General features: G+C 51.3%; 49 protein-coding genes and 2 tRNA genes. 22 read left to right on the forward strand and 29 right to left on the reverse strand.

Translation table 11 applies throughout. From position 1 onward, the window contains the following. Nucleotides 1-90: 90 nt before the first annotated feature. The 5 genes from ACJY2G_RS19395 to ACJY2G_RS19415 form a co-directional block, all read right to left on the reverse strand. On the reverse strand, nucleotides 91-327 hold the full coding sequence (locus ACJY2G_RS19395) for a major outer membrane lipoprotein (protein ID WP_056773575.1): 237 nt from the start codon (nucleotides 325-327) through the stop codon (nucleotides 91-93). Nucleotides 328-620: 293 nt separating this feature from the next. Then, entirely contained in the window at nucleotides 621-2033 is a 1413-nt protein-coding gene (pykF, locus tag ACJY2G_RS19400) for a pyruvate kinase PykF (protein WP_112287943.1), read from the reverse strand. Nucleotides 2034-2587: 554 nt separating this feature from the next. Further along, a tRNA-Val gene (locus tag ACJY2G_RS19405) sits at nucleotides 2588-2664 on the reverse strand. Between the two features lie 28 nt (nucleotides 2665-2692). Next, a tRNA-Val gene (locus ACJY2G_RS19410) sits at nucleotides 2693-2769 on the reverse strand. A 220-nt stretch (nucleotides 2770-2989) separates the two neighbouring features. Continuing rightward, nucleotides 2990-4363, reverse strand: coding sequence for an MATE family efflux transporter (locus ACJY2G_RS19415; protein WP_120161793.1), 1374 nt, complete (start codon nucleotides 4361-4363; stop codon nucleotides 2990-2992). 255 nt (nucleotides 4364-4618) lie between these two features. On the opposite strand from ACJY2G_RS19415, the gene ACJY2G_RS19420 reads away from it, so the two are divergent. Continuing rightward, the gene (locus tag ACJY2G_RS19420) at nucleotides 4619-5272 is read left to right on the forward strand and encodes a riboflavin synthase subunit alpha (protein ID WP_430319811.1); all 654 of its coding nucleotides are present in this window, start codon (nucleotides 4619-4621) and stop codon (nucleotides 5270-5272) included. A gap of 98 nt (nucleotides 5273-5370) precedes the next feature. Here the strand turns inward: ACJY2G_RS19420 and cfa are convergent, their stop codons facing one another. After that, nucleotides 5371-6522: a cyclopropane fatty acyl phospholipid synthase gene (gene cfa / locus ACJY2G_RS19425; RefSeq protein ID WP_120161795.1), complete on the reverse strand. Its 1152-nt coding sequence runs from the start codon at nucleotides 6520-6522 to the stop codon at nucleotides 5371-5373. A gap of 380 nt (nucleotides 6523-6902) precedes the next feature. Next, nucleotides 6903-8096: a purine nucleoside transporter PunC gene (gene punC / locus ACJY2G_RS19430; RefSeq protein WP_430319810.1), complete on the reverse strand. Its 1194-nt coding sequence runs from the start codon at nucleotides 8094-8096 to the stop codon at nucleotides 6903-6905. A gap of 136 nt (nucleotides 8097-8232) precedes the next feature. Here punC and punR point away from each other — a divergent pair, with 136 nt between their 5' ends. After that, nucleotides 8233-9138 (forward strand): DNA-binding transcriptional activator PunR, encoded by a 906-nt coding sequence (gene punR, locus ACJY2G_RS19435; RefSeq protein ID WP_430319809.1) that lies wholly within the window; start codon nucleotides 8233-8235, stop codon nucleotides 9136-9138. A 50-nt stretch (nucleotides 9139-9188) separates the two neighbouring features. Here the strand turns inward: punR and purR are convergent, their stop codons facing one another. Continuing rightward, entirely contained in the window at nucleotides 9189-10214 is a 1026-nt protein-coding gene (purR, locus tag ACJY2G_RS19440) for an HTH-type transcriptional repressor PurR (RefSeq protein ID WP_112287937.1), read from the reverse strand. 334 nt (nucleotides 10215-10548) lie between these two features. On the opposite strand from purR, the gene cydH reads away from it, so the two are divergent. After that, nucleotides 10549-10638 carry a cytochrome bd-I oxidase subunit CydH gene (gene cydH, locus ACJY2G_RS19445; protein WP_122095584.1) on the forward strand — a complete coding sequence of 30 codons (90 nt, stop codon included), beginning with the start codon at nucleotides 10549-10551 and terminating at the stop codon, nucleotides 10636-10638. A 175-nt stretch (nucleotides 10639-10813) separates the two neighbouring features. Here the strand turns inward: cydH and ACJY2G_RS19450 are convergent, their stop codons facing one another. Then, nucleotides 10814-11719, reverse strand: a complete 906-nt coding sequence (locus ACJY2G_RS19450) for a C40 family peptidase (RefSeq protein ID WP_430319834.1) — start codon at nucleotides 11717-11719, stop codon at nucleotides 10814-10816. Between the two features lie 354 nt (nucleotides 11720-12073). On the opposite strand from ACJY2G_RS19450, the gene ACJY2G_RS19455 reads away from it, so the two are divergent. Together ACJY2G_RS19455 and ACJY2G_RS19460 are read left to right on the forward strand one after the other, a co-directional pair. Beyond that, complete coding sequence (locus ACJY2G_RS19455) at nucleotides 12074-12202, forward strand: hypothetical protein (protein ID WP_279630510.1); 129 nt, start codon at nucleotides 12074-12076, stop codon at nucleotides 12200-12202. Beyond that, the gene (locus ACJY2G_RS19460; RefSeq protein ID WP_015697793.1) at nucleotides 12183-12524 is read left to right on the forward strand and encodes a Grx4 family monothiol glutaredoxin; all 342 of its coding nucleotides are present in this window, start codon (nucleotides 12183-12185) and stop codon (nucleotides 12522-12524) included. Before ACJY2G_RS19455 ends, ACJY2G_RS19460 begins: the two co-directional genes overlap by 20 nt. 95 nt (nucleotides 12525-12619) lie before the next feature. Here the strand turns inward: ACJY2G_RS19460 and rnt are convergent, their stop codons facing one another. The 3 genes from rnt to ACJY2G_RS19475 form a co-directional block, all read right to left on the reverse strand. Further along, nucleotides 12620-13336 (reverse strand): ribonuclease T, encoded by a 717-nt coding sequence (rnt, locus tag ACJY2G_RS19465; protein WP_430319808.1) that lies wholly within the window; start codon nucleotides 13334-13336, stop codon nucleotides 12620-12622. 91 nt (nucleotides 13337-13427) lie between these two features. Further along, the gene (gene gloA, locus ACJY2G_RS19470) at nucleotides 13428-13835 is read right to left on the reverse strand and encodes a lactoylglutathione lyase (protein WP_112287933.1); all 408 of its coding nucleotides are present in this window, start codon (nucleotides 13833-13835) and stop codon (nucleotides 13428-13430) included. 162 nt (nucleotides 13836-13997) lie between these two features. After that, entirely contained in the window at nucleotides 13998-15095 is a 1098-nt protein-coding gene (locus tag ACJY2G_RS19475) for an alkene reductase (protein ID WP_112288006.1), read from the reverse strand. 193 nt (nucleotides 15096-15288) lie between these two features. On the opposite strand from ACJY2G_RS19475, the gene ACJY2G_RS19480 reads away from it, so the two are divergent. Continuing rightward, the gene (locus ACJY2G_RS19480) at nucleotides 15289-15528 is read left to right on the forward strand and encodes a DUF1289 domain-containing protein (protein WP_112287932.1); all 240 of its coding nucleotides are present in this window, start codon (nucleotides 15289-15291) and stop codon (nucleotides 15526-15528) included. A gap of 129 nt (nucleotides 15529-15657) precedes the next feature. Next, nucleotides 15658-16554 carry an aldo/keto reductase gene (locus ACJY2G_RS19485; RefSeq protein ID WP_430319807.1) on the forward strand — a complete coding sequence of 299 codons (897 nt, stop codon included), beginning with the start codon at nucleotides 15658-15660 and terminating at the stop codon, nucleotides 16552-16554. A 54-nt stretch (nucleotides 16555-16608) separates the two neighbouring features. Here ACJY2G_RS19485 and ACJY2G_RS19490 read toward each other — a convergent pair whose 3' ends face one another. From ACJY2G_RS19490 to ACJY2G_RS19500, 3 genes are read right to left on the reverse strand one after another with little or no spacing between them, the layout of a single operon-like run. Further along, complete coding sequence (locus ACJY2G_RS19490; protein ID WP_279919147.1) at nucleotides 16609-18660, reverse strand: FUSC family protein; 2052 nt, start codon at nucleotides 18658-18660, stop codon at nucleotides 16609-16611. A gap of 9 nt (nucleotides 18661-18669) precedes the next feature. Beyond that, nucleotides 18670-19527, reverse strand: coding sequence for an efflux RND transporter periplasmic adaptor subunit (locus ACJY2G_RS19495; RefSeq protein ID WP_120161802.1), 858 nt, complete (start codon nucleotides 19525-19527; stop codon nucleotides 18670-18672). A gap of 1 nt (nucleotide 19528) precedes the next feature. Continuing rightward, nucleotides 19529-19753, reverse strand: coding sequence for a DUF1656 domain-containing protein (locus tag ACJY2G_RS19500; protein WP_112288005.1), 225 nt, complete (start codon nucleotides 19751-19753; stop codon nucleotides 19529-19531). 194 nt (nucleotides 19754-19947) lie between these two features. Here ACJY2G_RS19500 and slyA point away from each other — a divergent pair, with 194 nt between their 5' ends. Further along, nucleotides 19948-20382 carry a transcriptional regulator SlyA gene (slyA, locus tag ACJY2G_RS19505; RefSeq protein ID WP_112287928.1) on the forward strand — a complete coding sequence of 145 codons (435 nt, stop codon included), beginning with the start codon at nucleotides 19948-19950 and terminating at the stop codon, nucleotides 20380-20382. A 116-nt stretch (nucleotides 20383-20498) separates the two neighbouring features. Here slyA and ACJY2G_RS19510 read toward each other — a convergent pair whose 3' ends face one another. Next, the gene (locus ACJY2G_RS19510) at nucleotides 20499-20969 is read right to left on the reverse strand and encodes a glycine zipper 2TM domain-containing protein (protein ID WP_112287927.1); all 471 of its coding nucleotides are present in this window, start codon (nucleotides 20967-20969) and stop codon (nucleotides 20499-20501) included. Between the two features lie 396 nt (nucleotides 20970-21365). Here ACJY2G_RS19510 and anmK point away from each other — a divergent pair, with 396 nt between their 5' ends. The 5 genes from anmK (at nucleotide 21366) to pdxY (ending at nucleotide 26178) form a co-directional block, all read left to right on the forward strand. Then, nucleotides 21366-22484, forward strand: a complete 1119-nt coding sequence (gene anmK / locus ACJY2G_RS19515; protein ID WP_439292007.1) for an anhydro-N-acetylmuramic acid kinase — start codon at nucleotides 21366-21368, stop codon at nucleotides 22482-22484. A gap of 83 nt (nucleotides 22485-22567) precedes the next feature. After that, the gene (locus ACJY2G_RS19520) at nucleotides 22568-22879 is read left to right on the forward strand and encodes an MliC family protein (RefSeq protein ID WP_112287925.1); all 312 of its coding nucleotides are present in this window, start codon (nucleotides 22568-22570) and stop codon (nucleotides 22877-22879) included. Between the two features lie 234 nt (nucleotides 22880-23113). Beyond that, nucleotides 23114-23779, forward strand: coding sequence for a pyridoxamine 5'-phosphate oxidase (pdxH, locus tag ACJY2G_RS19525; protein WP_112288004.1), 666 nt, complete (start codon nucleotides 23114-23116; stop codon nucleotides 23777-23779). 161 nt (nucleotides 23780-23940) lie between these two features. Further along, a complete protein-coding gene (gene tyrS / locus ACJY2G_RS19530) occupies nucleotides 23941-25215 on the forward strand; it encodes a tyrosine--tRNA ligase (protein WP_120161804.1) in 1275 nt (424 codons plus the stop codon). 102 nt (nucleotides 25216-25317) lie between these two features. Next, entirely contained in the window at nucleotides 25318-26178 is an 861-nt protein-coding gene (gene pdxY, locus ACJY2G_RS19535) for a pyridoxal kinase PdxY (protein ID WP_120161805.1), read from the forward strand. A 90-nt stretch (nucleotides 26179-26268) separates the two neighbouring features. Here pdxY and gstA read toward each other — a convergent pair whose 3' ends face one another. The 5 genes from gstA to ACJY2G_RS19560 form a co-directional block, all read right to left on the reverse strand. Next, nucleotides 26269-26874: a glutathione transferase GstA gene (gene gstA / locus ACJY2G_RS19540; RefSeq protein ID WP_430319805.1), complete on the reverse strand. Its 606-nt coding sequence runs from the start codon at nucleotides 26872-26874 to the stop codon at nucleotides 26269-26271. Between the two features lie 173 nt (nucleotides 26875-27047). Continuing rightward, entirely contained in the window at nucleotides 27048-27914 is an 867-nt protein-coding gene (dapA, locus tag ACJY2G_RS19545) for a 4-hydroxy-tetrahydrodipicolinate synthase (RefSeq protein ID WP_430319804.1), read from the reverse strand. Between the two features lie 124 nt (nucleotides 27915-28038). Then, complete coding sequence (locus tag ACJY2G_RS19550) at nucleotides 28039-29712, reverse strand: putative bifunctional diguanylate cyclase/phosphodiesterase (protein WP_120161807.1); 1674 nt, start codon at nucleotides 29710-29712, stop codon at nucleotides 28039-28041. A 189-nt stretch (nucleotides 29713-29901) separates the two neighbouring features. Beyond that, nucleotides 29902-30912, reverse strand: coding sequence for a diguanylate cyclase (locus tag ACJY2G_RS19555; protein ID WP_430319803.1), 1011 nt, complete (start codon nucleotides 30910-30912; stop codon nucleotides 29902-29904). Nucleotides 30913-31176: 264 nt separating this feature from the next. After that, entirely contained in the window at nucleotides 31177-31446 is a 270-nt protein-coding gene (locus ACJY2G_RS19560) for a hypothetical protein (protein WP_112287915.1), read from the reverse strand. Nucleotides 31447-31749: 303 nt separating this feature from the next. Here ACJY2G_RS19560 and ACJY2G_RS19565 point away from each other — a divergent pair, with 303 nt between their 5' ends. Together ACJY2G_RS19565 and ACJY2G_RS19570 are read left to right on the forward strand one after the other, a co-directional pair. Beyond that, nucleotides 31750-32781, forward strand: a complete 1032-nt coding sequence (locus tag ACJY2G_RS19565) for a helix-turn-helix domain-containing protein (RefSeq protein WP_120161809.1) — start codon at nucleotides 31750-31752, stop codon at nucleotides 32779-32781. Between the two features lie 164 nt (nucleotides 32782-32945). After that, the gene (locus tag ACJY2G_RS19570) at nucleotides 32946-34841 is read left to right on the forward strand and encodes a diguanylate cyclase domain-containing protein (RefSeq protein ID WP_430319802.1); all 1896 of its coding nucleotides are present in this window, start codon (nucleotides 32946-32948) and stop codon (nucleotides 34839-34841) included. A gap of 117 nt (nucleotides 34842-34958) precedes the next feature. Here the strand turns inward: ACJY2G_RS19570 and dtpA are convergent, their stop codons facing one another. The 7 genes from dtpA to sapA form a co-directional block, all read right to left on the reverse strand. Further along, nucleotides 34959-36473, reverse strand: a complete 1515-nt coding sequence (gene dtpA / locus ACJY2G_RS19575; RefSeq protein ID WP_112287910.1) for a dipeptide/tripeptide permease DtpA — start codon at nucleotides 36471-36473, stop codon at nucleotides 34959-34961. 584 nt (nucleotides 36474-37057) lie between these two features. Continuing rightward, nucleotides 37058-38260: a CMD domain-containing protein gene (locus ACJY2G_RS19580; protein ID WP_430319800.1), complete on the reverse strand. Its 1203-nt coding sequence runs from the start codon at nucleotides 38258-38260 to the stop codon at nucleotides 37058-37060. Between the two features lie 253 nt (nucleotides 38261-38513). Beyond that, nucleotides 38514-39323: a putrescine export ABC transporter ATP-binding protein SapF gene (gene sapF / locus ACJY2G_RS19585; protein WP_430319799.1), complete on the reverse strand. Its 810-nt coding sequence runs from the start codon at nucleotides 39321-39323 to the stop codon at nucleotides 38514-38516. Further along, a complete protein-coding gene (gene sapD / locus ACJY2G_RS19590; RefSeq protein ID WP_112287905.1) occupies nucleotides 39323-40315 on the reverse strand; it encodes a putrescine export ABC transporter ATP-binding protein SapD in 993 nt (330 codons plus the stop codon). Before sapD ends, sapF begins: the two co-directional genes overlap by 1 nt. Beyond that, complete coding sequence (sapC, locus tag ACJY2G_RS19595) at nucleotides 40315-41205, reverse strand: putrescine export ABC transporter permease SapC (protein WP_112287903.1); 891 nt, start codon at nucleotides 41203-41205, stop codon at nucleotides 40315-40317. The genes sapD and sapC overlap by 1 nt, the downstream gene beginning before the upstream one ends. Then, nucleotides 41192-42157, reverse strand: a complete 966-nt coding sequence (sapB, locus tag ACJY2G_RS19600) for a putrescine export ABC transporter permease SapB (RefSeq protein ID WP_129638577.1) — start codon at nucleotides 42155-42157, stop codon at nucleotides 41192-41194. The genes sapC and sapB overlap by 14 nt, the downstream gene beginning before the upstream one ends. Beyond that, complete coding sequence (gene sapA / locus ACJY2G_RS19605) at nucleotides 42154-43851, reverse strand: ABC transporter substrate-binding protein SapA (protein WP_430319798.1); 1698 nt, start codon at nucleotides 43849-43851, stop codon at nucleotides 42154-42156. Before sapA ends, sapB begins: the two co-directional genes overlap by 4 nt. A 237-nt stretch (nucleotides 43852-44088) precedes the next feature. Here sapA and zigA point away from each other — a divergent pair, with 237 nt between their 5' ends. Beyond that, nucleotides 44089-45276 carry a zinc metallochaperone GTPase ZigA gene (zigA, locus tag ACJY2G_RS19610; protein WP_430319797.1) on the forward strand — a complete coding sequence of 396 codons (1188 nt, stop codon included), beginning with the start codon at nucleotides 44089-44091 and terminating at the stop codon, nucleotides 45274-45276. A 220-nt stretch (nucleotides 45277-45496) separates the two neighbouring features. Here the strand turns inward: zigA and pspF are convergent, their stop codons facing one another. Continuing rightward, on the reverse strand, nucleotides 45497-46504 hold the full coding sequence (gene pspF, locus ACJY2G_RS19615) for a phage shock protein operon transcriptional activator (protein WP_120161816.1): 1008 nt from the start codon (nucleotides 46502-46504) through the stop codon (nucleotides 45497-45499). A 233-nt stretch (nucleotides 46505-46737) separates the two neighbouring features. Between pspF and pspA the strand changes: the two genes are divergently transcribed. The 6 genes from pspA to ACJY2G_RS19645 all read left to right on the forward strand — a co-directional run bounded on the left by pspA (nucleotide 46738) and on the right by ACJY2G_RS19645 (nucleotide 50870). Then, a complete protein-coding gene (pspA, locus tag ACJY2G_RS19620) occupies nucleotides 46738-47409 on the forward strand; it encodes a phage shock protein PspA (protein ID WP_112287897.1) in 672 nt (223 codons plus the stop codon). A gap of 89 nt (nucleotides 47410-47498) precedes the next feature. Then, nucleotides 47499-47726: an envelope stress response membrane protein PspB gene (pspB, locus tag ACJY2G_RS19625; RefSeq protein ID WP_013576050.1), complete on the forward strand. Its 228-nt coding sequence runs from the start codon at nucleotides 47499-47501 to the stop codon at nucleotides 47724-47726. Beyond that, entirely contained in the window at nucleotides 47726-48085 is a 360-nt protein-coding gene (gene pspC / locus ACJY2G_RS19630) for an envelope stress response membrane protein PspC (protein WP_120161817.1), read from the forward strand. Before pspB ends, pspC begins: the two co-directional genes overlap by 1 nt. 97 nt (nucleotides 48086-48182) lie before the next feature. Continuing rightward, entirely contained in the window at nucleotides 48183-48428 is a 246-nt protein-coding gene (locus ACJY2G_RS19635; protein ID WP_120161818.1) for a phage shock protein PspD, read from the forward strand. Continuing rightward, nucleotides 48409-49806: a YcjX family protein gene (locus ACJY2G_RS19640; protein WP_430319796.1), complete on the forward strand. Its 1398-nt coding sequence runs from the start codon at nucleotides 48409-48411 to the stop codon at nucleotides 49804-49806. Before ACJY2G_RS19635 ends, ACJY2G_RS19640 begins: the two co-directional genes overlap by 20 nt. Next, the gene (locus ACJY2G_RS19645; RefSeq protein WP_430319795.1) at nucleotides 49803-50870 is read left to right on the forward strand and encodes a TIGR01620 family protein; all 1068 of its coding nucleotides are present in this window, start codon (nucleotides 49803-49805) and stop codon (nucleotides 50868-50870) included. Before ACJY2G_RS19640 ends, ACJY2G_RS19645 begins: the two co-directional genes overlap by 4 nt. The last annotated feature ends 43 nt before the right edge of the window (nucleotides 50871-50913 follow it).

Genomic DNA, 50913 nt, shown 5'->3' on the forward strand with positions numbered 1-50913 from the left:
GTTAGGTGCGTTGAAAGAAGGTAGGGGAGGACAAATCGCAGGCAAAAAAAATGGCGCACTGAGTGCGCCATTGAACTAGAGAAGTAAATATTACTTCTTGTAAGCGTGAGCTTGGTTGTCAAGACGTTGGTTAGCGCGAGCTGCATCGTCTTTAGCTGCTTGAACGTCAGAACGCATTGCGTTCACGTCGTTGCTCAGTTGGTCAACTTTAGAGTTCAGAGTAGAAACGTCTGAAGACAGTTGGTCGATTTTAGCATTGCTTGAACAACCAGCCAGCATAGTTGAAGCCAGGATTACAGCGCCCAGTACCAGTTTAGTGCGATTCATTATAAAACCCTCTAGATTAAGTTAATCTCCATGTAGCGTTACAAGTATTACACAAACTATTTTCTAATGAGAATAATTTTTTGTCGGTAAACGCTATATTTTGATCGTTCGCTCAAAGAAGCATCTTTTTTTTCGAAAAAGTTAAAAATTGCAGCGAAAACAGCTGTATTCCATGGGACTTATCCCAATTTTGCTACGACCGCTTTTCGCACTTTTTATGAAACAAGATACTTTTTGAATAAATAAACGCCACTTTTCGCGGCGTTCATTAATGCTCCTGGTCACGTTTTTAATTAAACAACATGCACCGATGAAGTATTTGTTGTGCCGCTCTGAACCAGTGCGCCAGAAACCATCACTACGATGTCGCCTTTCTGAGCCAGACCACTTTCGATAGCGGCTTCTTTACCGATACGGTAGAAATCATCAGTAGAGGCAATTTCTTTCACCAACTGAGTCACAACACCTTTGGTCAGGATTAACTGACGTGCTGTGATTTCATTGGTGGTCAGAGCCAGGATAGTGGCATGCGGGAAGTATTTACGCACAGCTTTAGCAGATTTACCACCGCTGGTTGCAACAACGATAAGTGGCGCATCCAGTTTCTCAGCAGTTTCTACCGCACCGCGGCAAACGGCTTCAGTAATACGCAGTTTGCGGTTGTCGTTCTGACCATCAATGCGGCTTTGCATTACGCGGTCAGTACGGTCACAAATGGTGGCCATGATAGTCACAGCTTCCAGCGGGTATTTACCTTTCGCACTTTCACCAGACAGCATGACAGCATCGGTGCCGTCGATGATGGCGTTAGCCACGTCGCCTGCTTCAGCGCGGGTAGGGCGTGGGTTTTTGATCATGGAATCGAGCATTTGCGTAGCGGTGATAACCACTTTGCGGGCGCGGTTACATTTCTCAATCATCATCTTCTGCGCAAAGATAACTTCTTCAACCGGGATCTCAACGCCCAGGTCGCCACGGGCAACCATGATGCCATCAGAAGCTTCGAGGATTTCGTCGAAGTTGTTCAGGCCTTCCTGGTTTTCAATTTTGGAGATGATCTGGATGTGCTCGCCACCGTGTGCTTTCAGGTGTTCGCGGATTTCCAGAACGTCAGAACGTTTACGGATGAAGGAAGCCGCGACGAAGTCAACGCCTTGCTCACAACCGAAGATCAGATCACGTTTGTCTTTTTCTGCCAGCGCTGGCAGGGCGATAGAAACGCCTGGCAGGTTAACGCCTTTGTTCTCGCCCAGGTCGCCGTTGTTCAGCACTTTACAGGTCACTTCGGTTTCAGTGACGTTAGTCACTTCCATACCGATCAGGCCGTCATCGACCAGAATGGTATTGCCGATTTTCAGGTCAGCTGCGAAGCCCTGATAGGTCACAGCCACGCGCTGGGTGTTACCGATAACGCTTTGATCAGTGGTGAAGGTATAAGTCTGACCCGCAACCAGAGAAGCGTCTTTGCCGCCTTCCAGTTTCATGGTGCGGATTTCAGGACCTTTGGTGTCCAGCAGAATTGCCGCTTTGTGACCGGTCTTCGCCATCACGTTGCGGATATTTTGGATGCGCTGACCGTGCTCTTCATAATCACCGTGGGAGAAGTTCAGACGCATAACGTTCATGCCTGCATCAAGCAGTTTGGTCAGCATTTCTTCGGATTCGGTTTTCGGGCCGATGGTACAAACAATTTTGGTCTTTTTCATGACGATTTTATCTACAAGTTGTGATGGAATGGAAAAGTGTTTGCCTGACAGCAGAGCTGCCCGCGCGGAATTGAGATGGTGCCTGGTTGAATCAAATCATTACTAAGCGTAGAAGACTGTGAAAGGAATGGTGTAGTAAGTTCAGCCAAAGCATAGCGATTTGTGCGATTTATCATCGCTACTGGAGTAGTCACGCTTTTATTAGGGCGATATCGACAGATCAAGGGGCTGAAACCATTCAATCGAAGAGACGATGCGTATTATAGAGGGGAACGGGGTGGGAAACCAAATAAAAAACGTGATGTTGCGCAAGCTTAGGAGAGATATCGGAACGTTGTTTTGAATTCAACCAATGCGGGCAGCGTATCAGTCAGCAGGTCACAACATTTTTTTCACCGCGCGATCGCAAATGACACAAGTAACAAATAATCGTAAAAAAATACAAACAGATGTCGTTGAAGAGCACTGAAGAACATCAGGCAGAACGGTTCTGGGATTTTAGTATTGGGAAGCGAATCAGGTTTACATCAGAGAGGCAAGAGAGAACGTTGCTTTGGTGCGTCCGAGTGGACTCGAACCACCGACCCCCACCATGTCAAGGTGGTGCTCTAACCAACTGAGCTACGGACGCACATCATGCAACGGTACTGCGAGAAAATTGGTGCGTCCGAGTGGACTCGAACCACCGACCCCCACCATGTCAAGGTGGTGCTCTAACCAACTGAGCTACGGACGCATCGTTTTTCTGTCTGTCAGCCAGTGTTGGCGACGGGGACGAATATTAACGACCTCTCTGAACACTGGCAAGGGAAAAAAGACATTTTCCTGTCATATTGTGCGTGACTGTCGAGCTAATGCGCATTGCGTTGTTTTTTTAGGCATAACGGCCACTATGCAGACCCTAAACACCACGCGCTTCCAGGTGAAAATTTCAGCGCGTGGGTGAGAGCAGAGGATCAGCGACCGGCTTTTTGCAAAATAGTGTAGGACGGTTGCTTCTGCAACCAGCGCATGCGCAGGGTCATCATTAGCGCCGCAAAGGTCAGTCCCAGAATAAATCCGCACCAGAAACCACTTGGTCCCATTCTCGGCACCAGCAAATCGGTAAGGCCCAGCATGTATCCGACCGGCAGTCCCAGCACCCAGTAGGCGATGAACGTGATATAGAAGATAGAGCGTGTATCTTTATAGCCACGCAAAATACCGCTGCCAATCACCTGGATGGCGTCTGAAATCTGGAACAACGCCGCAAAAATCAACAGGTGCGAGGCCAGCATCACCACTTCGGGACTGTCGTTATACAGCGCGGCAATGTGTTCACGGAACAAAATTGCCGTCGTCGCGGTACAACAGGCCATGAGAATACCGGTGACGATACTGGTATAAGCGGCGACTTTCGCACCTTCAACGGAAGATTCCCCAAGCTTTGAACCCACCCGAATCGTCGCTGCCACACCGAGTGAAAGCGGTACGACAAACATTAGTGAGCCGACGTTAAGGGCTATCTGATGGCTGGCCACGGCCACGATACCCAGCGGAGAAACCAGCAGGGCCACGATAGCAAACAGCGTGACTTCGAAGAATAATGCCAGTGCAATCGGCAGGCCGAGTTGTGACAGACGACGTAGTGTCGCCCAGTCGGGTTTGGCAAAACGCGAAACAGGCTGAGTGTCACGCAGGGCACGGTTATGACGGACATAAAATCGCATCATAAAGAACATTACCCAGTAGACGGTTCCCGTGGCGACGCCGCAGCCGACACCGCCAAGGGCAGGCGCGCCGAATTTACCGTAGATGAAAATATAGTTAACGGGAATATTCACCAGTAAACCGATAAAGCCAAATACCATCCCCGGCTTGGTTTTGGACAAGCCTTCGCACTGGTCGCGCAGCACCTGGAAGAACAAGTAACCAGGTGCGCCCCACATGATGGCATGCAAATAACCGACAGCCTTTTCTTTCAGCTCCGGGTCAATATTGTGCATCAGGCCGAGGATATGGTCGCAGTGATAGAGTACGGCGATGACCAGCACGGACACGCCGGAGGCCAGCCAGAATCCCTGCTGAACCTGATGACCAATTTTGTCACGACGACCGGCACCGTTTAAATGCGCGATGGTTGGCGTCAGGGACAGTAACAAACCATGTCCGAATAAGATCGCGGGCAACCAGATGGAGGTCCCGACGGCGACGGCGGCCATGTCCGTGGCACTGACCGAACCGGCCATTATGGTGTCGACAACGCCCATGGAAGTCTGAGCGATTTGCGCAAGGATGACCGGAATGGCAAGCGCTAATAAAATCCGCGCCTCTGCAAGGTACTTCTGCACAGATACACCTTTTTTTGTTGATTATATTGAATAAAAAACGCCACGAAGGGTGGCCATAAAGAGTGGGAAATAGTCCGAAGATTGTACATTGTCGGTATTTTTAAGCAAACAAAGCTGTTAACGAGCGGTTAAATAATGAAATGAAAGCAGACCGTGCTATTTCTGCCCGTGAGGATTTGGCTTTCCATTAAATCTGCGGCAAACTGACAACAGTGTCGTTTTTAATACAACAGACTTATGAATTGAGGAAAGGCTATGTTTACCGGAATTATTCAAGGAACCGGAACCGTCGTATCGATCGACGAAAAACCTAATTTCAGAACCCACGTTGTTCGCATGCCGGAAGATATGCTCGACAATCTGCAACTGGGTGCTTCTGTTTCTCATAATGGCTGCTGCCTGACGGTGACAGAGGTCAATGGTGACCTGGTCAGCTTCGACCTGATCAAAGAAACGCTTCGTCTGACCAATTTGGATGATCTCAACGTCGGCGACTCTGTGAATCTGGAACGTGCTGCGCGTTTCAATGATGAAATCGGCGGCCATCTGATGTCGGGACATATTATTTGTACCGCGGAAGTGGCGAAGATTTTGACATCTGAAAATAACCGGCAGATCTGGTTCCGTATGCCACATGAAGATCTGATGAAGTATGTATTACATAAAGGTTATATCGGCATTGATGGTATTAGTCTGACCGTCGGCGAAGTTACCCGTACTCGTTTCTGCGTACATTTAATTCCGGAAACGTTGCAACGTACCACGCTGGGGACTAAACGTCTGGGAGATAAAATCAATATCGAAATCGACCCGCAGACTCAGGCCATTGTCGATACGGTCGAACGCGTTCTGGCCAGCCGTGAAGCTGCAATTGCTACCGCGCAAGCCATGATCGAGAAGTCTGAATAACATCATTTTCAGCCAAATATTTTCCAGAGACTGCAAATAAGAAAAACCGGACTTTCAGGTCCGGTTTTTTTATGTCGTTTAGTTGCTGTTAATGAGGGTTAACGTGGAACGCGCATTCCGCCGTCAACGCCTTCAGGACTGAATACCACTTGCCAGAGCTGAATATCACGAGCCCTGAATGCCCCTGCACAGGCATTGAGATAATACGTGAACATGCGGTGGAAACGATCGCCATATTTTTCTGCCAGTTCAGGCCAGTGTTTCTGGAAACGTTCATGCCACGCCATCAGGGTACGGTCATAATCCGCGCCAATATTGTGCCAGTCTTCCATTACAAACAAAGATTCGCTGGTTTGCGCAATTTGCTGAACTGAAGGCAGGCAGCCGTTAGGGAAGATATATTTATCAATCCACGGGTCGACGTTAAGATCTGTTTTGTTAGAACCAATAGTGTGCAGCAGGAAAATGCCGTCAGGTTTGATATTACGTTTGGCGACATTAAAGTAAGTCTGATAATTCTTCGGACCGACATGTTCGAACATCCCGACCGACACAATCCGGTCAAACTGATCGTTGAGGTCACGGTAATCCTGTAAAAGGATCGTGACATCCAGTCCTTCACATCTTTTTTGCGCGAGTTTTTGTTGTTCTGCGGAAATAGTGACACCTACAACGCTGACACCATAATTACGCGCTGCAAACTCTGACAATCCACCCCAGCCGCAACCAATATCGAGCAAACGCTGCCCCGGTTTTAATTGCAGTTTATCGCAGATCATTTTGAGTTTGGCTTCCTGCGCTTCTTCCAGCGTTGTTGCTTCTTTCCAGTAGCCACAGGAATATTGCATATACGGGTCGAGCATCAGCGTGAATAAATCGTTGCCCAAATCATAATGCTCTTTGCCGACAATCCATGCACGTTTACGCGATTGCAAATTGGTAAGGCGTGCCGCGGCTACCCGCAGAGTGTCTTTAAAATGGTGGGGGAGTTTATTTTCCAAACCTGCACGGAGAACACGCTGGAAAAAAATATCAAGGCGGTCGCATTCCCACCAACCATCCATATAGCTTTCACCCAGACCCAGAGAACCTTCCTGTAAAACACGCTTAAAAAAGTCAGTGTTTTTTACTTTAAGGTCGAAAGGGCGATTACCATTTACCTGGATGTCTGCCATCGCCAGCATTTCACTGGCTATCCGATACCACTGATTATCCTGAATGCTTAGGTCTTCTATACACGATGAACTCATAGCTTCTCCATCACTTTCTCTTCTGACTTATTAACCTGCCGGGAAAAGCAAAGGCTATTTTTTGCAGGTCTTTATGAGAACAGACGACTAGCGCCTCGTCCGATATCCGACACCAACAGAGGAAATTTAGAAGAACGCCTGCGGGCACAAGTCACGCAGGAAAATCATCCTTGAAAAACGTACCAGAAAAAATAGTGTGACGCATTCCGCGCGTCCGGTTTAAGTATGTAATAAAAGTTTTGTAAAAATGCTATTTTATTGGGTTTTGTTGAGTATAGGCTCGCCGGCAGGCATTCTCAATAGTTAATCGTCACGAATGAAAATGACCAGTAAGTGATTGTAACTTATGGTCATTATAACGATTAACTTTCAAGGCTTACTCAGGCTTCCTGCTCCGACTTTTGCTCTGTATATTGCGGATTTTTGTGCCGCACAGACATCCACCGGCCCAAAACTACCAACAATAGTGTAGACAGCATGGTGGTGACTGTCGCTATTAATGGTTGCGCAATAAATGCGGAAACCAGCAAACTGGCGAGGAAACACAATCCCAATTGCAGGGTATTTTGCAACGCAGCCGCTTTCCCTGTATTAGCAGGAAATGGCATTAATGCATTTGCCACAACAATTGGATAGATTGCGCCATTCACCAAAGCCATGAAACAGAACGGGATCAACAAGCTCACCAACCCGGCATCAGTGAACATGGCAACACAGAACAGACCCGCAACACTCAGACCATATCCTGTCAGCAGCCAGGGTAAAATTTTATTCCCATCTACCTTACTGATAAGCAACCGGCAGCCGAAACCACCGAGCAGGAAAGCGATGGTCTGCGGAACATAGCTCAGGCCAATCACGCCCGGCGAATAACCCATATCACTCAGAATAAACGGCGAACCTGTCAGCCAGGCAAAGAAACCGGCGGAACAGGCAGCGTAAATCATGACATTACCGCTGTAAACGCGCGACTTCAGCAACGTGCCAAAGCCCGCTTTTTCGTCAGATTTGTGTTCTGCCGGCTTATTTTCCCGCAGCGTGAAGGTGGCGATAAGCAACAGGGCGGCGACCGCAGTCAGCAGGGCAAATATCGCTTCCCAGTCAAAATGATTGAGCACCCAGGCGCCAAGCAAAGGAGCCAGCGCCGGCGAAAGTGCCACTAAAGGCATAATGCTGGCGAAGGTTTTTTTAGCGACATCCGCTGAAAAACGGTCCACCACGATTGCCTGCCAGGTCACTGCGGCGGCACAGACGCCCATGGCCTGTAAGAAACGCAGCGCCAGAAGGGCGCGCACGTTCTCGACCCAAATCACGCCCAGGCAGCCGACGGCAAACAGTGTCAGGCCCAGCAGTAAAACCGGTTTGCGGCCAATGCGGTCTGACAGCGGTCCCCACAGCAATTGTCCGATGGCGAATCCGCCGAGAAAAATACTCAGGCTGGCGCTGATCATTCCCGGACTGGTCATCAGGCTAATTTGCATTGCGCTGAACGCAGGAAGGTACATATCTGTGGCTAAAAAGCCGAGCATGCTCAGGCCAGCCAGATAGAGCATAAATCCAAAGGAGGGTTTCATTATTATCTCGTTAATTTATTTATTGCAGATGATTTGATGCAGGGATCTGTTCGGAGGCAGATTTTAACGCTTTGATAACAGCGTTGTGAAACGTTAATATTTGCACTCTGCTATCAAAAATATTGAAGGCTAAAATATGTGGTCAGAATACGCTCTGGAAGTCGTTGATGCGGTGGCAAGAACCGGAAGCTTCAGTGCGGCGGCACAGGAACTACATCGGGTCCCTTCTGCCATCAGCTACACCGTTCGTCAGCTCGAACAATGGCTGGCGGTGCCCTTGTTTGAACGTCGACACCGCGACGTCGTTTTAACGCCAGCGGGCAAAGTTTTCGTGGATGAAGCGCGGGTTCTGATAAAAAAAATGATAGCTACAAGACGCCAATGTCAGCAGGTTGCCAACGGCTGGCGGGGCGAGTTACGTATTGCTGTCGACAGAATTGTTAAACCGGCAAGAACCCGGCGACTGGTGCTGGATTTCTATCGTCATTTTCCTGATACGGAGCTGATTATTCATTCCGAAGTGTTTAATGGTGTGTGGGACGCACTGGTTGACGGACGTGCTGATGTGGCAATCGGTGCGACGCGGGCGATACCGGTTGGTGGTCGTTTCAGTTTTCGCGACATGGGGTTTATGGACTGGCACTGCGTGGTCAGCCCGCAGCATCCGCTGGCGCAGTTACCGGGTGCGCTCAGTGATGACCAGCTCAGGCCTTATCCCGCATTGTGTCTTGAAGATACCTCGCGGACGTTGCCTAAGCGTGATACCTGGACACTCGATAACCAGCGGCGTCTGGTTGTGCCGGACTGGACCTGCGCGCTTGAATGTCTGAGTGAAGGTTTATGTGTGGGAATGATGCCGGTACATCGCGTGAGCCATCGCATTGAGCAGCAGACATTGCAGGTTCTGGCGCTGGAGAATACCTTCCCTGACAGCCCGTGTTGCCTCACGTGGGACCAGAGTAATCCGTCACCTTCACTGGCGTGGTTGCTGGAATATATGGGTGATACAGAAACGATGAACCGTGAATGGTTGCGGGACTGAGAAATAAAACGCCTGCAAAAGCAGGCGTTATAAAAGATTAAAGGCAAACATTAACGGCGATAGTCGCGGTACGGGCCATCGGCCACCGAACGACGCTCAACCAGTTTCGGATGCACCTCGATGGTCTGTGATTCTTCACGTTTGCTGACGATGCGGTCGAGTAACATAGTAAAGGCCATCTCACCCAACCGTTCTTTCGGCTGATGCACGGTCGTCAGTGCCGGAGAGAAGTACCGCGCATTACGCACGTTATCGTAACCAATCACCGAAATATCTTGCGGGACGCGCAATCCGAGTTCATCAGCGGCGCAAATTGCGCCCATCGCCATGACATCACCCCCGCAGAAGACGGCGGTGGGGCGTTGTTTCTGCATCAGAATCTTATGCATCGCCTGATAACCTGACTCCGGCTCGAAATCGCCCTGAACCACCCATTCTTCGCGAAGCGGGATATTGGCTTCCGTCAGCGCTTTGACAAAACCCTGGAAACGACCGCCGCCGGTGTTACGCGCGAGTTGTCCCGGGATTACGCCAATATCACGATGCCCGCGTTCGATCAGATAGCGTCCGGCCATATATCCGCCTTCGAAAGCATTGTCGATAATGCTGTCGGTGAAGTTTTTACGCGCTTCGCCCCAGTCCATCACCACCATAGGAATCGAACGATACTCTTCAAGCATATTGAGTAATTCATCAGGGTATTCCGCGCACATGACCAGCAGACCATCGACGCGTTTTTGCGCCAGCATTTGCAGATAGGCCTGTTGTTTTTCCAGATTGTTGTGCGAGTTACACAAGATCAGCGTATAGCCTTTGGAGAAGCAGCTGTTCTCTACGGCTTCAATCACCTCGGCGAAATAGGGCGCTTCACTGGAGGTTGCCAGCAGACCAATTGTCTTGGTGTTATTCACTTTAAGACTACGGGCTACGGCGCTCGGCGAATAATGTAGCTCTTTAATGGCAAGCAGCACTGCTTCCCTGGTTTCTTCGGCGACGAAACGTGTTTTATTGATGACGTGCGACACGGTTGTAGTGGAAACGCCAGCGCGCTTTGCGACATCTTTAATCGTTGCCATGTAAAGAATGACTCCTGAACTTCCGTGCTTCAGCACGTTAGCATTATGTTAATCGTTTGCTTGCGCTGATTACACTGCGGACATCTAAAAGGGCAGTGTAATCATTGGGTGGATTCTTCAGAATGAGGCGTGAAATGCTCTCGGGTGAAATCGACCGGCACACAGGCGTGTTAACCGACAATTTTCTCTTATAATGCATGAAAGTGGAAGTAAAATTGTCATGTTCACATTTTCATTCAGCAGAAGATTTTAAAAGTGAATTATGCGAAAATGCGTTGGCACACATTTAGTGTGGCTAAAAGAAACGCCACAACTTGATCCGAAAGGGGGTTTGATGGACAGCAACCTGAAATTATCGTTGATCACCACGGTATGCGCTTTGCTCATGATTATCGCTTTCAGCTTCACGGCAGTGATGAACTAATCTGGCACTAAGACAGTAGTGAGACGCAACAAAAAAGGGCGATACCTTTCACAGGAATCGCCCTTTTCAATTTTACGCAGTGACCGTTACCGCCGATACTCTTCCCTGCAGAAACTCTTCGTTAAGTGCTATTCAATGGCTGATTAGCGAAACTTCAGACTTAACGAATTGTTTATTATCGGATTGTTTGTGGGGTCATCACCCGACGTGCGCCAACATAGTGGTCTTGCCAGTAATCATCGCCCAGTGAGGTGATTTTGATGTCTTCACCGGTTCTTGGCGACTGAATGAATTTGCCGTTGCCAACATAAACACCCACATGATCCGCTGCGCCGCGGTTGTTGATTCTGAAGAACACCAGATCACCGCTTTCAAGTTCGCCACGTTTCACCGGCGCTGCATCGCGCAGGTGGTACATCTCGTTTGCCGTGCGCGGCATTTTAATGCGGATCAAATCTTTATAAGCGTAATAGACCAGACCGCTGCAATCAAAACCGGTATTCGGAGAAGTTCCTCCCCAGCGATAAGGTTTGCCGACCTGGTGCATCAGCTTAGTCATCGCCGTTTGTTGTGCGTGCTGATAGCGTTTTTTATGTGTCGCACTCAGCGTAATAGGTTTGGTGTCTTCTTCGCGTAATTTTTTACCTTTACGGTGTCGGCCATACGCTTCTTTCTTGCTGATTTTTTCACTGCTTTTTTTGGCAAGCGCTCGTGATTTAGTGGCTTTATCTGTCTTTTTCTCGGCCCGCGTTGTCCTGAGTGTTTTTTCTTTTTTGCTTTCGGCCCGGGTCGTTTTTACGCTTTTCTCAGAAGTTGTCTTGCGTTTGACCAGTTCGGTGCTGCTGACCTTCTTCGATTTTGATGCTTTTTCCTGAGTCTTTTTCTCTGTCACCGGTGCGACTTTTGTTTTTTTACTGGTTTTCGCCGCCACTGTCTTTCGCTTTCGCCGTTCTTCCGGCGTCAGGGAATTAACATGACTCTTTCGCTGATCGGCAGAGACGCGGGTCTGTGGCGACGCATGAGCCATATTAAGAAACAGCTGGGTAAAGAGCAGCACAAAAAGCGTGAACAGTAAGCGCATAGCTTCGTTACCATGAGTGGTTGGGTTAAACATCAGGGATGTCAGAGTATTGCCTAAAAGAACCCGACAAAAAAGCACGAATTGACTCGATTCTAGATCATATTGTGAGAAAAAGTTAATAGCTTTTTTTATGTCGAAATATCCGCCATTTTTAGTCAAAAAAATAACCATTTTTCATCAGGTTAATATTTGAGATAAAGAATGCGATTTGGCAAATCTGACATTATCGTCGAACGGCAAAAATGTTATTCTCGATGAATCTTTAAATATGTGATGTTCAGCGCAGCCGCCAAAAATTGTTTAATAAAATGCCAGTATTGAGAAAGACCCCACAAAAAATGGCGTTTTTATCTGATGGCTGGCGTCGTTACAATAGAAAGTATTGTGTTTGCGCACCGTTTTTGGGTGCCGCGCGTGATGAGTAATGACCGTGACAGCCTGTACCGGCTTGAGGAAGCAAGAAATGACTACTCCAACTATTGAAAAAATTCAGAAGCAAGTATCTGAAAACCCGATCCTGCTTTACATGAAAGGTTCTCCAAAGCTGCCAAGCTGCGGTTTTTCCGCTCAGGCTGTTCAGGCGCTTTCAGCCTGTGGCGAACGTTTTGCTTATGTTGATATTTTGCAGAACCCGGATATCCGCGCAGAAATGCCAAAGTTTGCTAACTGGCCAACTTTCCCGCAGTTGTGGGTTGATGGCGAACTGGTCGGCGGTTGTGACATCGTGGTTGAGATGTTCCAGCGCGGCGAACTGCAGCAGCTGATTAAAGAAACTGCTGAAAAATACAAATCTTCTGAAGAGTAATTCTAAGAAGGCCGCCGTCCTTTGAGGAGGGTGAAAACAAAAAGAGCGACATTGCGTCGCTCTTTTTTATGTCTGGATCCAGCCAGCCGTGCGGATTACTGCTGATTTTCCTGCTGCACGGTTTCGTCTTCCGCTTCTTCTGCGGTCAGGGGCAACGGCCAGCCGCCAAGACGCTTCCAGCGGTTCACCAGCTCACAGAACAGCTCAGCAGTGCGTTCTGTGTCATACAGTGCAGAGTGAGCCTGACTGCTGTCAAACACCATTCCCGCGCTGATACAGGCTTTTGCCAGCACCGTTTGCCCGAGCACCAGTCCGCTTAACGCCGCAGTATCAAATGTGGCGAAAGGGTGGAACGGGTTACGTTTCAGCCCGGCGCGCTCGGCTGCCGCCATCAGAAAACTGTGATCGAAGTTGGCGTTATGCGCCACGATGATTGCGCGGTTACAGTTTTGCTCTTTCATCCCTTTGCGGATGACTTTAAAAATCTCGTGCAGGGCTTCATATTCACTGACTGCGCCGCGCAACGGGTTGGTCGGATCGATACCGTTAAACGCCAGCGCTTCCGGCACCAGTACCGAACCTTCAAAAGGTTCTACGTGGAAATGCACGGTCTCATCGCTTTGCAGCCAGCCGTCCTCATCCATCTTCAATGTGATTGCTGCAATTTCCAGCAGCGCATCGGTTTGGGCATTAAATCCGGCAGTTTCAACATCAATGACTACCGGATAAAAACCACGAAAACGGCCTCTCAGGGCGTTAATGTCACTATTCTCGGCCATTAGTTTCTTATCTTCATCGAATTCAGCGCGCATTATGACAAATTTTGCCGTCCGTTGCAGGGCTGCGGCAAAAATTGGGCAATAAAAAAGGGCGCATTTGCGCCCCTTTCAACATTCAAGGGGATCAGTTGCCCAGACCCTGGCCCGCATGTTTGGATTCGATAAGCTCGATTTTGTAACCGTCCGGATCTTCAACGAAGGCGATAATGGTGGAGCCGCCTTTAACCGGACCGGCTTCACGGGTCACTTTGCCACCCGCATTGCGGATGTCATCACAGGTTTGTGCCACGTTATCGACACCCAGAGCGATGTGCCCGTAAGCGGTGCCGATGTCGTAGCTGTCAACGCCCCAGTTGTAGGTCAGTTCAATGACTGCGCCTTCGCTTTCATCGGTGTAACCGACGAATGCCAGGGAGTATTTGTATTCGGTGTTTTCGCTGGTGCGCAGCAGGCGCATGCCTAACACATCGGTATAGAAGCTGATTGCGCGTTGCAGATCGCCAACACGAAGCATGGTATGGAGTAAACGCATAGGTTCCTCTTTATTTGCAGGATGAGAATTATCGGTTCAAGCCTAACTGATAGAGACCATTTTGTCTGTAAAACGACGCTCAGTTGCTGAAGGCCTGACCAAAAAAAGCAGCAGAAGGAGGGCCTCTTCTGCTGCAAGGATGGTGTTACTCTTTTTTAATCATTACAACGTCGGGTAGTCGGTATAACCCTGAGCACCGCCGCCGTAGAAGGTTTCTGGTTGTGGATCGTTAAGCGGAGCGTGGGATCTCAGGCGTTCAACCAGATCCGGGTTAGCGATATAGCTGCGACCGAAAGCCACGGCGTCGATGTAACCTTTTTCGATAAGTTCTTCGCCTTTCTCAGCGGTATAAGCGCCGGCCCCGACAATCACGCCCTGATAATGAGCGCGGATCACCGCACGGAATTCAGCCGAGTAAGGTTTACCGCCTGCCCAGTCAGGTTCAGAAATATGCAGATAAGCGAGTTTACGTTTGTTCAGCTCATCCAGCAGATAGATAGCTGCCTGCTCCTGATCTTCACCGTTATCCAGCCCGTTAAACGGACCCATTGGTGAAATACGGATACCCACACGGTCTGCGCCGATAGCGCCGATAGCGGCATCGACCACTTCCAGCGTCAGGCGGGTACGGTTTTCAATGCTGCCGCCGTATTCGTCTTCACGCAGGTTAGATGCCGGAGACATGAACTGGTGCAACAGGTAACCGTGCGCCGCATGCAGCTCAATGTAATCAAAACCAGCCTCTGCAGAACATTCTGCCGCGTGGCGGAAATCGTTGATGATCCCCGGGATTTCGCTCAGTTCAAGCGCGCGCGGTGTCGGGCAATCGACACGAATGGCGTGGCCTTGCTCATCGCGCAGGCTGGTGCGGGTTTCAGGATTCACAGCAGAAGGCGCAACCGGCGTCTGGTTATCCGGCTGAACGCTGTTATGAGAAATTCGGCCCGTGTGCCAAAGCTGAACCGCAATGTGGCCATTTTTCTGATGCACACCTGCGACGATTTTTTTCCACGCAGCCACTTGTTCTGGCGTGTGCAGACCCGGCGCACCGGCATAGCCTTTCGCCTGGAAGGAAACCTGAGTAGCTTCGGTAATGATCAGGCCGGAACTGTGGCGCTGCGCGTAATATTCGCCCATCAGCGGGGTAGGGATGTCACCCGGTTCGATGCTGCGCAGGCGGGTAAGGGGCGCCATAAAAACACGGTTAGGCAATGTATTTTTGCCGACAACAATGGGGGTGAAAAGCTTGGTCATTTCAATAACTCCGGATTTAATGGACTGATCGTTATGGCATTAAGGAACATAATTCCCGCTACACGATCGTTTCGCAATGCCTCTTTCTATCGTATCTGGCCTCTGCCTGACTACGCGCCCTGTGCCTTTTTGCAGATCCTCTTGCAGGATGAACAGAAAACGTCTTGAATAAAAGTTCACCGTTATTTACGGAGGACGCGTGGCCCAGCAACTTGAGTTTTTCGAAATCCCCAGTCCGTGCCGTGGCATATGTCAGGCCGATGAACGCGGTTATTGTCGCGGTTGCCTGCGCAGCCGTGAGGAACGTTTCGGCTGGATGAAAATGACGGATACGGAAAAGCGCCATGTTCTGCGGTTATGCCAGCAGCGTCTTTTACGTCAGCAGCGGGCCGGAAAGCAACCCGACGAACCTTTGCCGGAACAACCGGAATTGTTCTGATTTTTCATCCCGGCCGCCAGCGTCGTGACGGCTGTCTGCTTCTTTGTAATTCTTACGCCCCGCATCAATACAGCGCCGCAGGCGTTGTGTATTCTGTCGGTCGAAAATCAAAAACTTAAGGGATTCAAAATGGAAGCGCGTACCCTGATTTCTCCTCAAGGCCCAGTATTCTCAAAATTGATTTGCGGTTACTGGCGTCTGATGGAATGGAACATGACGCCGCAACAGATTCTGGCCTTCATGGAACAGCATATTGAGCTGGGCATCACCACGGCCGATCATGCGGATATTTACGGAGATTATCAGTGCGAAGCCGCGTTCGGCGAGGCTCTGCGACTCAAGCCTTCCCTTCGCGAAAAAATGCAACTGGTCAGTAAATGTGGCATAGCAACACGGGCCAATCCTGATAACAAAATCGGTCACTACATTACAGATACAAAGTACATCGTGGAACGTGCCGAGAAATCGCTAAGTAATCTGCATACCGATTATCTGGATTTGCTGCTGATCCATCGCCCGGATCCGCTGATGGATGCCGATGAAGTGGCTGAGGCATTCACGCAACTGCATAAAAGCGGCAAAGTAAAACATTTCGGCGTTTCTAACTTTACTCCGGCTCAGTTCAGCCTGTTGCAGTCACGCCTGCCGTTCCAGCTGGCGACGAATCAGGTGGAAATTTCCCCGATCCATCAGCCGGCGATCCTCGATGGCACCTTAGATCTCTGCCAGCAATTGCGTATTAAGCCGATGGCGTGGTCCTGCCTGGGTGGCGGTCGTTTGTTCAGCGACGCAGAGTTCCAGCCGCTGCGCGACGAACTTCAGGCGGTGGCAAACGAAATCGGTGCCGATACGATCGAACAGGTGGTTTACGCCTGGGTGATGCGTCTGCCATCTCAGCCTCTGCCGATTATCGGTTCGGGTAAAATTGAACGTGTGAAATCAGCCTGTAAATCATTGTCACTGGACATGACCCGTCAGCAATGGTTCCGCATTCGTAAAGCTGCTCTGGGCTACGACGTTCCTTAATCGCTTCTGCTTCAGGCTGCATATCCGCAGCCTGAAGCATTAAGCACAGAAAGGTCAGGCAGGTTTGGTGGCAGTGACCACCGGCGCTGCAGGACCCTCATCCGAAGAAATGGCTTGCTGCAATTGAGAAAGCGAGCAATAGAGACGCCAGATTACCCCTGCAAGTTCCCGCGCCGCCGGTTCAGGGTGATGCGCCAGTGAATTGCTCATCCGCAGTAGCTCCGTCAGCGTAGCATCCAGATTTTCGTGGCTGACCCCGCGTTCTGTCATGACGCCTTTCAGGCAATGAATACACACGTCACGCACCGCGGAAAGTGGATCCGAACGGGTTTCCCATTCACGTAACTGCCAGACAATGTGGCTGCAATTGAGCAGCACTACGCCCCAGCGCAGCAGCCAGGTGCGGGAGAGCTGATCTTTACTTTGACTGAGCTGATTCATCCGGTGGTAAATCAGCGATTCAAACTGGAAATGGCTTAGCGAAGGTTTGCGGCTGAGCTGATCCATAAAATCACGGCGCAGGGCGCGGATGATGCGGCGACTTTTACGTTTATCCGAACTTGGCCTCAGGACCTGAAACGCGATACCCGCCAGCATCACACCGGCAATCTTGGCCACGCCGTCGTTCATAAATGACTGATAGTCGAAATCCGGCGGGTTAGTGACCGCTAAAAACGATCCCATGAAGACAATCATTTGTCCCCACAAACCGGCGTAACGTTTGTACTGCAATTTCATCATCTGCATCGTGACCAGCATCGGCAGGAAGAAAGCGCAGAATACCCAAAAGTTGTCGATCTGAACCATCAGCCCGAACTTGAGCAGAAAACAGCCGACAAACAGTAAGCCCAGCGATTTAATTAACAGAGTGACGCTGCTGATAGGGGAGGCCGTCGAAGAATAAAGCACGCAACTGACAGCGGTCAGCGCCACCGCACCCGCGCCTGAATCCCACTGTGTGCTCATCCAGAAAGCGCAGCCAATCACAATACACAAAAAGGTGCGCAGTCCGTTATACGCGGCTTCCAGCGTGTCGGTGTGTTGCGCCAGATGGCTGATTTTGGGCGGCTGGAGTGTTTCAGCTTCCGCCACATTGGCGTTTTCCACACGGCGCAGCCAGCGTTCACTGCGCAGATACAGCCAGCAAAAGTCACGTAACCGCTGCCAGAATGCCTGATGACGAAAATCCGAGGTGTCATGAGGTTTAATATGCTGGAGAATTTTCGACAGTTTGTATTTATCAGTATCGGGCTTGCGCAATTCATCAAGCAAAACGCTCAGCACTTCAGTCAGGTTTTCCGGCGGAGTCGGCCAGTTAAGCAACATGCGGCGCAAGCTGGAAATATAACTGGTCATGCGCAACTGCTGATGAAGCAGATAATTGAGCACATTATTCTGACGACGCAGGCGGTAATGGCTCCAGACGGCCTGAATGCGTAACAGATTCATGGTCAGAATCTGCCCGATCAATCCTTCGTGCGAGGTGCGGATCTGGTCGGAGATTTCTGTGCGCCATAACAGCTGCGCATGTTCCAGTAACTGGGTATGCATTTTACGCAATGAGGTGAGCAGTGCGTCGCCGTCCGAGGTGCTGGGCAGCACCATCATCATAAAACCACCGCACAAAATACCGGTGACGACTTCTCCCACACGAGCCTGAGCGATATCAAAAATCTGCGTCGGATCTGTGACGTCTACCGTTGAGAACGCAATGATGGCTGCTGTATATCCCGCCAGAGCAAACGCGTAAGAAACGTTGTTCTGATAATGATTGGAGACATAAGTACAAATCCCCAGCCAGGCCGCGATGGCGAAAGTGAACAGCCACGGCTCGTTCAGACAATGTCCGGCAATAAATACCGCGCCCATGGCACCCAGCAAGCTGCCAATAATCCTGCCGATACTTTTACTGATGACGCCGCCCACGGTCGGGAAACTGACCACGGCGGCGGACGTCAGCGCCCAGTAAGGTTCGTCCATCTGGAATTCAAACGCGATATACAGCGCGAGTATCATCGCAATGGAGTTGCGCAAGGCATACCGCCATTGGCCGCCGGTGGCTTTTCCCCACGGGGTGTTTTTCCATTCGAGCCAGGAAAGATTCACGACGAAACCTTAATTACGCACGGAAATCGTACAGGTCGTTCCGGCCACCAGAACAACATGCTCTGGTACATTTTCAAGCTTAATTCTCACCGGTATTCTCTGCGCAAGACGAACCCAGGGTACATTCGGTTTTACGTTCATCAGTAAATCTTCCTGGGTATCCAGGCTCTGGTCATAAATCGCACGGCCAATACTTTCGACGCGACCCTGCAACGGAATATTGCCGTTAAAGAGGGTAATATCCGCCATATTTCCTTCGCGAATATTTTTGAGTTTGGTTTCTTCGAAATATCCGAGAACATAAAACGAATGGATATCCACCAGCCCGACCAGCGGCGTACCGGTGGTAGCATAGTTGCCTCTGCGGGTTTGCAGATTGGTGATATAACCGTCAGTCGGCGCGACAATAGTGGTTTTGCTCAGATTCCACTTCGCCTGTTCTAATGACGCCTGCGCAGCCTGATATTGTGCCTGCATCGCTTTGGCGCTGATATTTGATTCATCTAAGGATTCAGCGGAAATAACGTTGGTGCCGAGGCCGCGACGTCGTTGGGCTTCATGATTGGCTTTGGCTAAATCAGCTGCCGCTTTCGCCACTTCAGCTTCGGCATTAGCGACGGCGATTTTAAACGGCACAGGATCGAGACTGAACAGGGGATCGCCACTTTTAACAAACTGATTGTCGTGGATATTTATTGCTGTGATCCGCCCGGAGACTTCCGGTGTGATATCCACAATTTCGGCGCGTACTTTGCCATCCCGCGTCCACGGCGACTGCATATAATAATTCCACATCCACCAACCGGCGCAAATTGCGACGGCGAAAACCAGCACTGTCGAGAAATATTTGAGGGTCTTGAATTTCATTTCAGAGGTTCACCATAAGTATCAGTGCGGCACAAATAGAGATAACGAAAAGAGATAAATCCATCAGGGTGGGATGCCAGACTTCACCAGAATAAATCCAGTCGCGCAGCAGTCGGTGTATCAGAAGCCAGAATACCAGCCCCAGTAAAAGCGCTTTGAACATCGGGGGGAAATAAAGTGAGGCACCCAGGACCAGATCCGGTAGCGGGAAGCCTGAGTGAAACATTTGCGCATTCACAATATTAATCTCTGCCGGTGATTGTGTTATAAACAAGATTAAATCTGAAAGCGGAGATTCCGCTCCCGGATGCAATAGTACCTACCATTATATATAGAATTGTAATTTCTCGATTAAAGTTCCTAAAACTAAGCTAAACTCTGGGGAGTTATCTTAGCATGCTAATTATAAGGAGGGGATAATTGGAATCGAATCTGGGGTCAGATCTAGCACGATTAGTTCGTGCCTGGCGTGCGTTGATTGACGATCGGTTAAAGCCGTTGGAACTCACGCAAACACACTGGGTAACACTGCACAATATCAACATGTTGCCTCCGGAGCAGTCTCAAATTCAGCTGGCAAAAGCCATCGGAATTGAGCAGCCGTCTCTGGTGCGTACACTGGATCAACTGGAAGAAAAGAAACTGATTACCCGTCAGACTTGTGCGAGCGATCGCCGTGCTAAGCGCATCAAGCTGACTGAAGAAGCCGCGCCAATCATTAATGAAATGGAGTCGGTTATCGATTCCACGCGCAAAGAAATTTTGTCTGGCATGTCTTCTTCAGAAATCGAACAACTGGGCGGGATGTTATCCCGGCTGGAAAAAAATATTGCTGCATTGCAAAGCAAATCATAAGAACAGGTTTTTATCTATTTTTGTCACACAGCGTCATATTTGCTCTACACAAAAAAAACCGAAGCCAGTGGCTTCGGTTTTTTGTTTGCGCTTCAGTTATTTGCCAGCAGTATGCATCAGGCGCTTGGGGAAACGGTAATGGTGCTGCCGCTGCTCGCCATGCTGACACGCTGACCTACGCTGAATTTGGTCGCGCCAGCTTTCTGGACAACCTGAATAGTTGTGCCGTCATCACGACGAATTTGCAGTTCTACACCGTTAGAACGGTTAAGAGAACTCTGCACGCCCTGACCTGCGACGCCACCGGCAACTGCGCCTGCAGCCGTTGCCAGACTACGACCCGTACCGCCGCCAACCGTGTTACCCAGGAAACCACCCAGAACTGCACCACCGAGTGCGCCGACGATGTTTGAATCATCGCCGCCCTGGATTTGTACCGCACGTGTAGAAACGATAGTCCCGTAGGTCACTTGTTGAATTTGTTTCGCCTGAGACGAGGAGTAAACGTCGCCAGACAGTGAGTTATCGCTGACGCAGCCAGTAAGAGAAATGCCAGCAAGTGCGACGACGAGTAAACGCTTAATCATAAATAGCTCCTTTTTTATGCTGCTGTACGGCTTTCAGACTAGCCACAACAACAGAGAAAAAACAGTACACAGTTCAACATCAGTGTCGAGGGTGGTCGTATACCATAGTTACTTCACTTTCTCCAAGTATACAGGAGGCGTGTTCAACTAATAATAAACGCAGGTTTAAGTTTTAGACAGCAGTGAGTGCGATCAAATATCTTCACCCTGAATGTTGTTATTGGCCGATTTATCGCCAGTCTGTTTTTAAAAAATAAAATTCTTAACAAGAAAAACACGAAGCCATCACAGGGTGTAATAAAAACTGAGTAACTCATGGCGCAATGCTTCCTATACCGATTACTCTGTCACTATTACTTTTTGTCGGATGTTTTCCGGGAGTTGAGGATGTTATCTATGAAGTCAGGTCGTTATATCGGCGTGATGTCCGGCACCAGTCTTGATGGCGTGGATGTTGTGCTGGCTGCCATCGACGAGCGTCTGGTCGCGCAACAGGCCAGCTACTCGCATCCCATTCCCATTGCATTGAAAAACGCTATTCTTGGCATGTGCCAGGGACAGCAGGTGACGCTGGAAGAGGTAGGCAAGCTCGATACTCAGCTGGGGATATTATTTGGTGAGGCCATTTTAGGGCTGCTGAAAAGTGCCGATATTTCACCGGAAGAAGTCACCGCGATTGGCTGCCACGGGCAAACGGTCTGGCATCAGCCTAAAGGTGATACCACGTTTTCTATGCAACTGGGCGATAACAACCGCATTGCTGCCATGACCGGCATTACTACTGTCGGAGATTTCCGCCGTCGCGATATGGCGTGGGGCGGGCAGGGTGCGCCGCTGGTTCCGGCCTTCCATCAGGCCCTGCTGTCTGATCCGGCTGAGCGCAGAATGATCCTTAATATCGGCGGCATTGCGAATCTTTCAATGCTACTGCCGGGACAGCCGGTGCGCGGCTACGACACCGGGCCGGGCAATATGCTGATGGATGCGTGGATCTGGCGTCATAAAGCGCAGCCTTATGATAAAGGCGCGGAGTGGGCGAATGAGGGACGGGTGAATTTACGTCTGTTGCAGCAAATGTTGTCCGCCCCGTACTTTGCTGAACCGGCACCAAAAAGCACCGGTCGTGAATACTTCAATATGGCGTGGCTGGAAAAGCAGCTGGCGCGTGCAGTCGAAACTTCTCCGGCCGATGTGCAGGCCACGCTGGCTGAGCTCACGGCAGTCAGTATCGCCGAGCAGGTTCAATTAGCTGGCGGATGCGACCGTCTGATGGTCTGTGGCGGTGGTGCGCGTAATCCTCTGCTAATGACGCGCATGTCAGCCATGCTGCCGGGCACGGAAGTGTGTACCACGGATTCCTGCGGGATCAGCGGTGATGATATGGAAGCACTGGCGTTTGCCTGGCTGGCGTTCAGAACCTTATCGGGTCAGTCGGGTAATCTGCCTTCCGTCACAGGTGCCAGCCGCGAAACTTTGCTCGGGGCGATTTATCCGGTGGTTTCAACCCGTGCCTGACGCGTTCTCGGTTTTATCTCAATGTGTTGTGCAACCTGTCATGGTACATAACAGATAAACCGAGAACACTCAGGGAGTTCAGAATGAAAAAGGCGATCATCGCTTCTCTTGCAGGATTAACGCTGGCCGGATGTAGCCAGTTCAGTCACCAGACCGAAAGCCCGACGCAGGAACTGCACTATCAGTGCGGGACATTGCCGCTGACCGTCACGCTGGATAAACCGGCACAGCAGGTCAATATGGTGATGGACGGCGAGCAGTTGAAACTGAAACAAGTTGAGGCAGCTTCCGGCACGAAATACAGCGATGGCCGTTACACGTTCTGGTCGAAAGGTAATCAGGCTTTCGTCCAGCGTGGTGAAAACGTCATCATCGACGATTGCATTCAAAAATAAACCTACCTGTCATACTTTGAACTGCAAATGCGTTGGCTGCGTTTGCTCACCCCGGTCACAGAGTTATCTATGCTCCGGGGATCCCCTCACTTGCCGCCTTTTTGCATCTCGAATTACTTTGGGTAGCTTCTTTTTTCATAATTTCTCTTTTCAAACCCCGCGTCAGGAACGTTGAGATCCTGACGCGGCGGGTGCACAATGCGTCTACCTTCCTTTGATACGCAATTGATCCATATGGCTGATAATAAAGAATTTGATATTGCGGACTCGCGCCGTGAATACACCCGGGGCGGATTACGTCGCGCTGATTTAACGCCGGAACCGCTGCCGCTGTTTGAGCGCTGGCTGAAACAGGCGTGTGATGCCCGTCTGGCCGATCCGACGGCGATGGTTGTCGCGACGGTGGATGAAAACGGACAGCCTTTCCAGCGCATTGTGCTGCTCAAACATTATGATGAAAAAGGGCTGGTGTTTTACACCAACCTCGGCAGCCGTAAGGCGCAGCAGCTGGCGGGCAATTCCCGTATCAGCCTGTTATTCCCCTGGCATATGCTCGACAGACAAGTCAACGTTCTCGGTCAGGCAGAGCGTTTATCCACGCTGGAAGTCATGAAATACTTCACCAGTCGTCCGAAAGACAGCCAGATTGGCGCATGGGTTTCTCAGCAATCCACCCGCATTTCGGCGCGTGGCGTGCTGGAAAGTAAATTCCTCGAACTGAAACAGAAATTCAGTAATGGTGAAGTGCCGTTGCCAAGTTTCTGGGGTGGTTTTCGCGTCAAAGTGGATTCAATGGAATTCTGGCAGGGCGGTGAACATCGTCTGCACGACCGGTTCATTTATCAGCGTGATGAAGCTGAGACAGAAACTGGCTGGAAAATAGACCGCCTCGCACCTTAACCACGAAAAAACACGCGATTCCCTAGCGCTCGGGCGACGAGCGCTTTATTCTATGTCGTTCCCCGAAAGGTGAGAGAAAGGGCACATGCGCGGCATGATGTCAGACATGAATCTGCACACATTCAGTACATATTTCTAAGTACAAACAAACGGAGTCTTTGATGGCGAGCAGCAACCTGATTAAACAACTGCAAGAGCGGGGCCTCATTGCCCAGGTAACGGATGAAGAAGCGTTAGCAGAGCGACTGGCGCAAGGGCCAATTGCACTCTATTGCGGTTTCGATCCTACCGCAGACAGCTTGCATTTGGGACATCTGGTGCCTTTGCTTTGCCTGAAACGCTTCCAGCTGAACGGCCACAAGCCAGTGGCGCTGGTCGGTGGCGCAACCGGCCTTATCGGTGACCCAAGCTTTAAAGCGACCGAGCGTAAGCTGAACACCAATGAAACCGTGAATGAGTGGGTGGAAAAAATCCGTCAGCAGGTTTCTCCGTTCCTGGATTTCAGCTGTGGCGATAACAGCGCAATCACCGCCAACAACTACGACTGGTTCGGCGGCATGAACGTGCTGACCTTCCTGCGTGATATCGGTAAACACTTCTCTGTTAACCAGATGATCAACAAAGAAGCGGTGAAACAGCGTCTGAACCGCGATGACAGCGGCATCTCCTTTACCGAATTCTCTTACAACCTGCTGCAAGGTTATGATTTTGCGTCCCTTTACGATTTGCACAAAGTTGAGCTGCAAATCGGTGGTTCCGACCAGTGGGGGAACATCACCTCAGGTATCGACCTGACCCGTCGTCTGCACCAGAAACAAGTGTTCGGCCTGACCGTTCCGCTGATCACCAAATCTGATGGTACCAAATTCGGTAAGACCGAAGGCGGCGCAGTCTGGCTGGATCCTAAGAAAACCAGCCCGTACAAATTCTACCAGTTCTGGATCAACACAGCGGATGCCGACGTTTACCGCTTCCTGAAGTTCTTCACCTTCATGAGCATTGAAGACATCAATGCGCTGGAAGAAGAAGACAAAACCAGCGGCAAAGCGCCTCGCGCGCAGTACGTTCTGGCGGAAGAAGTAACCGGTATGGTTCACGGCGCAGAAGGTCTGGCGGCAGCGAAACGTATCACGCAGAGCCTGTTCTCCGGTTCCCTGAGTGAAATGACAGAAGTCGATTTCGGTCAGCTGGCGCAGGACGGCCTGGAACTGTTTGAAGTACCACGCGACACAGACCTGCAACAGGCTCTGGTGATTGCAGGTATGGCGCCGTCGAAAGGTCAGGCGCGTACCATGATTTCTTCCAACGCGGTTTCCGTAAACGGCGAAAAACAGACTGACACTGAATACAACTTCACTGACAGCGATCGTCTGTTTGGTCGTTATACCTTGCTGCGTCGCGGTAAAAAGAACTACACCCTGTTGCTCTGGGCATAAGTTTTAGGCAAGCATAACGGGGGGCCGAATGGCCTCCCGTTTTTGTTCACTGATATCAGTTATTCCGCCATCTCCCGATGACGTTGCAATCGGAAATTCCTCATGAAAAGCATTCTTTCTATCCAGTCACACACGGTTTTTGGTCACGCGGGTAACAGCGCGGCGGAATTCCCTATGCGTCGTATGGGCGCAAACGTTTGGCCGCTGAATACCGTTCAGTTCTCCAATCATACTCAGTATGGTCACTGGACTGGCTGTGTAATGCCCGCCACACATCTGACGGAAATCGCGCAGGGGATTGCGGAGATTGACCGTCTGAAGGATTGTGATGCGGTGCTGAGTGGCTATATAGGCTCGCCGGAGCAGGGACAGAGCATTCTGGAGATTGTCCGCCTGGTGAAAGCGGCGAATCCGGATGCCTGGTATTTTTGCGACCCGGTCATGGGGCATCCTGAAAAGGGCTGTATCGTGGCACCGGGCGTTGCCGAGTTCCATTGCAATCAGGCGCTGGTTAACTGCGACATTATTGCCCCGAACCTGCTGGAGCTGGAATTACTCAGCGGCCATGCGGTGGCAAGTGTTGAAGAAGCGGTGGCGACGGCGCGTGAACTTATCAGCAAAGGCCCGAAAATTGTGCTGGTGAAACATTTAAGCCGTGCCGGTTATCACAGCGATCGCTTTGAAATGCTGCTGGTAACCGCGGATGAAGCCTGGCATATCGACCGCCCGCTGGTTGATTTTGGCGTGCGTCAGCCGGTCGGTGTCGGTGACCTGACCAGCGGTTTGCTGCTGGTCAATCTGCTCAAAGGCGAAGCGCTGGATAAAGCGCTGGAACACGTCACTGCGGCGGTTTACGAAGTGATGCTGACCACTCACGCGATGGGTGAGTATGAGCTGCAAATCGTGGCGGCGCAGGACAAAATGGTCAAACCAGAGCACCATTTCCCGGCGGTCAAACTCTAGATTTTACCGCCATAAAAAACGCCCCGTGCTTTAAGAACCGGGGCGTTTTTTATTTATGCCTGTCTGTACAGACCTGTCAGGCGCAGGAAATTACTTCAGGCCTTCCGCCGTCAGCGCAGCATCAACGGCAGGGCGCGCAGCCACACGATCCAGATACGCATTGAGTTCGGTCAGTGCGCTCAGGTCAAACTTCAGTGCTTTTGCCCAACCCATCACGGTGAACAGATACGCATCCGCCACGCTGAAACGGGCACCCAGCAGGAACTGATTGTCTTTCAGTGATTCATTCACGTAAGCAAATTTTTTGCTCAGTGCTTCGCGGGTCACGGCTTTAAAATCATCCGGCGTTTTTGGATTGAACAGCGGAGAGAAGCCTTTATGCAGCTCAGTCGCAATATAGTTCAGCCATTCCAGCGCATGATAGCGAGCCAGCGTACCTTGTTCCGGCATCAGCTGACGATCAGGCTTTTGATCGGCCAGATACTGCACGATAGCTACGCCTTCGGTGAGAATGCTGCCATCATTGAGCAACAGTGTCGGGACCTGCCCTTTCGGGTTCACTGCGAGGAAGTCATCACCGGTTTCGGTTTTCTTGGTCGCCAGATCAACTTTTTCAATGCTGAAGTCCAGACCTGCTTCACGAAGGACGATGTGCGGGGAGAGGGAACAGGCACCGGATTTATAATACAGTTTCATAAACACTCCATTGGATGAGCAACCCGCCTGATCCCATAAAACACAAGGGTTTCACGGGACAGCGATTCGGCTATATAAAAACTGCTTCTATCCTAGAACCGGCGGGAGCAAATGTCAGTGTTTTAATTGTGACAGTGAGCCTGACTGCTCATATTCTGCTGAACCTTGGGCTCTTAACGTGAATGCTGATTCAGGAAATCACGGACGGCCACTTCAACATTTTCCGGCGCAGGGAGCATCGGTGAACGCAGCTCATTTTTCATCAGGCCGTCGAGTGATAAGGCGTATTTGATCGCCGCCGGATTCGGCGCAGAGAACATCAGCCGGATCATTGGCAGCAGGCCGAAAAATGTTTTACGCGCCGCTGCAATATCCTGCTGTTTGAACTGACGGATAAGCTGAACAAACTCTTCCGGAAAAATATGCGAAGAAGCGGCAATGGCACCGGCGCCGCCCAGACTCAGCGTCGAGAAAATCTGCACGTCTTCACCGCACAGCACATCCAGTTCCCCGTCAGCGAGCAGTGAAAGCGTCAGATCAATGCTGCCGCCGCAATCTTTGACTGCACTGATTTGCGGATGTTTAGCCAGCTGGCGGAATGTTTCCAGCTCCATCTGCACGCCGGTACGGTAAGGAATATTGTAAAGCACCACCGGCACGGTGGAATGGTCGGCAATCTCAGTAAACCAGGCCACCAGTGCGGCCTGAGAAGGGCGGATATAATAAGGTGTGGGGATCAGAAGGCCTGCGACAGGGCGCTGAAGGATCGCATCCTGCATTTCGCGGATAACCGGCATGTGGGTGCCGGAAAGCCCCATAATGATCTGATGGCCGGGTACCACTTCCAGCGCGGCATCCAGAACCTGAAGCTGTTCTTCTTTGGTGAGCATCGGCGCTTCGCCGGTGGTTCCGCAGACGACAACGCCATCAACGCCCCGTTTGAGCAGCCGGGTGCACAGAGATTTCAGTGCAGTAAAGTCGATCTCACCCTCATGGAAAGGTGTGACCAGCGGGACCCAGATACCTGAAAACGATGACATGATGTATTTCCTTAAACGGCGTGATTTATCAGCCTCGGATCATGTCAGTAAAACAGGGACGAGCGCCAATTGAATGAATTAATAAGGTGTTTTGAGTTATCTATGAAGCTTATGTATCAGCGTTTCAGATACTGGCTGACATATTCATTTCAGTCGTCAGCAACGTTGATAATACCTCAACCGGTACCGGCCTTGAGAAAAGATATCCCTGCAGATGCGAGCAACCCGCTGATACTAAAAAGGATTTTTGAAGCTGGTTTTCCACACCTTCGGCGATCACATTGAGATGCATTTTATTGCCGAGCTGGGAGACGGCAGAAACGATGGCGGCGGTATCGTTCACTTCTGTGACGTACTGCACAAACGAACGGTCGATTTTTACGCTGTCCACCGAGATATCTTTCAGCAAACTGAGACTGGAATAACCCGTACCGAAATCATCGAGCGAAATTTTCACACCGGCTTTGCGCAGTTTCGCCAGATGACTGAGACTGGTGGCATTGGCGTTCATCACTGATGTTTCTGTCAGCTCGAGTTCCAGACGTGAAGGCGGGAAGTTTTCTTCTGCAAGAACGGCCAGAATTCGCGGCCCGAAATCGGGTTCTCCCAGTTGTACTGCGGAGACGTTAATCGCCAGATTCAACTGGCCGAAGTTCTTAATATCGCGGCAGGCCTGGCGCAGCACGATTTCTCCGAGCTGTATCACCAGTCCGGTTTCTTCTGCCAGAGCAATAAACTGCACCGGCGAGACCTGCCCGAGCACCCCGTGATTCCAGCGGGCGAGCGCTTCCACGCAAACGACCTTTTCATCACGACTGCGCAAAATCGGCTGATATACGCAGGAAAGATCGCCTTCTTTGGCCAGCGATTCTGCCAGCGCTTTCACCATAATGCGTTTACTGACGCTGCTGGCATCCAGCAATTCAGAATAAAATGAGAACATATTCTTGCCGCGTTGCTTGGCTTCCAGCAGCGCGGTATTCCCGCGGCGCATAATTTCACCGGCAGTAATATTTTCAGCGCCAAACATCACGATACCGAAAGAAATCGTCATCATCGGGTTAGCGCGCGTCAGCGTGAAAGGCTGGCGCATCATCACCAGAATTTCCAGCGCCAGATTGTTGGCTATTTCGCTGGTCGGATTATTACGCAAAATAATAGAGAACTCATCGCCGCCGATGCGTGAAACCGTTCCGCTGCTACCGACTTCATTACGCAAACGTTGGCCGAATTCACACAAAATCGCATCACCGGCCTGATAACCATAGGTATCGTTGATGTAATTGAAATCATTAAGATTAAGCAGGATAAGCGCGTAGGGTTCAGGGCGATACATCCGCTGCGCCGCAATCTGGCTGAGTTCTTCACTTAACGCCGTGCGGTTAGGCAGGCCGGTCAGGACATCATGGCGGGCAAGATAACGGATTTGTGCTTCGGAACTGCGCAGCAGGGAGATATCCATAATGGAGGTCAGAATAAAATGCCGTGTCTCAAGCGTGACGCGTGACTTACGTACCAGCACATTGCGCCGCTTTCCTGAAGGATCTACCAGCGTTTCTTCGTTAACTGTTTTTTCTCCGGTTTCCAGCACTTCGATATCACGTTCTCGCTGACGGGCAGCCTGTTCGGGTTCGGTAAAAAAGGAAACATCCTGACCAATCAACTCTTCACGCGGACGCCCATAAAACTCACTGGCTTTCTGATTGAGAAATACCAACTTACGGCTGTCGTCTTTCAGCACCGTTGCCTCGGGAAGCGCATCAAGAACTGCCTGGCATATCGCAATATCAGTAAGCATGAATTAACTACCCCGAGCAGAATATGAGTGTGATGTGGCGCAATGTTTAAGCCGGTAACTCATCAGGTTATTTTTGCAATTATTACTCACAATTGGATGAGAATATTACCGTTGTTTTTAAATTCTAAAATTCAATCGGTTATCATGCCCTAAGTAAGGTATTCGATATTTTGTTCGGGTGAATAACGATCAACTCAGCTCGATGCGGTTTTTACCGGCAGATTTAGCCCGATACAAAGCATGATCTGCCTGGATTAATAAATGCGAGATTGAGTCCTGATCGGGTTCACTAAAAGCCATTCCTACGCTGACCGTCATAGGAATATTATGCTGCGAATTCTGCGCCAGCTGAGAACGAATATTCTCTGCCATGCGTATTGCCTGTTCCCTCGGGCGGGTAGTCAGGCAGGCAAATTCTTCTCCGCCAATACGGGCAAAAATATCTTTTTGCTCCAGGGAAGAATTCACCACATTGCAAAAGAATACCAGGGCCGAATCGCCGCCGGCATGGCCATACTGGTCGTTGATCCGTTTGAAATTATCCAGATCAAATAAAATTAGCTGCACAGGAAAAGTATTGTTCTTACGCTTGCGGATAAGCTCATTACCGCGCTCAAGAAACGCCCTGCGGTTGCCCACGCCTGTCAGCGGATCAGACAACGAGGCCTGTTTATAACCCAGCTGACCGCGCTCATACACCATGGCCAAAATAATGAAAGACAGGCAGATAGCGTACAAAATCGCTTCAAAAATCAGTATAGCGAAGAAACCGCTGCTATGACCGCCCGCCATCTCAGCATACGGCAAGCCGTTATCAAAGAAAGGACGCGCCAGATAGAAACAGGCGTGGAAAAAACTCAGCGGCAGCGCGGGCCAGTAAGTCACATGCAGTTGCCTGCGCGCATGCCAAAGCTCCAGTGTCGTCAGCAGGGTATAAGCCGCCGTTAACAATGAGGTCAGGAAAATCCTCTGCTCCAGACTGTGGTAAAAGGCCGGGTACAGACAGAGCAGGAGCCAGATAAGGGGCCCGGAGAAGACTACCGGCAGTAATACCCTGCGGCCAGTAAACATTCTTAATGCGGCCCACATCATTCCGTAACAGAGCAAAATCATCATGTTACTGAAGACCACGGGAATAATTTCGCTCACCCCTGAACGCATACTGCTGAGCAAAGTGCCTGCGGTAGAAAATGCCAGCATCAGGGCAGTGAGCCCGAGTGTCGGATCTCTGCGACCCCCGATCCATGCGAACAGCATGACGGCAGTGAGCAGGATGAGAATAAAAAGCTCAAATATAAATAACGTGTAAACGTCGAGATGCATAAATTTTATAATTTGTTATTTGCGGGTATGCCTGAGGTTATTTTGACTGATTATCCGCACAGGACAGAAACACTTTTATCAAATTTAGGAATTTCTTTATGGTGGGAATGCTTAAACGAGACAAAGGGGCAGGGAAAACGATCAGGGATGTTTTTTAGTGCCGAATTTTTGATCCCATTCACGACGATAACTGCGGGATTGTTTGCGGCCTTTAAGCCACAGGACAGTACAGACGATGCAAACGCCGGCTGAGAAAACGATATTACGCATGTCCTGATCATAAAAAATAACCAGAACGCAATCGAGGGCGGCCACGATGGCAAACCATTTGTGCATGTGCGATTGCCTGCGGGTTTCCGCATTCATACGCTTGAGCTGACGTCCTTCATCCAGGACCTTTCTTTTTTCCATGGGCATTTCCTGGCGACGGTTGGGTGAAAATGGATCGTGTTTTTTTAAGAATAGCAAATCACGAAAGCGAGGATCTTCAACACGATATTAACCGATCCCAAAATAATTATCGCGGATAACCTGACATATCAATTGGCCGATTAGCGACCTTTACTCCCTGATTTTACAAAACTTTGCGCCAGTTATACCGCCTTCGAAAATATAAGAATCCCGGAAAAAAGTATTGCCAATTGCTGTTACGCATTGATTTATCAGTAGGAGGTAGATTATCGTTTCGGAATTATCTTAATTTTCGGTGAGAAAATGAGCGATTCATCTTCACGAAAGATAGTAGACGGTGCCAATATCTATCAGGATTTCGAGACCCGTTTCTATGAATGGGAAGACGGGATGTCCAGTGCAGGCTTCAAGCTTGAGCTGCCCGATCGTCACAGGGATGAATTTGACTGGGGTGTCACCGGATACAATTTCGGGCGTGTGATCGGCGGCGTTCTGACCGTCAGCGAGCACGACATTAACCGTCAGTATGGCAATCTGTTTTCCATGCCCGATCACATCGTCATTTTCATCATTATCATCGGCGGAATGGAATGCCAGTGTTTTGGTGAGCGTTTCACGCTGACTCAGGGCGATATCCTGATTCAGGATATGTCGCAGCCGATCAAAATTCACGTTTATCCGGGTGATCAGAAACCGCGTCTTGGCTCCTACCAGTACATTATTATGCCCAAACACAGCCTGCATTTTAATGTCGATATCGCGTCCCTGCACGGCAAGCGCATTCCAGCAACGTCGCCGGTCAACATCATTCTGCGCAATCATTTTGCCACGATGGTACAGGTGTTTGATCAGATGACCGATCAGGAGGTTCTGAGCACCGGCGAAGGTGCGGCGTCCGTTTTCCTGCAAACTCTGCATCTGGTTGCGGGTAAGAAAGTTGAGCATCCGTTTGAGCAAAGTGCTCGTCTGGAGCGCATTTGTCTGTACATCGAAAAACACCTCAGTCAGCCGGTGAGTGTCGATGTGCTGTGTAAAAACTTTGCCATCTCGCGTTCGGGTTTATACCGGCTATTTGAGCCACTGGGTGGCATTGCTCAGTTCATCCGCAGCCGCCGTCTGTTACTCGCAAAACGTTTGCTGCGTACATCATCAATGTCTGATCAGAGCCTGGCCGTCATCGCCCGTCAGTGCGGGCTTGAACCGGGTGCGCTCCGCCGTTACTTCCTTGAGTTCTATGGCGCCACGCCGTCAGAAATGCGGCAGAAATACCGTCGTGACGCAGAACAATCTGATCAGGTCGATGCCACGCACGTGAATTGGGTAAGTTCGCTTTAACCGTTGATTTGCTGCTATTTGTGCAAATCCTGTTAATTGAATACGTTTTTTGTGATCTGTCACTATTCTGATTTTTGCCCGGCAAAGGCGGAATGAGAACCGGTTTTCCTTTTAAACGCAGTAGACTTGATGACATATTCACCCGTCATCACTGAGAGTACATTATGTTAGTCCCTCAACAGGCAGTTGATGAACAGGCTCGGCTTGCGATACTGGCTTCTCTGGGCATCTTAGATTCCCCCAGAATTGAGGAGATCGACCGTATCACCCGCATGGCTGCGCGCCAGTTTCAGGCCAAAGCCGTCGTTGTTTCACTGATTGACGCCGACCGGCAGTGGTTTTTGTCCCATACCGGCATTGATATTAATCAGTCCCCGCGCGATACCTCATTCTGCGGTCATACCATTCTTGAATCCGGCCCTCTGGTTGTCAGAGATGCCCGGCTGGATTTGCGGTTTCACGATAATCCCCTGGTTACCGGCGCGCCGCATATCGTGTTTTATGCCGGTTGTGCCCTGCATTCCCAGCAGGGCGTTGCACTGGGCGCGCTGTGCCTGATTGATGACCGGACGAGAGAGTGGAGCGAGGAAGACGGGCAAACGCTGCTGGACATGACCGCGCTGGTGCAAAGCTACATTTTTCATCTGGAAAACCGGCAGTACACGGCGCGCGTAGAGGATAATCTGGCGAAAAGCGAAGCCTTATTTGAGCAGACATTTGCTCATGCCGCCGTCGGTTTTTCTCTGGTCGGGCTTGACTGGCGCTGGCTGCGTATTAATCCTCAGGTATGTAACATGCTGGGCTATGGCGAATACCAGCTCCGCAGTTGCCTGCTTCATGACGTAACCCATCCTGAAGATCTCTATGCAGAAAATATTTTGATCCCACGTTTGCTCTCGGGTGAAATCAACAGTTTTAGCGTAGAGAAACTGCTTCAGCGATCCAATGGCAGCACGCTGTGGGTGACGCTAACCGCTTCTCTGGTGCGTAACGCAACCGGCGAGGCGCACCACTATATTGTGGTGATCAGCGACATCACTGAGCGTAAAAACATAGAACAAACGTTGTATTCGTTGCAGAGCGATCTGGAACGTCGGGTGGCTGCCCGCACCAATGAACTGCAGGTTGCGATGGATCAGTTGCATCAGGAAATTGCACAACGGCTGAACCGCGAGCGGGAACTGACGGAAAGTAAGAACCGGCTGCGGGCGATTACCGACAACATTCCGGCACTGATTTGCCATGTTGATGCGAATGAAGAATACATTTTTGTGAACCACTTTCATGCCAGCTGGTACGGCGTGGCCGAAGATAAAGTGCGTGGGCGGCAGGTGAAGGATTTGGTGGGGCATGAGACTTACCAGCAAATCGAGCCCTATATTCGCCAGGTGTTGCAAGGCGTCGCCGTCAGTTATGACATTGAGTTACCGGGTTATTCCCGTAACGGAAAAGGGGGCGTTTTGCACACCACGCTTATCCCCTGTGATGACAGCGGTCATGGCTACTATGGCCTTTCGACTGACATCAGCGAGATTAAAGAACTGCAGGCACAGCTGGAATTCGAGGCCAATCATGATTCGCTGACCGGACTTCCTAACCGGCGGGCATTCCAGCAATCCCTGATTTATGCGGCCAGACAACAAGAAAAAGCAGACAAAGACATAGCCTTACTTTTTTTAGACATTGATAACTTTAAAGCTTACAACGACACCTACGGGCACGAATTTGGCGATCTGATCCTGAAGTTTTTCGGACATACCTTGCGCGATAACCTGCGTTCACAGGACGTGGTTGCACGTCTGGCGGGGGATGAGTTTACAGTCCTGCTGGGCCATTTAGTGAATACGGAAAGCGACGTCAGCCGGATTTGTATCAGTCTGATGAACGCTTTCCGTGGTGTAGAACACGTGTCCGGGGTACCGGTTTCGCTGTCAGCCAGTATTGGCGTGGCGGTGGGGCGTGCGCGTCAGCCGTTGTTACCTGATACGCTGATGGCGCGCGCTGATGCCGCCATGTACCGTGCAAAACAGAGCGGGAAAGGGCGTTACTATCTCGGGTGAATCTTGAGGTGAATCCTGGAATAACTTTTGTCCATAAAAGCCCGGTCATAAAAACATGGCCAAAAAAAACGCCTCCCGGAGGAGGCGTTCGTCAACCATCGAAAAGACGTTCTGCGTTTACTGAGCAGCAGAAGCCAGTTCAGGTTGCTTTTCGTCAGTGTCGCGATCCAGCGTCATGCGGTGCAGCTTAGATGCAGTGACCAGCATCAGCACAGCAATCACAGCGGTCGCAATACCAATCTGCAGGAACACGTGGCTGTAAATTGCCAGAGAGGCGTGCGCGTCTTCAATGTCTGAAGGCACTGCCGTCAGGTTCGCCACATAGCCCGCGATAATCGCCGCTGCTGCGGTAGTCAGGAACCATGCGCCCATGATGAAGCCCATCAGACGCTGCGGTACCAGCTGTGCAACCATCGCCAGACCCAGACCGGAAATCATCAGCTCACCGATACTTTGCAGTGCATAGCTCAGCACCAGCCAGTTAACAGAAACGATACCCTGTTCATTAGCCAGACTTGCACCCCATGGCAGAACCAGGAACGCGCCTGAACACAACACCATACCAATGGCAAACTTGTGCGGCATAGGCATACGGTCGCCTACTTTGGTGTAAACAGCGGCCAGAATCGGGCTGGCAACCATGATCCAGAATGGGTTCAGAGCCTGGAACTGCTCAGGCTGGAAGCTGATACCCAGCAGGTCATGGCCGACGTTGTGAATAGCAAAGAAGTTCAGGGACGTCGGCATCTGGCTGTACAGCACGAAGAACACGACGGCTTCCATCATCAGCAGGAACGCCACAATCATCTTACGACGGGCAATACCCTTCATAGAGAAGGTTTCTTTCGCAAAGACAATAATGATACCCACAGAAACCACGCCCAGAACCATACGTGCGATAGTTTGGTTATGCAGCAACCAGCTGGACAGGAAGACCAGTGCAACCACACCGACCAGAACCATCAGCAGCTTTTTGAACTGCAGCGGGGCAAAGTCTGGTTTAGAACCCTGACGTTTTACCCATTTGCGGCAGAACATGAAGTTCACGATGGTGATCAGCATACCGACTACGCTCAGAGAGAACGCGACGCTCCAGCCATACTGCGCGGCAAGCCATGGCGTTGCCAGCATGGAGAAGAAAGAGCCGATATTGACCGACATGTAATACATGGTGAAAGCGCCATCAAGACGCGGGTCATCTTTTTCGTAGCAGGTAGAAAGCAATGAGGATGGATTTGCTTTAAACAAGCCACTACCGACGGCGATAGTCGCCATACCCAGATAAACCCAGAACACTTCGTGGCCGGAATAGGCAACGAAGGAATAACCTAACGCCAGAACTATCGCGCCGAGCACGATCACGCGTTTTGAGCCCAGAACTTTATCCCCTAACCAGCCGCCGATGGCCACGAAGCCGTAAACCAGCGCACTGAAAGAGGAGAACAGGGTGATGGAGTCAGCTTCACTCAGGCCAAGCATTTTGACCAGGTAAACTGCCATGATCCCTTGCAGGCCGTAATAACCGAAACGTTCCCACAATTCGATGGAGAAGATCAGATAAAACGCTTTTGGCTGTTTGAAGGCGTTCAGACTCACGCTTTCATTATTGGGTGTTTTGTTTGCAGTTGACACTCGTACCTCTGTTTATTCCTTCTGCCTGTGATAGAGCAGAAACGCATAAGTGGCGCGAAATAAGCACCCTTTGCATTGTTATAAGATGGGATGACGGCTGGTAATGTTCACTATCTTCGTAAATGAGGCAAGGAGTTTGACATATGCCGTTACATTTAACTTATCCGGCCTGATTAAACTGTGTTCGAAATGTTATGCAGAATTAACGTTTATGTTTTCTAAATAGACGATGTGAATATGTTGTATAAATAATATTCCACATTCTAAAATTGTTATTGTTTTTCTGAAAAAGTCTTAACTGGATTATTCACCCATTCAGCGGTGAATAAACAGTGAATACGTCTGGATTGTGACGCTATTTACGGGGTTTTATGAAACGGAAAAACAACGCTGCGCAGGTATTCAGAACGATGCATAGTCTAGTGTGATCTGCATCCCGTTTTAACACTAAATTTCCGATTGAAAATAAGATTAGTACGACTTGTGGCGGTTAGGGGGCGGGGGTATTTACATTTGGCTTGTCCGGCAGGGGAAAATCCTGCCGGACTGAAACGGAACAGCATGAAGGTAATCGCGGACTGGGCTTACCGGTTCAGGGTATCTCCCAGCGTCTGGATCAGACGGTTTGACCAGCTGAACAGCGCGGCAGTCAGCAGGATATCCAGAGATTGTGTTGCCGAATAACCGGCATCTGATAATCCGTGCAACTGGCGTGCATCAAAACGTTCCGGTGTGCGGGTCAGCGTAATAACGGCATCCAGCAGTGCGGCTTCTTTTCTGTCGGACAGCGTTTTCGACAATGCATCAACTGCATCGTCGCGATGATTTTCTTCGAACAGGGAACCGATAATGGCTTCGTTGCCGTTAGCTTCCAGATACAGACGACCGTGGATCCCTGCGCAATACAGGCAGCCATTTAACTGCGAGGTCGCCACGGCAGACAGTTCACGCCAGGCCGCTTTCGGGCGCTCACCGGCCTGCATCACGTGATTAAAGACGGCTGAGAATTCACTCAGCGCGTCGGCGTCATGCACCAGCAGCGTATAAAAAGATGAAGACCGCGCATCGGGCGCGATCAAATCCAGAACATCCTGCTGATGCTTGCTGGCAGTTTCTGGTGCCACTTCCGGCAGCCTTGATTTCCATTGCAGCATGGCCAGAGAAAATCCTTTCTGCTCGCAGCCTTCAGGCGCAGGGAAGCCGGGGAGCACGGCGGCGGCACGCCCGCGTAGACCATTCACAACGGCCAGCACTCGCGCCTGATAACTGACAAAACCGATCAGCTGCGTAAATGTCACAATATCCCGCGTACTGAATCCGACGTGGCTGAGCTGATCCAGCATGGACAGCGTGATAAGCGTAGGCTGAGTGGCGAGTAACCGGGCGAACTGAGTGATATGAGTCTGGCGGATATTACTTTCACGGGAGGCATCAGGGCTGGAGAGCGGGGCGAGGCGGGCGGCGTAGTGGCTACAAAGTGATTGTACGCCGGTCACCTGCGCAACGGTCAGCGCACTGCTCAGACGGTCATATAAAGAAAGCGTTTCTGTACGCGATACGCTGAGATTATCCGGGAAAAGCAACTCGTAGCAGGCGCGGGAAGCACGCAGAAGTTTCTGGCGTTCGTTGAGCAGCTGGCGAAGTGTCGGATCAAGCTGATTATCCAGCCCGAGCAGAAAGCGATCCTGAACTAACGCAGCATGGGGATCAAGCGGCAGGTGACCATACTGGCTGGATTGTGTTTCATGATACCAGCCGCTGTGCGCGGCCTTGCGTTGTTGTTCCATGAACGGGTCCTTTGCTTCAAGCCTGGCATCCAGGCAAATTATCAGACCCTATCCTTGCCGATACTGTTGTCGATATAAAATAATGTTAAGCGATAAATCATATCTAAAAGGAATAGAAAACGGCAAATATGCCAGAGGAACGGGTTTGGTCGCGAATTTCATCGGCAATTTATCCGATTGCAAAGATAAAAAACGGCGCCCGTTTAAGGCACCGTTTACTATTCAGTCAGTTAATCGCCGCTTCTGCTAGGCGCTAATTTCCATCGCGTCGCCAGGCATCTGCCGTGAGTGCTTCACCAAAGTGACTGGCGATCAGCCTTTTAGTCAGGTCATGCAGCGGTGCGGCCAGCACTTCGGCAGTATTGCCGCGCTCGACCACTTCACCTTCATGCATCACCAAAACCTGATCACTGATGTGTTTCATCATGCCAAGGTGCTGGGTGACATAGATGTATGAAATGCCTTGTTTTTCCTGCAACTCCAGCATCATGTTGATGATTTGCGAACGCATGGACATATCCAGAGACGCCAGCGCTTCATCGGCAACAATCACTTTGGGTTGCAGGATCAGTGCGCGCGCCAGGGCAATGCTCTGCTTCTGACCGGACGCCAGCATGTGCGGATAATAATTCGCGTGGTCCGGCAGCATACCGACCAGCCGCAGGGTCTGGTTGATGCGTTGTTCACGCTGCTGCGCGTCCATTTCACTGTTGAGGCGTAATGGCGCTTCGAGCAACTGACCAATTCTCTGACGTGGATTGAGCGATGTGCTGGGATCCTGAAAAATCATACGGATTTGCTGGCTGCGGAAACGGTAATCGCGAAACGCCAGGGGATGATCATCAATCAGAATTTCGCCGCCGCTTGGTTCAACCATGCCGGAGAGCATTTTCGCCAGTGTCGATTTCCCTGAGCCGTTTTCACCGATGATCGCCAGCGTTTGTTTTTCACGCAGGGTAAAGCTGACCGGTTTAACCGCATCCAGATTCATCCTGCGGAACAAACCGGTGCGATAACGGAACGTTTTGCTCAGATTACGGACTTCGAGCAGGGTTTCACCCATTATTGCTCCTCCATGTTCAGCGGGAAGTGGCAGGCGTAAGCATGTGTTTTTGCCAGACGCAGGCGCGGCGTTTCGATGCATTTTTTCTGCGCGTAAGGGCAGCGTGGCCCCAGACGACAGCCGATCGGCAGATGTTCCAGAGAAGGAATCGCCCCCGGCAGCGTATTCAGCCGGCTTTTATGTGGCAGGGAACGGCCAAAATCAGGCATCGCGCGGATCAGTGCCTGCGTGTAAGGATGATGCGGTGCAGACAGCAGTTCTTCACACGCCGCGCTCTCAACGGTCTGACCGCAATACAATACGTTTATGCGGTTCGCCCATTTACTCATCATTTGCAGGTCGTGGCTGATCAGCAAAATCGTGGTGTTATTGTTCTGATTCAGCCGGGACAGCAGGCGGAAAATCTGTGCCTGTGTGGTCGGCTCCATGGCATTTGTGGGCTCATCGGCAATCAGTAAACGCGGCTGATTCGCCAGGGCAATGGCGATCATCACTTTCTGGCATTCACCTTCAGTCAGTTCGTACGGATAACTGGCCATGATGTCTTTGTGATCTTTAATCCCCACGCGGTGCAGCAGCTCAATGGCGCGTTTTTTGCGCCACTTCCAGCGCTGATACCAGCGGCCTTTATAGGTCCAGCCGGGGATCGCCTGAATTAACTGACGGCCAATACTCTCGGAAGGATCGAGACAGGATTGTGGCTCCTGAAAAATCATCGACACGTTTTGCCCGACCAGTTTGCGTCGCTCGCGTGGCGACAGCTGCAACAGGTCGATGTTATCAAAGCGCATACGGTCTGCCGTCACGCGCCAGTTATCTTTGGTTACGCCGCAGATAGCTTTGGCAATCAGGCTTTTGCCTGAACCAGATTCACCCACCAGCCCGCGGATTTCACCGGCATTCAGCGTCATGCTGACGCGGTCAACCGCTTTGACCGGCCCGTCGGCAGTCATAAATTCAATGGTCAGATTGCGGATATCGAGTAAAGGCATTATTCCACTCCCGCATTAATCGCCCGACGCACACCGTCACCCAGCAGGTTGATCAGCAACACGCTGATGAGAATGGCGGCACCCGGCAGCATGACGGTCCACGGCGCGACATACACCAGTTCAAGTGAATCACCGAGCATAGCTCCCCATTCCGGAGAAGGTAATTGTGCGCCCAAATCCAGAAAGCCTAGTGCGGCAATATCCAGAATCGCCATCGACAAGGCGCGGGTAAATTCAGTTGCCAGCACCGCCACAATATTGGGCAATACGGCATAACGCAGAATCTGCCACGTCGATGCGCCGTCAAGACGTACCGCAACCACATATTCTTTTTCCAGCTCGTCATGTACCGCGCTGTAAATGGTGCGTGAAATGCGTGGCAACAGCGCCAGCCAGACGGCCAGCATCGCGTGCTCGAGTTTCGGGCCGATAAAGGCCACCACTACAATCGCCAGCAGCAGGGAAGGGATCGAAAGCAGCGTATCCAGAATATGGTTAAGAATGGCTGATTTCAGCCCGCGGGTGATCCCCGCCAGCACGCCAATAATAACGCCACACAGCGAGGCCGCGAGGGTAATCACCAGCGCACCACCGATAGTCGGTGCCGCACCTGTTAACATCCGGCTGAGTAAATCCCGCCCCAGATCGTCCGTGCCGAGGAAGAATGACACGTTGCCGTAGCGCGACCATGAAGGCGGCAGCAACTGGTAGCCGAGAAATTGCTGGTCGAGCGCGTAAGGCGCCAGCAGATGGCCGAAAATACACAAAAACAACAATCCGAGCACGCCATAAAAGCCGATCATTGACAGCGTGTCGCGATAGAAAATCCCCCACGTGTGGCGCAGCGGACTGGGTACTTGTTTTTCGCGGTATACATTATCGAAGGGCATACCATTCCTTATGTTTCAATGGATTCATCAATGCACCGAGAATGTCAGAAAGCACGTTAACCACAATCACCAGCGATCCGACCACCATCACGCCTGCGGAAATCGCGGCGTAGTCCTGCTGGCGGATAGCATTAATCAGCCAGCGGCCAATCCCCGGCCAGTTAAAGACCACTTCAGTGATCATCGCCAGCGTCAGCATGGTTGAAAATTGCAGACCGAGCTTAGGAATGATTGGCGGCAGCGCGTTGTGCAGCACATGACGGCGGATAATCGTAAACCGTGACAAACCGCGCGTGGCGGCGGCTTTCACGTAGTTTTTCGCCAGCACATCGTCGGTGGAAATTCGCATCAGACGGATAACTTCCGTCGTCGGCGCAACGGCCAGCGCAGCAATCGGCAAAATCATATGGCGGATGGCACTCATGATCATCTCATGGCGATAAGGTGAATCTGACAGCCACGCATCCACCAGCGTCAGGCCGGTAACGGTTTTCAGCTGATAGAGTAAATCAAGGCGACCGGATACCGGCAACCAGCCGAGTTGCATCGAGAAGAACAGCATCAGCAATACGGCCAGCCAGAATACCGGAATGGAAAAGCCGAGCAGGGCAAGGCTGCTGATCGCCACATCCGGCCATTTCCCGCGCATGACACCCGCCAGAATACCCAGCGGAATTCCCACTATTAACGCCAGCGCAAAAGCCAGCACGCACAGTTCCATGGTCGCCGGGAATACGGCCTTGAGCTGATAGGTAATACTTTCGCCGTTAATACTCGACACGCCAAAATCAAACTGGCAGATGCCCATAAAATAGAAACGGTAAGCATCCCATAATGACGCACCGCGCAACGGCGCGTTGGGCGTAAAATAGCTCAGGCTGAACGCCACCAGGCTGAGAAAGAACAGCGTGGCGATCAGCAGCAATATGCGACGTAACGTGAAGATAATCATGGGGCTTTCCTTCCTTCATCACGACTTTTTTCATCCTCGCTGCTTTTCTCATCTTCACGGAATACGCCAGCAAACGAGGAGTTGCCAAACGGGCTCAGTACCAGTCCTTTGATGTCGTAACGGTAAGCCTGAAGCCGCAGGGAAGAGGCCAGCGGTAACACCGGCAGTTGCTGCTCAAGGATTTTTTGCGCCTGCTGATAAAACTCAATGCGCTGTGAAAGTTGCTGTGACAAAAGCCCCTGACGCAGCAATTCATCAAATTCAGGGTTACACCAGTGAGCATAGTTTGTCTGCGAGTGGATCGCCGCACAACTGAGCATCGGGCGGAAGAAACTGTCGGGATCGTTACTGTCCGTTGACCAGCCTGTGAGCGTCAAATCGTGGTTCATTTCCATCAGCTTCGCTTCCTGGAAACGCCCTTCGACCGGCACAATGGTCACTTTAATCCCGACCTGCGCTAAATCGGCCTGGATCAGTTCGGCAGTTTTTAGCGGACTTGGGTTAAATGACTGGGAGGCCGTCGGTACCCACAAATGCAGATTGAGTTTCTCCTGACCGAGATCTTTCAGTATTTGCTTCGCTTTTTCAGGATTGTATTCCGTGACCTGAGCATTGCTGTCATAAGCCCACGACGCACGCGGCAAAATCGATGCGGCGGTTTCTGCCGTGCCGTAATAAATCGACTGCATCAGGCGCTGATTATTGATAGACAGCGCAACCGCCTGGCGGATACGCGGATCGTTAAGCGGCGCTTTATTGGTATTGAAGGCCAGATACGCGACGTTCATACCCGGACGCAGGGAAAGACGCAAACGCGGATCTTCACGCAAAATCGACAGCTGGCTGGCCGCAGGATACGCCAGCACATCACATTCGCCGGTCAGTAATTTTGACAAACGTCCGGTGCCGCCGACGCCCATATCAATCACCACCTGCGACATACGCGGCGTGCCTTTCCAGTATTGCCCGTTACGTGCCAGACGCACGTACTGACCCGTGCGGTATTCCCCCAGCTGGAACGGGCCTGTGCCTACCGGCTGGCGATCAATTTCTTCTTCATTACCGGATTTGGTGAGATTCGCCGCATATTCCGCCGAAAGCACCGGCGCGTAGTGCGTTGCAAGATGCCAGAGGAAAGAAGCGTCAGGATTATTGAGACGAAACTCGACCGTGTAGTCGTCGAGTTTTTTGATGCTTTTCACTGCGCGGGCAAATTGCAGGCTGTCGAAATACGGATATTCCTCGCCGTTCACCGCGTGATAGTGATTTTTCGGATCCACGATGCGCTGGAAGCTGAATAACACGTCATCAGCGTTCATTTTGCGCGACGGCGTAAACCAGCCGGTTTTCTGGAAAGGCACGTCTTTACGCAAATGGAAACGGTAGGTCGCACCGTCATCCAGCACTTCCCAGCTTTGCGCCAGTTCGGGGATCAGGCGATAGGTATACGGGTCAACGTCCAGCAGACGGTCATATAACTGCGCGGCAAGTGTGTCGATAATCAGCCCGCTGCTGGCTTTTTGCGGGTTAAAGGTATTGACCATGCCGTTCACGCAATAGACAAAGCCGCTCTGGCGAATATCTTTCACCGGCGCAGTGACTGCCGTCGGGCTGGCGTGTGTTGGGGCAGTCTCAGCAAAAACTGCTGTGGACAAGCCGCTCAGTAAAAGCATCCACAAAGTTAGACGACGCATAAAGGCTTCAAAGTTAAGGTGCAATAGCCTAAGTGTACCGTACTCTGCGAGGTACCCCAATCCATTGAGCAAATCAGCGTGTAGTCCTGCGGCACTTCGCGCAAAAACCGTTCGTTTTCGACAAAAAAGTGTCGTTGAAAATAAAACCCTTGAATTTGGATTGCCATTGTTATGTTATATTATAACAATAATCGCAGGCGAAGTATTCCTGCACTTTCCTACGAAAAGAGGTTAACGATGTCCTTACTCCCCGTTACCGTGTTGTCCGGCTTTCTCGGCGCCGGTAAAACGACCGTTCTCAACCATATTCTGAATAACCGCCAGGGATTACGCGTGGCGGTGATCGTCAATGACATGAGCGAGGTGAACATTGACGCCGCGCTGGTGGCCAGTGAAATTACCCTCGACCGCCAGCAGGAAAAACTGGTGGAAATGAGCAACGGTTGCATCTGCTGCACTCTGCGGGAAGATTTGCTGATTTCCGTGCGTGAGCTGGCGCAGGCCGGACGTTTTGATTATCTGCTGATTGAATCAAGCGGGATTTCGGAACCGCTGCCGGTGGCAGAAACCTTCACCTTTGAGGATGAAAATGGCGAAAGCCTGTCGCAGTTTGCGCGCCTCGATACGCTGGTGACCGTAGTGGATGGCGTCAACTTTATGCAGCAATATCAGGAAGCGCGCAGCGTGCAGGAAGCCGGTGAAAGTCTGGGTGATGACGATACGCGCAGCGTGACGGATTTACTCATCGACCAGATTGAATTCTGTAATGTACTGCTGGTCAGCAAAACCGATCTGCTCGACAGCCAGCAGCAGCGCGAAGTGATTGCGCTGCTGCGGAGTCTGAACCCCGATGCGCATATCATCCCGATTTGTCCCGGCAGCCTGCCGGTTGATGCCGTGCTGAATACGCACCGTTTTGATTTTGCTAAGGCGCAACTTGCGCCGGGATGGCTGAAAGAGCTGCGTGGCGAGCACACGCCGGAAACCGAAGAGTACGGCATCAGCAGCTTTGTCTACACCGCGCGCAGGCCGTTTGATCCGGATAAGTTTTACCGCGTGGTGCATGGCGACTGGGGCGGCGGCACTTTACTGCGGTCGAAAGGTTTCTTCTGGCTGGCGACGCGTCCGCGTTTTGCCGGGCAATGGAGTCAGGCGGGCGGAATTGCGCGTTATGGTATGGCGGGGATTTTCTGGCGGGCGCTGCCGGAAAGTGACTGGCCTCAGGACGAGGAGACCCGCGAACATATTATGGAAAAATGGGTGGAGCCGTTCGGCGATATGCGTCAGGAGCTGGTATTTATCGGTCAGCATCTGAATAAAGAAGAGATTATACGGCGCCTGGATGCGTGCCTGTTAAGCGAAGAACAGATGGCGGAAGGCATCGAAAGCTGGGTGGCGATGGCCGATCCATTCCCAGAATGGTAGTCCTTAATGACGTTAAGGGTGTTCAATAAGTAGCCATAACGTCATTGTGGTAATGAGAAATATTCTCAACAAAGTGCTTTACAGACGATACTGAGAACCATTATCATTCTTTTCACCGGACGAGAGGCGACCCGCCAGGGCGTTAATCGCGAGGTACGACATTGCTCACATTGCTTCCAGTATTACTTAGCCAGCTCGGGTGCTGGCTTTTTTTTGCCTGTCATTCAGGGACTTCCTGCGCGTTCACCTGTATCCCATGCTTCTTTAACATCCCGCGCAACTGATGATACGTCACGTTCAGCAGTTCGGCTGCCTTGCGCTGATTAAACCGCGCCTGCCGTAAAGCCTGTTCAATCAGATTTTTTTCCTGTTCCGTCACCCACTGTTTGAGATCTAACGGTAACGCCGGCAGATTGTCGTGCTGACGGGTATCTGCGGGCTCCGTAGCAGAAGTGCGCTGTGCAAACGGATTCAGGATAATGTTATCGAGCGGAAAATCGCTGGTGCCATGGCGGTACATCGAGCGTTCGACGACGTTTTTCAGCTCGCGGATATTGCCCGGCCAGCGGTAGGCCATCAGCGTCTCACGCGCATATTCCGTAAACCCGGGGAATAAAGGCAGCGAAAGTTCCCGGCACATTTGAATGGCGAAATGTTCCGCCAGCAACATGATGTCCTGCTGACGTTCGCGCAGCGGCGGCAACTGCACCACATCAAATGCCAGCCGGTCGAGCAGGTCGGCGCGGAACTTACCTTCTGCCGCCAGTTGCGGTAAATCATCGTTAGTTGCGCACACCAGACGCACATCCACCTGCAACGGCTGGCTGCCGCCGACGCGCTCCAGATGGCCGTATTCAATCACGCGCAGCAGTTTTTCCTGCACCAGCATTGGCGCGGTCGCCAGTTCATCGAGAAATAACGTGCCGCCGTCCGCACGTTCAAACCGCCCGAGGTGGCGTTTCTGCGCGCCGGTAAATGCGCCCGCTTCGTGGCCGAACAGCTCGGAATCGAGCAGGTTTTCATTGAGCGCCGCACAGTTGAGCGAAATAAACGGCCCCTGCCAGCGGGGCGACAGATAATGCAGACGGTGCGCGATCAGTTCTTTACCGCTGCCGCGTTCGCCGGTGACCAGCACCGGCTTGTTCAGCTTCGCCAGTTGTGAGACCTGTTCCAGCACTTCAATAAAGGCGTTGGCTTCGCCGAGCAAATTGTCTGTGTTATCCGTCATTTGGCATTCCTTGTGTGGTGAAACACACTAACTCTTAGTGAAAATAATCATCTCTAAAAACAAGCATAGCAGAGACGCAATTAAAAAATTCAATTTATTCAGAGAGATAATGTTTTTAAAAAGTTGGCACGGATCCTGATATAGGTTTATCGCCGCAGTTGAAAAGTTTTCTGCGGATTTGACCGGTAATCATTTGGCCGGAAACCAAACAGAAACAAAGAGGAATTTCGATTATGGGTATTTTTTCTCGCTTCGCTGACATCATTAACGCCAACATCAACACTTTGCTGGATAAAGCTGAAGATCCGCAAAAACTGGTTCGTCTGATGATTCAGGAAATGGAAGACACGCTGGTGGAACTGCGTTCGACCTCCGCCCGTGCACTGGCAGAAAAGAAACAGCTGATCCGTCGTATCGATCAGGGTGAAGCCCAGCAAAATGAATGGCAGGACAAAGCCGAACTGGCGCTGCGCAAAGATAAAGACGATCTTGCCCGTGCGGCGCTGATTGAAAAGCAAAAACTGTCCGAGCTGGTGACTACGCTGAAAAACGAAGTGACTGTCGTAGAAGAAACGCTGGATCGTATGAAGTCAGAAATTGGCGAGCTGGAAAGCAAACTGACCGAAACCCGTGCGCGTCAGCAGGCGCTGACCTTACGTCATCAGGCTGCGGCCTCTTCACGTGACGTTCGTCGTCAGCTCGACAGCGGTAAAATTGATGAAGCGATGGCACGTTTTGAGCAGTTCGAACGCCGCATCGACCATATGGAAGCGGAAGCCGAAAGCGTCAGCATTGGCAAAAAGAAATCGCTGGATCAGCAATTTGCTGAACTGAAAGCTGACGATGAAATTAGCGCACAGATTGCTGCCCTGAAAGCTAAAATGAACGGCAACCAGGACGCATAATGTTTGCCATTAAACCTGCCTGTTCGCAGGCAGGTTGTTGCAGGATAAACGCCGTAACCGGTAATAAAAAAGACTCATAAGGAGAGACAATGAGCTTCCTGTTTTTAGCTATTCCGCTGACCATTTTTGTTTTATTCGTGGCGCCCGTCTGGTTGTGGCTTCACTACAGCAATCGCCAGCAAAATGGCAGTCAGCTTAGTCAGCATGAGATGCAAAATCTCACCAGTCTGACCCATGAAGCGCAACGTATGCGCGAACGTATTCAGGCGCTGGAAGAAATTCTCGACGCCGAACATCCGGGCTGGAGGCAATCATAATGGCGACCCGTCTGTCTGAGAAAAAACTCTATCGCGTGCCGGAAGAGGGCGTGATTAAAGGCGTACTGGCCGGGCTGGCGCACTATCTGGGCGTGCCGGTAAAACTGCTGCGAATCATGGCCGTGCTGTCGATTTTCTTCGGTTTATTCATGTTCACCGTCGTGGCGTACATTATTCTCAGCTACGTGCTGGATCCGGTACCGGCCAGCGAATATGAAGATGAAAATGCACCCTCGCCGCGTAACTTGCTGGAAGAAGCTGACCGCGAACTGAAGGCCAGCGAACAGCGTTTACGTCAGGTAGAGCGCTACGTCACCTCGGAAACTTTTGGCGTACGCAGCCGGTTCCGTCAGCTTTAATTCTTTACCTGCAATTCTTATCAACCACTTTGCCTCTGGCTGCCGGACGTTGCTCCGGCTGCTATTTTCTTTCTCACCTCCCGCTTAAGGAATCTTTATGACCCGTTACCTGAATTCCTCGCTGCCGGGTAAGCGCAGCCTGTTTTCGAAAATACTGAACATCGCGCTGACGCTGGCGCTCACTTTCGGTCCTGCCGGACTGGCAGCACGCGTGCTGGGCGTGGTGGGAAAAGGGCCACTTCGGTATGTTTTAGCACTATTATTAGAACCGTTATTCAAACGTATTCTTACCGCGCTGTTTGGGCGCTACGCCAGGGAGAGCAATGAAAAGACTACAAGATGAGTTTAATTCACTGATCAATCGCGGCATGGACAGGCATCTGCGGCTGGCCGTCACCGGTTTAAGCCGCAGCGGAAAAACCGCTTTCATCACCGCCTTCGTTAACCAGTTTTTACATATGCACAGCGGCGCACGTTTACCGCTGTTTTCGGCTGCCCGTGAGGAACGTCTGCTCGGCGTGAAGCGCGTTCCCCAGCGTGATCTGGGCGTGTCGCGCTTTGCCTATGATGAAGGGCTTGCGTCGCTTTATGGCACGCCACCCGCGTGGCCAACGCCAACCCGTGGTGTCAGCGAAATTCGCCTGGCATTGCGTTACCGTTCCAACGATTCCCTGCTGCGTCACTTCAAAGATACCTCCACGTTGTATCTGGAGATTGTCGATTATCCCGGTGAATGGCTGCTGGATTTGCCGATGCTGGAACAAAACTATCTCGACTGGTCACGCCAGATGGCGGGGCTGTTGCAGGGTGATCGTGCAGAATGGGCGAAGCCGTGGCTGACGCTGTGCGAACAATGCGATCCGCTGGCACCGGCGGATGAAAATCTGCTGGGCATGATTTCACAGGCCTACACCGATTATCTGGTGCGCTGCAAAACCGAAGGTTTGCACTTTATCCAGCCGGGACGTTTTGTTCTGCCGGGAGATATGGCCGGTGCGCCCGCGCTGCAATTCTTCCCGTGGCCGGAGCTAAACCGCTATTCCGATGCGCAACTGGCGCAGGCGGATAAAACCAGCAATCTCGGTATGCTGCGTGCGCGTTTCGACTATTACTGCCAGCACATCGTGAAGGGTTTTTACAAAGATCACTTTGTGAAATTTGACCGCCAGATTGTGCTGGTGGATTGTCTGCAACCGCTCAACAGCGGTCCGCAGGCTTTCAACGATATGCGCCTCGCGCTGACGCAACTGATGCAAAGTTTCCATTACGGCAAACGCACGTTGTTCCGCCGTTTGTTTAATCCGTGCATCGACAAACTGATGTTTGCCGCCACTAAAGCCGACCACATCACCGGCGATCAGCACGCCAGTCTGGTGTCTCTGTTGCAGCAACTGGTGCAGGAAGCCTGGCAGAACGCCGCTTTCGAAGGCATCAGCATGGACTGCGCCGGTCTGGCGTCGGTTCAGGCGACGGAAACTGGCATGGTGGAATATCAGGGGCAAAGCTTGCCCGCGCTGAAAGGCCACCGGTTGCAGGATGGCGCGCCGCTGACGGTGTTCCCCGGCGAGGTGCCTGCGCGTCTGCCGGGACATGCGTTCTGGCAAAAACAGGGATTCCATTTTGACGAGTTTCGTCCGCGTGAAATGAGCGTGGATACGCCGTTGCCGCACATCCGTCTGGACGCGGTGATGGAGTTTTTACTGGGAGATAAAATGCGATGAGCGAACCAATAAGACCGCGTATCGATTTTGAAACGGAATTAAAAGCCCCGGCCGAACCGGTGATCAAACCGGCACTGGCGTTTGACGAACAGATTTCAGAACGTTTTATTCCGGTCACTGCTGAAACCGATGAACAGCAGGAAGAAGGCGAAGCCGAAGCGGTGCTTAACCGTGCGCTGAAACCGCGCCGCAGTTTGTGGGGTAAAATTGTGCGGTTGGGCGTGGCGGTGCTGGGGATCAGCGTGGTCGCGCAGGGCGTGCAATGGGTTCACGAGGCGTGGATCCAGCAGGACTGGGTGGCACTGGGTGCCTGCACGGCGGGCGGGCTGATTATCCTCGCCGGTGTCGGTTCGGTGGCTACCGAATGGCGGCGCTTGTACCGCCTGCGTCAGCGCGCCGATGAGCGTGATGAGGCACGTGAATTAATGCACAGTCATGGTTTAGGGCAGGGGCGCGCATTTTGCGAAAAACTGGCAGCGCAGGCCGGACTGGATGACAGCCACCCGGCATTACAACGCTGGAAGGCGTCATTGCACGAAACGCAGAATGACCGTGAAGTGGTCGAGCTTTACGCGCGGTTAGTTCAGCCGGTGCTCGACGCACAGGCACGGCGTGAAATCAGCCATTCGGCAGCCGAATCGGCGCTGATGATCGCCGTCAGCCCGCTGGCGCTGGTGGATATGGCCTTTATCGCCTGGCGCAATCTGCGTCTGGTCAACCGCATCGCCGTGCTGTACGGCATTGAACTGGGTTATTACAGCCGCATCCGTTTGTTCCGCCTGGTGCTGCTGAATATGGCATTTGCCGGCGCGTCCGAGCTGGTGCGTGAAGTCGGTATGGACTGGATGTCGCAGGATCTGGCGGCGCGTCTTTCCGCCCGTGCGGCGCAAGGTATCGGTGCCGGATTGCTGACTGCCCGTCTGGGTATCAAAACCATGGAACTCTGCCGTCCATTACCATGGCTGGATGGCGATAAGCCAAAACTGGGTGATTTTCGCCGCGAGCTTATCGGCAAGTTAAAAAACAGCATGGTGAAGAGCGATAAAACGAAAGCGGGTGTTTGATTCTCACTGATATTTTCCAATGATAAAAAAAGCCCCCGCGTGA

Source organism: Rahnella sp. ATs2, assembly GCF_051851855.1.
In the GTDB taxonomy this organism is placed as follows: Bacteria; Pseudomonadota; Gammaproteobacteria; order Enterobacterales; family Enterobacteriaceae; genus Rahnella; species Rahnella variigena.

Coding starts and splice junctions, on each gene's coding strand:
- ACJY2G_RS19395 (WP_056773575.1), bottom strand. CDS start 327: ATGAATCGCACTAAACTGGTACTGGGCGCTGTAATCCTGGCTTCAACT.
- pykF (WP_112287943.1), bottom strand. CDS start 2,033: ATGAAAAAGACCAAAATTGTTTGTACCATCGGCCCGAAAACCGAATCC.
- ACJY2G_RS19420 (WP_430319811.1), top strand. CDS start 4,619: ATGTTTACCGGAATTATTCAAGGAACCGGAACCGTCGTATCGATCGAC.
- cfa (WP_120161795.1), bottom strand. CDS start 6,522: ATGAGTTCATCGTGTATAGAAGACCTAAGCATTCAGGATAATCAGTGG.
- punC (WP_430319810.1), bottom strand. CDS start 8,096: ATGAAACCCTCCTTTGGATTTATGCTCTATCTGGCTGGCCTGAGCATG.
- punR (WP_430319809.1), top strand. CDS start 8,233: ATGTGGTCAGAATACGCTCTGGAAGTCGTTGATGCGGTGGCAAGAACC.
- purR (WP_112287937.1), bottom strand. CDS start 10,214: ATGGCAACGATTAAAGATGTCGCAAAGCGCGCTGGCGTTTCCACTACA.
- cydH (WP_122095584.1), top strand. CDS start 10,549: ATGGACAGCAACCTGAAATTATCGTTGATCACCACGGTATGCGCTTTG.
- ACJY2G_RS19450 (WP_430319834.1), bottom strand. CDS start 11,719: ATGCGCTTACTGTTCACGCTTTTTGTGCTGCTCTTTACCCAGCTGTTT.
- ACJY2G_RS19455 (WP_279630510.1), top strand. CDS start 12,074: ATGGCTGGCGTCGTTACAATAGAAAGTATTGTGTTTGCGCACCGTTTT.
- ACJY2G_RS19460 (WP_015697793.1), top strand. CDS start 12,183: ATGACTACTCCAACTATTGAAAAAATTCAGAAGCAAGTATCTGAAAAC.
- rnt (WP_430319808.1), bottom strand. CDS start 13,336: ATGCGCGCTGAATTCGATGAAGATAAGAAACTAATGGCCGAGAATAGT.
- gloA (WP_112287933.1), bottom strand. CDS start 13,835: ATGCGTTTACTCCATACCATGCTTCGTGTTGGCGATCTGCAACGCGCA.
- ACJY2G_RS19485 (WP_430319807.1), top strand. CDS start 15,658: ATGGAAGCGCGTACCCTGATTTCTCCTCAAGGCCCAGTATTCTCAAAA.
- ACJY2G_RS19495 (WP_120161802.1), bottom strand. CDS start 19,527: ATGAAATTCAAGACCCTCAAATATTTCTCGACAGTGCTGGTTTTCGCC.
- ACJY2G_RS19500 (WP_112288005.1), bottom strand. CDS start 19,753: ATGTTTCACTCAGGCTTCCCGCTACCGGATCTGGTCCTGGGTGCCTCA.
- ACJY2G_RS19510 (WP_112287927.1), bottom strand. CDS start 20,969: ATGATTAAGCGTTTACTCGTCGTCGCACTTGCTGGCATTTCTCTTACT.
- anmK (WP_439292007.1), top strand. CDS start 21,366: ATGAAGTCAGGTCGTTATATCGGCGTGATGTCCGGCACCAGTCTTGAT.
- ACJY2G_RS19520 (WP_112287925.1), top strand. CDS start 22,568: ATGAAAAAGGCGATCATCGCTTCTCTTGCAGGATTAACGCTGGCCGGA.
- pdxH (WP_112288004.1), top strand. CDS start 23,114: ATGGCTGATAATAAAGAATTTGATATTGCGGACTCGCGCCGTGAATAC.
- tyrS (WP_120161804.1), top strand. CDS start 23,941: ATGGCGAGCAGCAACCTGATTAAACAACTGCAAGAGCGGGGCCTCATT.
- pdxY (WP_120161805.1), top strand. CDS start 25,318: ATGAAAAGCATTCTTTCTATCCAGTCACACACGGTTTTTGGTCACGCG.
- gstA (WP_430319805.1), bottom strand. CDS start 26,874: ATGAAACTGTATTATAAATCCGGTGCCTGTTCCCTCTCCCCGCACATC.
- dapA (WP_430319804.1), bottom strand. CDS start 27,914: ATGTCATCGTTTTCAGGTATCTGGGTCCCGCTGGTCACACCTTTCCAT.
- ACJY2G_RS19550 (WP_120161807.1), bottom strand. CDS start 29,712: ATGCTTACTGATATTGCGATATGCCAGGCAGTTCTTGATGCGCTTCCC.
- ACJY2G_RS19555 (WP_430319803.1), bottom strand. CDS start 30,912: ATGCTGGCATTTTCTACCGCAGGCACTTTGCTCAGCAGTATGCGTTCA.
- ACJY2G_RS19560 (WP_112287915.1), bottom strand. CDS start 31,446: ATGGAAAAAAGAAAGGTCCTGGATGAAGGACGTCAGCTCAAGCGTATG.
- ACJY2G_RS19565 (WP_120161809.1), top strand. CDS start 31,750: ATGAGCGATTCATCTTCACGAAAGATAGTAGACGGTGCCAATATCTAT.
- ACJY2G_RS19570 (WP_430319802.1), top strand. CDS start 32,946: ATGTTAGTCCCTCAACAGGCAGTTGATGAACAGGCTCGGCTTGCGATA.
- ACJY2G_RS19580 (WP_430319800.1), bottom strand. CDS start 38,260: ATGGAACAACAACGCAAGGCCGCGCACAGCGGCTGGTATCATGAAACA.
- sapF (WP_430319799.1), bottom strand. CDS start 39,323: ATGGGTGAAACCCTGCTCGAAGTCCGTAATCTGAGCAAAACGTTCCGT.
- sapD (WP_112287905.1), bottom strand. CDS start 40,315: ATGCCTTTACTCGATATCCGCAATCTGACCATTGAATTTATGACTGCC.
- sapC (WP_112287903.1), bottom strand. CDS start 41,205: ATGCCCTTCGATAATGTATACCGCGAAAAACAAGTACCCAGTCCGCTG.
- sapB (WP_129638577.1), bottom strand. CDS start 42,157: ATGATTATCTTCACGTTACGTCGCATATTGCTGCTGATCGCCACGCTG.
- sapA (WP_430319798.1), bottom strand. CDS start 43,851: ATGCGTCGTCTAACTTTGTGGATGCTTTTACTGAGCGGCTTGTCCACA.
- zigA (WP_430319797.1), top strand. CDS start 44,089: ATGTCCTTACTCCCCGTTACCGTGTTGTCCGGCTTTCTCGGCGCCGGT.
- pspF (WP_120161816.1), bottom strand. CDS start 46,504: ATGACGGATAACACAGACAATTTGCTCGGCGAAGCCAACGCCTTTATT.
- pspA (WP_112287897.1), top strand. CDS start 46,738: ATGGGTATTTTTTCTCGCTTCGCTGACATCATTAACGCCAACATCAAC.
- pspB (WP_013576050.1), top strand. CDS start 47,499: ATGAGCTTCCTGTTTTTAGCTATTCCGCTGACCATTTTTGTTTTATTC.
- pspC (WP_120161817.1), top strand. CDS start 47,726: ATGGCGACCCGTCTGTCTGAGAAAAAACTCTATCGCGTGCCGGAAGAG.
- ACJY2G_RS19635 (WP_120161818.1), top strand. CDS start 48,183: ATGACCCGTTACCTGAATTCCTCGCTGCCGGGTAAGCGCAGCCTGTTT.
- ACJY2G_RS19640 (WP_430319796.1), top strand. CDS start 48,409: ATGAAAAGACTACAAGATGAGTTTAATTCACTGATCAATCGCGGCATG.
- ACJY2G_RS19645 (WP_430319795.1), top strand. CDS start 49,803: ATGAGCGAACCAATAAGACCGCGTATCGATTTTGAAACGGAATTAAAA.